This is a genomic window from Zeimonas sediminis (genome assembly GCF_023721795.1).
Classification (GTDB): Bacteria; Pseudomonadota; Gammaproteobacteria; order Burkholderiales; family Burkholderiaceae_E; genus Zeimonas; species Zeimonas sediminis.
Genome location: NZ_JAMQYE010000001.1, coordinates 2,399,159 through 2,455,744 on the forward strand (window position 1 = coordinate 2,399,159; position 56,586 = coordinate 2,455,744).

Annotated in this window: 50 protein-coding genes and 1 tRNA gene (1 of these 51 running past the window's edge); 18 read left to right on the plus strand and 33 right to left on the minus strand. The window is 71.9% G+C overall.

Features of this window, described 5'->3' with window-relative positions; translation table 11 throughout:
* The 4 genes from M6I34_RS11365 to M6I34_RS11380 form a co-directional block, all read right to left on the minus strand.
* Nucleotides 1-536: the 5' end (the start) of an ABC transporter permease gene (locus tag M6I34_RS11365; protein ID WP_272485794.1), read on the minus strand. It extends 673 nt beyond the left edge of the window; the window shows 536 of its 1,209 coding nt (coding positions 1-536); its start codon is at nt 534-536; its stop codon lies off the left edge, out of view.
* Nucleotides 536-1,312, minus strand: coding sequence for an ABC transporter ATP-binding protein (locus M6I34_RS11370; protein WP_272486663.1), 777 nt, complete (start codon nt 1,310-1,312; stop codon nt 536-538). The genes M6I34_RS11365 and M6I34_RS11370 overlap by 1 nt, the downstream gene beginning before the upstream one ends.
* Nucleotides 1,313-1,374: 62 nt before the next feature.
* The gene (locus M6I34_RS11375) at nt 1,375-2,673 is read right to left on the minus strand and encodes an efflux RND transporter periplasmic adaptor subunit (RefSeq protein ID WP_272485795.1); all 1,299 of its coding nucleotides are present in this window, start codon (nt 2,671-2,673) and stop codon (nt 1,375-1,377) included.
* Nucleotides 2,670-4,127: an efflux transporter outer membrane subunit gene (locus M6I34_RS11380; RefSeq protein WP_418953511.1), complete on the minus strand. Its 1,458-nt coding sequence runs from the start codon at nt 4,125-4,127 to the stop codon at nt 2,670-2,672. Before M6I34_RS11380 ends, M6I34_RS11375 begins: the two co-directional genes overlap by 4 nt.
* 143 nt (nt 4,128-4,270) lie before the next feature.
* Here M6I34_RS11380 and M6I34_RS11385 point away from each other — a divergent pair, with 143 nt between their 5' ends.
* The 4 genes from M6I34_RS11385 (at nt 4,271) to M6I34_RS11400 (ending at nt 6,873) form a co-directional block, all read left to right on the plus strand.
* Nucleotides 4,271-5,575: a lytic murein transglycosylase gene (locus M6I34_RS11385; protein ID WP_272485796.1), complete on the plus strand. Its 1,305-nt coding sequence runs from the start codon at nt 4,271-4,273 to the stop codon at nt 5,573-5,575.
* 373 nt (nt 5,576-5,948) lie between these two features.
* Entirely contained in the window at nt 5,949-6,038 is a 90-nt protein-coding gene (locus M6I34_RS11390; protein WP_272485797.1) for a hypothetical protein, read from the plus strand.
* A gap of 176 nt (nt 6,039-6,214) precedes the next feature.
* On the plus strand, nt 6,215-6,469 hold the full coding sequence (locus M6I34_RS11395; protein WP_272485798.1) for an antitoxin: 255 nt from the start codon (nt 6,215-6,217) through the stop codon (nt 6,467-6,469).
* A gap of 5 nt (nt 6,470-6,474) precedes the next feature.
* Entirely contained in the window at nt 6,475-6,873 is a 399-nt protein-coding gene (locus M6I34_RS11400) for a type II toxin-antitoxin system VapC family toxin (RefSeq protein WP_272486665.1), read from the plus strand.
* Nucleotides 6,874-6,912: 39 nt separating this feature from the next.
* On the opposite strand, the gene M6I34_RS11405 is transcribed toward M6I34_RS11400, so the two are convergent.
* Both M6I34_RS11405 and M6I34_RS11410 read right to left on the minus strand, forming a co-directional pair.
* Nucleotides 6,913-7,626: a YceH family protein gene (locus tag M6I34_RS11405; protein WP_272485799.1), complete on the minus strand. Its 714-nt coding sequence runs from the start codon at nt 7,624-7,626 to the stop codon at nt 6,913-6,915.
* Nucleotides 7,627-7,692: 66 nt separating this feature from the next.
* A complete protein-coding gene (locus M6I34_RS11410) occupies nt 7,693-7,956 on the minus strand; it encodes a DUF4242 domain-containing protein (protein ID WP_272485800.1) in 264 nt (87 codons plus the stop codon).
* 261 nt (nt 7,957-8,217) lie between these two features.
* Here M6I34_RS11410 and M6I34_RS11415 point away from each other — a divergent pair, with 261 nt between their 5' ends.
* A complete protein-coding gene (locus M6I34_RS11415; RefSeq protein ID WP_272485801.1) occupies nt 8,218-9,093 on the plus strand; it encodes a LysR family transcriptional regulator in 876 nt (291 codons plus the stop codon).
* 54 nt (nt 9,094-9,147) lie between these two features.
* Here the strand turns inward: M6I34_RS11415 and M6I34_RS11420 are convergent, their stop codons facing one another.
* Nucleotides 9,148-11,193, minus strand: coding sequence for a hypothetical protein (locus M6I34_RS11420; protein WP_272485802.1), 2,046 nt, complete (start codon nt 11,191-11,193; stop codon nt 9,148-9,150).
* 260 nt (nt 11,194-11,453) lie between these two features.
* Here M6I34_RS11420 and M6I34_RS11425 point away from each other — a divergent pair, with 260 nt between their 5' ends.
* The 4 genes from M6I34_RS11425 (at nt 11,454) to M6I34_RS11440 (ending at nt 14,696) form a co-directional block, all read left to right on the plus strand.
* A complete protein-coding gene (locus M6I34_RS11425) occupies nt 11,454-11,648 on the plus strand; it encodes a type II toxin-antitoxin system VapB family antitoxin (RefSeq protein ID WP_272485803.1) in 195 nt (64 codons plus the stop codon).
* The gene (vapC, locus tag M6I34_RS11430) at nt 11,645-12,034 is read left to right on the plus strand and encodes a type II toxin-antitoxin system VapC family toxin (RefSeq protein WP_272485804.1); all 390 of its coding nucleotides are present in this window, start codon (nt 11,645-11,647) and stop codon (nt 12,032-12,034) included. The genes M6I34_RS11425 and vapC overlap by 4 nt, the downstream gene beginning before the upstream one ends.
* Before the next feature lie 84 nt (nt 12,035-12,118).
* A complete protein-coding gene (locus M6I34_RS11435; protein WP_272485805.1) occupies nt 12,119-12,682 on the plus strand; it encodes a LemA family protein in 564 nt (187 codons plus the stop codon).
* A 13-nt stretch (nt 12,683-12,695) separates the two neighbouring features.
* Entirely contained in the window at nt 12,696-14,696 is a 2,001-nt protein-coding gene (locus tag M6I34_RS11440) for a DUF2207 domain-containing protein (protein WP_272485806.1), read from the plus strand.
* A 7-nt stretch (nt 14,697-14,703) separates the two neighbouring features.
* On the opposite strand, the gene M6I34_RS11445 is transcribed toward M6I34_RS11440, so the two are convergent.
* From M6I34_RS11445 to M6I34_RS11490, 10 genes are all read right to left on the minus strand, one after another.
* Complete coding sequence (locus M6I34_RS11445; protein WP_272485807.1) at nt 14,704-16,080, minus strand: sensor histidine kinase; 1,377 nt, start codon at nt 16,078-16,080, stop codon at nt 14,704-14,706.
* Nucleotides 16,077-16,754: a response regulator transcription factor gene (locus M6I34_RS11450; protein WP_272485808.1), complete on the minus strand. Its 678-nt coding sequence runs from the start codon at nt 16,752-16,754 to the stop codon at nt 16,077-16,079. Before M6I34_RS11450 ends, M6I34_RS11445 begins: the two co-directional genes overlap by 4 nt.
* 68 nt (nt 16,755-16,822) lie before the next feature.
* Nucleotides 16,823-19,885 (minus strand): efflux RND transporter permease subunit, encoded by a 3,063-nt coding sequence (locus M6I34_RS11455; protein ID WP_272485809.1) that lies wholly within the window; start codon nt 19,883-19,885, stop codon nt 16,823-16,825.
* A complete protein-coding gene (locus M6I34_RS11460) occupies nt 19,882-21,030 on the minus strand; it encodes an efflux RND transporter periplasmic adaptor subunit (RefSeq protein WP_272485810.1) in 1,149 nt (382 codons plus the stop codon). Before M6I34_RS11460 ends, M6I34_RS11455 begins: the two co-directional genes overlap by 4 nt.
* Before the next feature lie 52 nt (nt 21,031-21,082).
* Nucleotides 21,083-22,435, minus strand: a complete 1,353-nt coding sequence (locus tag M6I34_RS11465) for a TolC family protein (RefSeq protein ID WP_272485811.1) — start codon at nt 22,433-22,435, stop codon at nt 21,083-21,085.
* Nucleotides 22,436-22,564: 129 nt separating this feature from the next.
* Nucleotides 22,565-24,661 carry a TonB-dependent receptor family protein gene (locus tag M6I34_RS11470; protein ID WP_272485812.1) on the minus strand — a complete coding sequence of 699 codons (2,097 nt, stop codon included), beginning with the start codon at nt 24,659-24,661 and terminating at the stop codon, nt 22,565-22,567.
* A gap of 31 nt (nt 24,662-24,692) precedes the next feature.
* Nucleotides 24,693-26,279, minus strand: coding sequence for a gamma-glutamyltransferase family protein (locus M6I34_RS11475; RefSeq protein WP_418953512.1), 1,587 nt, complete (start codon nt 26,277-26,279; stop codon nt 24,693-24,695).
* 69 nt (nt 26,280-26,348) lie between these two features.
* On the minus strand, nt 26,349-27,674 hold the full coding sequence (locus M6I34_RS11480; RefSeq protein WP_272485813.1) for a TRAP transporter large permease: 1,326 nt from the start codon (nt 27,672-27,674) through the stop codon (nt 26,349-26,351).
* Complete coding sequence (locus M6I34_RS11485; protein ID WP_272485814.1) at nt 27,671-28,210, minus strand: TRAP transporter small permease subunit; 540 nt, start codon at nt 28,208-28,210, stop codon at nt 27,671-27,673. Before M6I34_RS11485 ends, M6I34_RS11480 begins: the two co-directional genes overlap by 4 nt.
* A 58-nt stretch (nt 28,211-28,268) precedes the next feature.
* Complete coding sequence (locus tag M6I34_RS11490; RefSeq protein WP_272485815.1) at nt 28,269-29,351, minus strand: TRAP transporter substrate-binding protein; 1,083 nt, start codon at nt 29,349-29,351, stop codon at nt 28,269-28,271.
* A gap of 299 nt (nt 29,352-29,650) precedes the next feature.
* Here M6I34_RS11490 and M6I34_RS11495 point away from each other — a divergent pair, with 299 nt between their 5' ends.
* The 5 genes from M6I34_RS11495 to M6I34_RS11515 all read left to right on the plus strand — a co-directional run bounded on the left by M6I34_RS11495 (nt 29,651) and on the right by M6I34_RS11515 (nt 34,153).
* A complete protein-coding gene (locus tag M6I34_RS11495; RefSeq protein WP_272485816.1) occupies nt 29,651-30,358 on the plus strand; it encodes a GntR family transcriptional regulator in 708 nt (235 codons plus the stop codon).
* An 82-nt stretch (nt 30,359-30,440) separates the two neighbouring features.
* The gene (locus M6I34_RS11500) at nt 30,441-31,460 is read left to right on the plus strand and encodes a TRAP transporter substrate-binding protein (protein WP_272485817.1); all 1,020 of its coding nucleotides are present in this window, start codon (nt 30,441-30,443) and stop codon (nt 31,458-31,460) included.
* Between the two features lie 70 nt (nt 31,461-31,530).
* A complete protein-coding gene (locus tag M6I34_RS11505; RefSeq protein ID WP_272485818.1) occupies nt 31,531-32,829 on the plus strand; it encodes a TRAP transporter large permease in 1,299 nt (432 codons plus the stop codon).
* Nucleotides 32,826-33,335, plus strand: a complete 510-nt coding sequence (locus M6I34_RS11510) for a TRAP transporter small permease (protein WP_272485819.1) — start codon at nt 32,826-32,828, stop codon at nt 33,333-33,335. Before M6I34_RS11505 ends, M6I34_RS11510 begins: the two co-directional genes overlap by 4 nt.
* Nucleotides 33,336-33,379: 44 nt before the next feature.
* Entirely contained in the window at nt 33,380-34,153 is a 774-nt protein-coding gene (locus M6I34_RS11515; protein WP_272485820.1) for an SDR family NAD(P)-dependent oxidoreductase, read from the plus strand.
* Between the two features lie 54 nt (nt 34,154-34,207).
* Here the strand turns inward: M6I34_RS11515 and M6I34_RS11520 are convergent, their stop codons facing one another.
* The 4 genes from M6I34_RS11520 to M6I34_RS11535 form a co-directional block, all read right to left on the minus strand.
* On the minus strand, nt 34,208-35,524 hold the full coding sequence (locus M6I34_RS11520; RefSeq protein ID WP_418953513.1) for an MFS transporter: 1,317 nt from the start codon (nt 35,522-35,524) through the stop codon (nt 34,208-34,210).
* Nucleotides 35,525-35,618: 94 nt separating this feature from the next.
* Nucleotides 35,619-36,149 carry a hypothetical protein gene (locus M6I34_RS11525; RefSeq protein ID WP_272485821.1) on the minus strand — a complete coding sequence of 177 codons (531 nt, stop codon included), beginning with the start codon at nt 36,147-36,149 and terminating at the stop codon, nt 35,619-35,621.
* Between the two features lie 99 nt (nt 36,150-36,248).
* On the minus strand, nt 36,249-37,061 hold the full coding sequence (locus tag M6I34_RS11530) for a hypothetical protein (RefSeq protein ID WP_272485822.1): 813 nt from the start codon (nt 37,059-37,061) through the stop codon (nt 36,249-36,251).
* 264 nt (nt 37,062-37,325) lie between these two features.
* Nucleotides 37,326-37,401: transfer RNA gene (locus M6I34_RS11535), tRNA-Arg, on the minus strand.
* A gap of 108 nt (nt 37,402-37,509) precedes the next feature.
* Between M6I34_RS11535 and M6I34_RS11540 the strand changes: the two genes are divergently transcribed.
* The 4 genes from M6I34_RS11540 to M6I34_RS11555 all read left to right on the plus strand — a co-directional run bounded on the left by M6I34_RS11540 (nt 37,510) and on the right by M6I34_RS11555 (nt 43,547).
* Nucleotides 37,510-38,361 (plus strand): c-type cytochrome, encoded by an 852-nt coding sequence (locus tag M6I34_RS11540; protein WP_272485823.1) that lies wholly within the window; start codon nt 37,510-37,512, stop codon nt 38,359-38,361.
* A 351-nt stretch (nt 38,362-38,712) separates the two neighbouring features.
* Complete coding sequence (locus M6I34_RS11545) at nt 38,713-40,008, plus strand: polysaccharide pyruvyl transferase family protein (protein WP_272485824.1); 1,296 nt, start codon at nt 38,713-38,715, stop codon at nt 40,006-40,008.
* Nucleotides 40,005-41,408: an MFS transporter gene (locus M6I34_RS11550; protein WP_272485825.1), complete on the plus strand. Its 1,404-nt coding sequence runs from the start codon at nt 40,005-40,007 to the stop codon at nt 41,406-41,408. Before M6I34_RS11545 ends, M6I34_RS11550 begins: the two co-directional genes overlap by 4 nt.
* 99 nt (nt 41,409-41,507) lie before the next feature.
* Nucleotides 41,508-43,547 (plus strand): pyridoxamine 5'-phosphate oxidase family protein, encoded by a 2,040-nt coding sequence (locus M6I34_RS11555; protein WP_336254540.1) that lies wholly within the window; start codon nt 41,508-41,510, stop codon nt 43,545-43,547.
* 62 nt (nt 43,548-43,609) lie between these two features.
* On the opposite strand, the gene M6I34_RS11560 is transcribed toward M6I34_RS11555, so the two are convergent.
* From M6I34_RS11560 to M6I34_RS11615, 12 genes are all read right to left on the minus strand, one after another.
* Nucleotides 43,610-44,368 carry a hemerythrin domain-containing protein gene (locus M6I34_RS11560; RefSeq protein WP_272485826.1) on the minus strand — a complete coding sequence of 253 codons (759 nt, stop codon included), beginning with the start codon at nt 44,366-44,368 and terminating at the stop codon, nt 43,610-43,612.
* Nucleotides 44,369-44,486: 118 nt separating this feature from the next.
* Complete coding sequence (locus M6I34_RS11565) at nt 44,487-46,229, minus strand: AMP-binding protein (RefSeq protein WP_272485827.1); 1,743 nt, start codon at nt 46,227-46,229, stop codon at nt 44,487-44,489.
* A gap of 4 nt (nt 46,230-46,233) precedes the next feature.
* Nucleotides 46,234-47,115, minus strand: coding sequence for an enoyl-CoA hydratase/isomerase family protein (locus M6I34_RS11570; RefSeq protein WP_272485828.1), 882 nt, complete (start codon nt 47,113-47,115; stop codon nt 46,234-46,236).
* A complete protein-coding gene (locus M6I34_RS11575; RefSeq protein WP_272485829.1) occupies nt 47,112-48,284 on the minus strand; it encodes a branched-chain amino acid ABC transporter permease in 1,173 nt (390 codons plus the stop codon). Before M6I34_RS11575 ends, M6I34_RS11570 begins: the two co-directional genes overlap by 4 nt.
* Nucleotides 48,281-49,303, minus strand: a complete 1,023-nt coding sequence (locus M6I34_RS11580; protein WP_272485830.1) for a branched-chain amino acid ABC transporter permease — start codon at nt 49,301-49,303, stop codon at nt 48,281-48,283. Before M6I34_RS11580 ends, M6I34_RS11575 begins: the two co-directional genes overlap by 4 nt.
* The gene (locus M6I34_RS11585; RefSeq protein ID WP_272486669.1) at nt 49,300-50,079 is read right to left on the minus strand and encodes an ABC transporter ATP-binding protein; all 780 of its coding nucleotides are present in this window, start codon (nt 50,077-50,079) and stop codon (nt 49,300-49,302) included. Before M6I34_RS11585 ends, M6I34_RS11580 begins: the two co-directional genes overlap by 4 nt.
* An 8-nt stretch (nt 50,080-50,087) precedes the next feature.
* Nucleotides 50,088-50,870, minus strand: a complete 783-nt coding sequence (locus M6I34_RS11590) for an ABC transporter ATP-binding protein (RefSeq protein ID WP_272485831.1) — start codon at nt 50,868-50,870, stop codon at nt 50,088-50,090.
* 406 nt (nt 50,871-51,276) lie between these two features.
* Nucleotides 51,277-52,476: a substrate-binding domain-containing protein gene (locus M6I34_RS11595; protein ID WP_418953514.1), complete on the minus strand. Its 1,200-nt coding sequence runs from the start codon at nt 52,474-52,476 to the stop codon at nt 51,277-51,279.
* A gap of 289 nt (nt 52,477-52,765) precedes the next feature.
* The gene (locus M6I34_RS11600) at nt 52,766-53,758 is read right to left on the minus strand and encodes a Bug family tripartite tricarboxylate transporter substrate binding protein (protein WP_272485832.1); all 993 of its coding nucleotides are present in this window, start codon (nt 53,756-53,758) and stop codon (nt 52,766-52,768) included.
* Between the two features lie 36 nt (nt 53,759-53,794).
* A complete protein-coding gene (locus tag M6I34_RS11605) occupies nt 53,795-55,423 on the minus strand; it encodes a GMC family oxidoreductase (RefSeq protein ID WP_272485833.1) in 1,629 nt (542 codons plus the stop codon).
* Nucleotides 55,420-56,019 carry a thiamine pyrophosphate-dependent enzyme gene (locus M6I34_RS11610; protein WP_272485834.1) on the minus strand — a complete coding sequence of 200 codons (600 nt, stop codon included), beginning with the start codon at nt 56,017-56,019 and terminating at the stop codon, nt 55,420-55,422. Before M6I34_RS11610 ends, M6I34_RS11605 begins: the two co-directional genes overlap by 4 nt.
* Before the next feature lie 18 nt (nt 56,020-56,037).
* Entirely contained in the window at nt 56,038-56,571 is a 534-nt protein-coding gene (locus M6I34_RS11615) for a thiamine pyrophosphate-binding protein (protein WP_272485835.1), read from the minus strand.
* Nucleotides 56,572-56,586 lie beyond the last annotated feature (15 nt).

Sequence of the window (56,586 nt, forward strand, 5' to 3'; positions counted from 1 at the left end):
GAGAACTGCTTGACGCGCAGCATCTGGCCGATGGCGTCGCCGCCGCCGAACAGCTCGCGCCGGATCGTGTCGCCGATGATGCAGACCGCCGCGCCGGCGCGCAGCTCCTCGGGCTCGAAGGGCCGGCCCTCGGCGAGCCGCCAGTTGCGGGTCTCGAGCCAGGTGTTGGTGCTGCCGGTGACCGTGGTCGTCCAGTTGTTGCCGCGCGCCACCACGGTCGCTCCCGCGCGCCCCTCCGGCGCGACCGCCAGGATGCCGCCGATCTGGGTGGCGATCGCCTCGGCGTCGGCCTCCTTGAACGGGGGCGCCGCGGTGGCGCCCATGCCCGGGCCCAGGCGCTGCCCGGGCCGGATCATCAGCAGGTTGGTGCCGAGGCTGGAGATCTGGCTCTGCACGGCAAGCGTGGCGCCGTTGCCGAGCGTGACCATCGTGATGACCGCGCCCACGCCGATCACGATTCCGAGGATCGTGAGGAAGGACCGCAGCAGGTTGCGCCGGATCGAGCGCAGCGCGAGCAGCAGCGTGTTGAGCAGCATCAGGCGGCTCCCGAGGCGGCTGCCGCAGCCGACGCATCGCCGACCGGGGCCGCCTTCGCCGCGGTGCGCGCCGCATCCTCGACGACGCCGGCCGGCTCCGGATTGACCGTGTCGTCCGACACCACGCCGTCGACGAAGCGTACGATGCGCCGGGCCCAGGCGGCCATGTCGGGCTCGTGCGTGACCATCAGCACCGTGATGCCGCGATCGACGTTGAGCCGCCACAGCAGCTCCATGATCTCGCGGCCGCGCTGCGTGTCGAGGTTGCCGGTGGGCTCGTCGGCGAGCAGCACCGCCGGCTCGGTGACGATCGCGCGGGCGATCGCCACCCGCTGCTGCTGGCCGCCGGACAGCTCGCCCGGCGTGTGGTGCTCCCAGCCCTTCAGGCCGACCGACTCGAGCGCTCGCGCGGCGGCCGCGTGGCGCGCCCGGGCCGGCTCGCCGCGGTAGAGCAGCGGCAGCTCGACGTTCTCCTGCGCCGAGGTGCGCGCGAGCAGGTTGAAGCCCTGGAACACGAAACCGAAGAAACGCCTGCGCAGGCGCGCGCGCTGGTCGCGGGTGAGCGACTCGACGTGCGCGCCCTTGAACAGGTACTGGCCCGCGCTGGGCGTGTCGAGGCAGCCGATCAGGTTCATCGCGGTGGACTTGCCCGAGCCGCTGGGCCCCATGATCGCGACGAAGTCGCCCTCCTCGATGTCGAGGTCCACGCCCTTCAGGGCCTGGAAGGCGGTAGCGCCCTGGCCGTAGACCTTGGTGATGCCGCGCAGGCGGATCAGCGGGGCCGCTGCGCCCGGCCCGCCGGCGGCAACGGCCGCGCCCTCGACCCGCCCTTCGTCGTTCACTTCGCCGCCCCGCCGGCGAGCTGGTCGACGATGACCGCCATGCCGGGCCGCAGGTCGCCGCCGACGATCTCGGTCATGCGGCCGTCGCTGATACCGGTGAGCACCGCGACCCGCTGCGGCGCGCCGTCGCTCAGCACCCACACCTGCCGCGCGGGGCCGGCCGAGGCGTCGGGTCGGGCCGACCTGCCGCCGCCGGTGCGCGGCGGGCGCGGCATCAGCTTCGACACGATCCCGCCGCTCGACTGGGCCTGGCCGCCGCCCGCCGCTGCGCCGCCGGCCTGCGCGGGGCTGAAGCGCAGCGCGGTGTTCGGCACCAGCAGCGCGCCCTTGCGCTCGGCGGCGGTGATCGAGGCCGACACGGTCATGCCGGGGCGCAGGCTCAGGTCGGCGTTGTCGACCTCGAGCCGGGTCGCGTAGGTGACCACGTTCTCGGTCAGCGTGGAGCCGTAGGCCACGCGGGTCACGGTGGCCGGGTAGCGCCGCTGCGGATAGGCGCTCACGGTGAAGCTGGCCTTCTGGCCGACTTGCACCGCGCCTACGTCGGCCTCGTCGACGCTGACCTCGACCAGCAGCCGGGTCAGGTCCTCGGCGATGCTCATCAGCGTGACCGCCTGCAGCGTGGCGGCCACCGCATTGCCGGGCTCGACGGTGCGCGACAGCACCATGCCGTCGATCGGCGACTTGATCGCGGCCTTGGACAGGCTGGTCTCGTCGTTGGACAGCGCGGCCTTCGCGTCCTGCACGTTGGCGCGCGCGCTGTTCTCGTCGGCGCGGGCGCGCTCGAGCGCGGCGCGGGCGGCGTCGAGCTCGGCGGCCGACGGCACCTTGCCGCCCGACAGACGCGACACCTCCTGCAGCCGTGCGAGGCTGGCCTCGGCCTCCTTGACCGTGGCGACCGTCTGCGCGAGCCGCGCCTGCGCGGCCGCCAGCGAGGCGCGCGAGCGGGCGACCTGCGCGGACAGCTTGGCGGTGTCGAGCTCGACCAGCACCTGGCCCTTCCTGACCCGGTCGTTGACGTCGACGTGGACCGCCCGCACGGTGCCCGAGAGCTCGCTGCCGATGTTCACGGTCCGCGTGGCCTGCAGCTTGCCGTTCGCGGTCACGGTGAGGGTCAGGTCGCCCAGGCGGGCCTCCTCTGTCACGTAGCGTGGAGCGGCGGCGGTCTGCTGCCGGCCCGCCCACCACCAGGCGCCGCCGGCGATCGCGGCCAGCAGCAGCACCGTGATCCACGGCGCGGGCCGCCTCCACCAGCGCGGGTTCGCGCCTTCGAGAAGCTCGTCCAGCTTCGCGTTCATTTCCATCCTCCGCCGAGCGCCTTGTACAGGCGCACGTGATCGGCGCTGACGCTGGCGGCCGTGATCGCCACGCCTTCCTGCGTGCTCAGCAGCGTGCGCTGGGTATCGAGCACGACCTGGAAATCGATCAGGCCGCTCGCGTACCGGTTCTGCGCGAGCAATGCCGCGTTGGCCGCCGCCTCGGCGGCATTCCGCAGGCGGGCGAGGCGCTCGCGGTCGCCGCGCAGCGCGACCAGCGAGTCCTCGACTTCCTTCAGCGCATTCAGCACCACTTCCTGGTAGGCGACGCGCGCCTGCTCGAGCGCGGCCTCCTGCACGCGGACCTGCGCACGGGCAGCGCCGCCGTCGAACAGCGGCACCGACACGGCGGCGAGCAGCGAATCGACGATCGCGGCGCTGCTGCCCAGCCCGCCCAGCGTGGGCGCGCTCAGGCCGAGCGTGCCGCCGAGCCGGAAGCTGGGGTAGCGGGCCGCGTCGGCCTGCGACACGCGGGCCAGCGCTGCGCCGATCCGTTCCTCGGCCCGGCGCACGTCCGGGCGCTGGCGCAGCGTCTCCGCGGGAATCGCGAGCGCCAGCTCGCCGGCCGGTTGCGGCACCTCGCGCGCGTCGTCCAGGGCGGACTGAAGGGCGCCGGGCGCCTGGCCGGTCAGGACGGCCAGCGCGTGCCGGGCCTGCGCGATGCCGTTCTCGAGCGCCGGCACCTGCGCCGCGGTCTGCTCGGCCGCCGCGCGCGCCTGCTCGACCTCGACCGAGGTGGTCAGGCCGGCCTGCGTGCGCCACTGCGCGAGCTGCAGCGTCTCGTTCTGCGTGGCCAGGTTGCGACGCGCGATCGCCAGCCGCGACTGGAGGCCGCGCAGCTCGATGTAGGCGAGCGCCGCTTCGGCCGCGAGCGAGACCTGCGCGTCGGCGAGGCTGGCCTGCGCGGCGCGGACGTCGGCCTCGGCGGCCTCGACCGCGCTGCGCCGGCCGCCGAACACGTCGAGCTCCCAGCTCGCGTCGAGACCAGCCTGGAAGCGGTTCGAGGTGTCGCCGCCGGCCGGGCGCGCGCGCTGCGCCGAGGCCGAGCCGTCGAGCGTGGGCCGCAGGCCGGCGGCCTGCACGTCGCGCAGCGCGCGGGCCTGGGCCAGCGCGGCCTGCGCGCCGCGGACGCTGGTGTTGGCCTCGAGCGCGCGCGCGACCAGCGCGGCCAGGTCGGGATCGTCGAAGTTGCGCCACCATTCGACGAGCGAAGCGGGACTGGCGGGCTGGCGGGCGCTCGTGTCCTCGACCGTCGCGCCGCCCGCGGTCGCGGCGGCCGAGGTCGAGGACCAGGCGGCCGGCACCGGCACGTCGGGCAGCGTTCGATCCGGGGACGCGACGGTCGCGCAGCCGGCCACGGCTGCGACGGCCAGCGCCGCCATCAGCGCCGGCGGCCTGCGCGGCGAGATCGTCGACGAGGGAGGAAAGAGGCTCATGGCCCCAGGGATTCTGCCTTTCGGGGCTGCAAAGAACCTTGAGGCAGATGCAAGTTTGTGTAACGCGGCCGCGGCGCGCGGGACACATCTGCGGGTCAACTAACATAGGGTTTATGCCAAGCGACCGACGCACTCGCCTCCCGATGCCTTCTCGGACCGCGCTGCGCCCCGTTCTCGGGGCTGCGCTGCTGGCCACGGCCTTGCTCTCCGCGCCGGCCGGCGCCCAGCCCGGCAAGTCACCGGCAGCAGCCGGCTCCGCCGGCCAGCCTCGAGCCGCTTCGGCGAGCGGAGCGGATGCCGGCGCCGGGGTCCGCCCCGCCGACTTCGCCGCCTGCCTGGCCCGGTTGCGGCCCGAGGCGATCGAGAAGGGCATCAGCGGCGCCACCTACGACCGCCACACCGCCTCGCTGGTCCCCGACATGGCGGTGATCGGCTTCCTGGACGCGCAACCCGAGTTCGTGACGCCGATCTGGGACTACCTGGCGGCGCTGGTCGACGACGAGCGGGTGGCCGACGGCCGCGCGATGCTCGAGCGCTGGCGCGAGGTGCTCGCCAAGGTCGAGGCCGAGTACGGCGTGGACCCGGCCACCGTGGTCGCGGTCTGGGGCGTGGAGAGCGACTTCGGCCGCCGCTTCGGCAAGCGGCCGCTGCTCGAGTCGCTGTCCACGCTGTCCTGCTACGGGCGCAGGCAGTCCTTCTTTCGCGGCGAGTTCTTCACCACGCTGCGGATCGTGCAGGAAGGCCACGTGGCGCCCGAGAAGCTGGCGGGCTCGTGGGCCGGAGCCTTCGGGCACACGCAGTTCATGCCGTCGACCTTCATGCGGCTGGCGGTCGACTTCGACGGCGACGGCCGGCGCGACCTGGTCGACAGCGTCCCCGACGCGCTCGCGTCGACCGCGAACTTCCTGAAGCGCGCGGGCTGGCGCAGCGACATTCCGTGGGGCTTCGAGGTGAAGCTGCCGGCGGGCTTCGACGCTTCGGCGGCCGGACGGCGCAACAAGCAGCCTGCGTCGGTGTGGGCCTCGCGCGGGGTGAAGCGCGTGGACGGCGGCGCGCTGAGCGCGGACACCCCGTCGGCGATCCTGCTGCCGGCAGGCCCGCAGGGCCCGGCCTTCCTGGTCACCCGCAACTTCGACGCGCTGTACTCGTACAACGCGGCCGAGAGCTACGCGCTGGCGATCGCCCACCTGTCGGACCGGCTGCGCGGCGGCGGCGCGTTCGCGGCGCCCTGGCCGACCGACGACCCGGGGCTTTCGCGGGCCGAGCGGCGCGAGCTGCAGCGGCTGCTGATCGCGCGCGGCCACGACATCGGCGAGGCCGACGGCATGATCGGCTCGCGCACCCGCGAGGCGCTGAAGGCCGAACTGGCGATGCTGGGCATCGAGTCGGACGGCCGGGCCGGGCAGAAGGCGCTGGCCGCGCTGCGCAAGGCCGCCGAAAGACGCTAGCCCGCTCAGTGCCGTAGCCGCGGACGCCGGCCACCGGCCTGCTGTTCTGCCAGGAGAACGCGAGGCTGGCGCTGGTCGACCTGCCCGACGCGCCGCTGGCCGGCGCCACGGCCGAGTCCTGGCAGCGGATCCTGTCGGTGAACCCGCGCGCGGACATGGGTCGGTACGACGTGGCGAAGGCCGGCATCCTGTCGATGACCCGCACGCTGGCCTTCGAGGAGGCGGCCGGCGGCGTGCGGGTCAACGCGGTGTGCCCGGGGCTCACGCTGACGCCCTTCCACGTGCGGCGCTTCGCGCCGCAGGGCCTGACCGAGCAGGACCTGCGCGAGCAGACCGTCGACAACAAGCTGCAGCGCCGGCCGACCCGCGCGAAGTGGCATTCCCGATCCTGTGGCTGGCCTCGGACGAGGCCTCGTACGTGACGGCGGCCACGCTGATGGTGGACGGCGGGCCGCGGGTGTAGGCGCTCGGGTTGCACGAACCTTCGAGCGACAGGGGCCATCGCTAGATCCCCGGGCATCGTTCGGCGTAGGTCATCGATCCGATGGCGCAGCCGCGCGGTGGGGCGCAAGCTTGTCGAACATCGCACTCGCGCCTAGAATACACACCAAAATGTACACACATGGGTCGATCAACTCGATGACCAAGCTCGTCAGTCGCGTCTTCATGAACGGCAACAGCCAGGCGGTCCGGATTCCCCAGGAGTTCCGGCTCGATGCCACGCGCGTCGAGATCACGCGCAACGAGCAGGGCGACCTGGTGATCCACCCGCTGCCGGTCGATCGTGGCGCGGCGCTGCTCGAGGCCCTTTCGAGCTTCGACGAGGAATTCGTGGCCCTGCTCGAGGAGGATCGCCGCGAGGCCGTGCCCTTGCAGGATCGGGAAGACCTGTGAAGTACATGCTCGACACGGACACGCTGATCTACCTGATCAAGCACAGGCCGGCGTCGGTGGCCCGCCGGGTCGGCTCTCTGGCGGCCGATGCGCAGCTCTGCATGTCCTTCGTCACCTTCGCCGAGCTGCTGAAGGGCGCCGAACGAAGCACGAAGAAGGACGAGGTCGTCCGCAAGCTGGAACGGCTGGCGCTGCAGGTGCCGGTGCTCTACTCGGTCGGCCGCGCGCTCTGCGAACACTACGCGGCGCAGTTCGCGCGCCTGAAGGCCGCAGGAACTCCGATCGGCGCGAACGATCTCTGGATCGCCTGCCATGCGCTGGCCGAGGGCGCGACGCTGGTCACCCACAACCAGCGCGAGTTCTCGCGCGTGACCGGGCTGAGAACCGAGTCCTGGGCGACCTGACGGCGCATCCGCGGCTGCGCGCCGCGGAGCGGTAGCGCGTCAGCGGCCCTTCTCCAGCGCGGCCAGCATTTCCCTGAGTTCGGCGACTTCGCGCTCCAGTCGCGAGAGTCGCGCTTCGACGGACGCTGCCCCGGCGGAAGCCGCCATCGGCGCGCTTCCCGCAACCCACGTGCCCCCGGTCGCCGGCTCGACCCCGGCGGCGGCCACCCGCGCTTCGCCGGCCTGCGACTGCTCGTCGGGCGCGCCACCGAGCAGGTGCGCCCACCGCGCCTCGCGCGCGCCCGGTTGTCGCGGCAGCAGCCGAACCAGCGGGCCCTGGGGCCGCGCCGCCATCTCGTCGAGGAAGCCCTCGACCGACGAGGCGTCGGCGAAGCGCTCGAGCCGCTCGCAATTCGCGCGCAGCTCGGCAGCGGTCTGCGGCCCGCGCAGCGCCAGCATCGCCAGCAGTGCGACCGACTGCGAGGGCAGCCCGAACACCCGCTTCACGTTGTGCGAGTAGCGCATCGTGCGGCTGCCGCTCGACTCGATCACCAGCGAGTGCCGGCGCAGCGTATCCAGGGCAGCGAGCACCTGGGCCTCGGTCGCCTCGATCACCGGATTGCGGCTGGTCTTCTGGTTGCAGCCGGCGGTGAGCGCGTTGAGCGAAAGCGGATAGGTGTCGGGAACCGTGCGCTCCTTCTCGACCAGCACGCCGAGCACGCGCGACTCGAGCAGGGACAGCGGGGGCAGCGGGGACAGCGGGGAGTCGGACATCGGGGCGTCGGCACTGAGGGTCGGCCCACCAGTCTAGCGCCCCGCGGCGCCCGCACCCTTCCCGGGCTAGGGCGTCAGGTCCAGCGCCTCGGTGATCCGGTCGAAGGGAATGCCCGCCTTCTCGTTCACGCGGCGGACCGCGTCCGCATCGTTCGCGTCGAACAGGCACATGCAGGCGCCGGTGCCCGGGACGAAGGTCGTGCGGATGTAGCGCACTGGCGTGCCGCCGGCGCTGAACTCCTGCGAGGTCTCGATCGCGCGCTTCTGCGCGGCGGCCAGATCCGACATCGCGATGCCTGCGAGCGAACGCTCGACCATGTACACGCTCATGGGTGCCTCCTGGGTTCGACATGAAGATCGGCGGGCGCACCACCACGGATGCGCCCCGCTGGGGCCGCGCGGCCGGAGCGACGCTGCAGGAGCGGCGCCTCCGGCGCGCGACGCCACGGGACTCAGCCTAGGGTCGTGCGCCCGCGCGCGGAAGCGCCCGACGGTTATCGATCGATGACCGCAGGTACCGGTGGAGGGGCTTCCCCACGGTCGCCGAGCCGCCTAGACTTCGCGGCAAGAAGAAGCATCGGGAGGAACACGGTGGAACTTCGCCAGATCCGGTACTTCCTGGCCATTTGCGAGCACGGCAGCTTCTCGCGCGCGGCCGAGGCCTGCGGCCTGACCCAGCCCGCGCTGACCAAGGCGATCAAGGGGCTCGAGGACGAGGTCGGCGGCGCGGTGTTCCATCGCGAAGGCCGGCGGCTCGTGCTTTCCGAGCTCGGCCGGATGATCCGGCCGCACCTGGAGCGTCTCGCGAACGAGCAGGAAGCGGCGCTGACCGTGGCGAAGAACTTCCGGCTGCTGAAGCAGACGCCGCTGCGGGTCGGCATCCTGCCGACGATCGGCCCGGCGCGTATCGGCCGTTTCCTGCGCGAGTTCGGCGACGCCAACCCGGGCGTCGAGATGGCGATCTCCGAGGGCGCGGCCGACTCGCTGGCGCGGCGGCTCGAGGCGGCCGACCTGGACCTGGCGATCGCGAACCCGGCCGCCGGCTTCGGCGACTCCTACCGAAGCGAACCGCTGTACCGCGAGCGCTACGTGGTGGTCTTCGCGCCCGGCCACCCGTTCGCACGGCTCGACACGATCCGTCTGGCCGACGTCCATCAGGCCGACTACGTGGACCGGCTCGCCTGCGAGATGCGCGACACGGTGATGCAGGTGATCGGCGCCCGCGAGATCGAGCTCTACGCCAAGTTTCGCAGCGACCGGGAGGACTGGGTGCAGTCGATGGTGCTGTCGGGCCTTGGCTTCGCGTTCATGCCCGAGTACTCGATCACCGCCACCGGCCTGGTGTCGCGGCCGCTGGTCGAGCCGGACGTGGCTCGCGAGGTGCACGCGATCGAGGTGCGCGGCCGGCCCCGCCCACCGGCCGCGTCGCTGTTCCTGAGGGCGCTGACCACGTACGGCTGGGAGTAGCCGCCGCGCCTCTTGCGCCGTTTACTCGCCCGTCGCGCGCCCCTCACTCGCCGCTCACACGGCCTTCACCGGCGCGAGCCTCGCGCCGAGGCCGGCACGCCTGCGCTCGTTCTCGGCCTGCAGTTCGGCGACCAGCCGGTCGATGCCCGAGAGCTGGCCATCGGCGGCCTGCAGCTCGCGGACCATCCTGAGCCGCACCTCGCCCTCGTCGCCGTTCGAGGACAGCGCGCCGATGTTCCGGCGCAGGTGCTCCTGACGCGCGATCAGCTTCTCGCGCTGCTCGCCGAGCTGGCGGATCCGCCTGTCGTTCTCCTGGATGGCGGAAAGCTCGTCGCGCAGGGCCTCGAGCGCGCGACGCGTGCCGGCCGCGAGGCCCTCGTCGGCCAGCCAGCGCGCGATCGCGTCGTAGCGAAGGTCGGCAAGCGCCTGGTGCCGCGCGATCACCCGGCGGGCGCTCACGCCGAAACGAGTCGTGCCTCCGGCCGGGCAGGCCACGTCCCAGCGGAGGACTCCCTCGCCGCGCGAAGCCGGCTGCGGCGTGTCGAACAGCTCGCCGGGCAGCGAGTCTGCGTCGCGCTCGATCGTGACCGTTCGGGGTTCGCCGGTGCGATTGACGATCTCGTAACCGAAGCGCCTGATCGTGGCGATCTCCTCGTGCAGCAGGCCGTCGGCCAGCCAGACCCGCTGCGTTTCGGCGCTGCGCTCGTCGTCGACGCGCACCGAAATGCCGAGCTCCACCGCGTAGGGCAGGTACAGGCTGCCGTCGCGGCCGGTGAAGGGAACGATCGCCTCGCCGCGGTAGCGGCCGTCCTCGACCAGCGTGGCCGGCCCGCGCTCGAGGACCAGGCCCGAGCGGTTCACGCAGCGCAGCGCCGCGACCGGATGGTCCGGGTGCTTGTCCTCGTTGAACAACAGCTCGCGGCGGTAGTCGAGCGTGGCCTGCAGCACCGGCACCAGGGCGCTCGCGCCGCGCGGGATCGACACCGGGCGCAGCACCTCGTAGGCGAAGGTTTCGCGCTGGTCGGCGGTGCGGCTGGCGGGCGCGGCGGCCTCCAGCTCGGGGATGCTCGCCAGCCGGGCCGCCCGTTCGCTTCGCAGCGCGGCCGGGAGACGGCCGCCGGCGCGCGGCGGCTCGCTGTCGCAGGACATCATCACTCGACCGGCGCCTTCCTCCGGCTCGAGGTCGGCGTCGAAGCATGCGGCTGCGAGTGCGCCGTACTCGACCGGGCCGGCGGCGCCCCTGGCCGCGTCTTCCACCTTCCGGCGCGCGGGGATCCGCGAGGTCTTCAGGTCGTAGACGAAGGAGATCGGCTGGCCCGCAACCAGCGAGATCTCGACGTTCTGCAGGTCTTCGTCGAAGCGGTTGTCGACCAGGCCCCAGCCTTGCAGGATCAGGCGGCCGGTGTCCGTCGTCGCGGACGGCCGGACGCCACAGGTCGGCGCGGTCGCCTTCGGCTCGGGCCCGCCGCAGTGCGACTCCGCGATCACCCGGTAGCTGACCCGCCAGGCCGGCGCGGGCACCAGGCAGGAAACGGCCAGGTCGTGCTCGCCGGGCGCGAGCCGCAGCGAGACCGCCTGCATGCCCCCGGCGCGCCTTCCGGCATCGAGGAAGCGGCCAAGGTCCTGCCCGGCCCGCGCATCGAGCGGCACGAGCCGCGCGACCTCGGCCGCCGGCAGCGCCCGCACCCCGCCGCCGGCCTCGTCGGCAAGCATCAGCGTGGCGCCCTTCAGGCGTCGCCGCTCCTTCGCGTACTGCAAGCCGGCGATCCGGCCCTCGACCGGCTCGCCGCGGCCCGCCAGCTCGGCGCGAACCTGGCAGCCGACCAGGCTCTCCATCAGGTCGAGCATGCCGGTGCCTGCCCGCAGCGACAGCGGGTTGGCCTCGCTGCGGGCACCGGCCGGAATGTCGTAGTCGATGCAGGCAACCTGGCCACCGGAACGGTCGAGCACGGTCAGGCTCTTCAGCGCGTCGTCGAGGTCTTCGTCCCGGAAGGCCAGGCGCAGGGAGTCTCCCTGAACGCGGCCCTCGCGCTCGACCATTGCGACACCGTGCTTGTAGAAGGTGATGCGGCGGACGGGAAGCGGGGAGGAAGAGTTCATTCGGCGGCTCCTTCGAGGCCGTTCGGGTCGGGTTGCCCGATCGGTGCGAACGAGTATCCGGGGCGCGGGGCTCATGGCGTGAGCCTGGTTCGCGAGACCTCGAACGGGATCGTCCGGATGGCCTCGGCCGCCTGGCGGATTGCCTGCGGGGACGCGCCGCGGGACGATCGCGCCAGGGGGACGAGCAGGCGAGCGCGGTTGCTTGCCGAGCGGACGGCTCGGGAGGACAATGTGTATGTGAAAGGCATTGCATACACATCATGCGAACGAACATCGTGATCGACGACGAGCTGATGAAGCAGGTGCTGAAGGCAACCGGCCTGAGGACCAAGCGCGAGGCGGTCGAACTCGGCTTGCGGACCCTGCTACGCCTGCGCCGGCAGCAGGAGATCCGCAAGTTCCGCGGCAAGCTGCACTGGGAAGGAGACCTGGATGCGATGAGGACCGACCGTTGATCCTCGTCGACTCGAGCGTCTGGATCGACTACTTCCGGGGCGCTCGCACGCCCGAGGCGGACCGCCTGGACGCCCTCCTCGACACCGAGTTGCTCGCCACCGGCGACCTGATCCTCGCCGAGGTGCTGCAGGGCTTCCGCAGCGACCGCGAGTTCGAGCAGGCGCGCAGGCTGCTGTCGCGGCTCGAGATCGTGGCCCTGGGTGGGGCGGAGATCGCGGTGCAGGCGGCGAGGAACTTCCGTGCGCTGCGGGAGCGGGGCGTCACGCCGCGCAAGACGATCGACACGGTGATCGCCACCCGCTGCATCGCCGGCGGTTACGCGCTGCTCTACAGCGACCGCGACTTCGACCCCTTCGTCGAGCACCTCGGCCTGCGCGCGGCGTAGCGCCGGCGCTTTACGCCGCGACCGTCCAGCGCATAAGGTTGCGTATCGCGCAGATCGCGCACGCCTCCCACAGAGGAAACGCCCATGACCTGGATCGTCGTTCTCGTCGTCGTCGCCGTCGTGGCCGGCTGGCTGGTCGCGACCTACAACGGCCTGGTCAGGCGCCGCAACATGGCCGAGGAAGGCTGGAGCGGCATCGACGTGCAGCTCAAGCGCCGCGCCGACCTGATCCCGAACCTGGTCGAGGCGGTGAAGGGCTACGCCACGCACGAGCGCGCGCTGCTCGAGAACGTGACCGCGCTGCGCAACCAGGCGCGGGCCGCGCCCGCCGAAGACGTGGCCGCGCGCGGCCAGATCGAGGGCATGCTGTCGGGCGCGCTCGGCCGTCTGCTCGCGATCGTCGAGAACTACCCCGAGCTGAAGGCCAACCAGAACTTCCTGGAGCTGCAGCAGTCGCTGCAGGCGGTCGAGCACGACATCCAGATGTCGCGTCGCTACTACAACGGCGCGGTGCGCGACCTGAACGTGATGATCGAATCCTTCCCGAGCAACCTGGTGGCCGGCTGGTTCCGGTTCGCGAAGAAGGCCTTCTTCGAGGTCGGCAGCGAGGCCGAGCGCGAAGCGCCGAAGGTGTCGTTCCCGCAGTGAGCGGCGGGCGCGAGTGAATCCGGACGGCAACATGCGGCGCGTGGCGCACGCACTTCTCGTCGCGCTGCTGCTGCTCGCCTCGCCCTACGCGCTCGCCGAAGAGACGATCGAGCGCTGGCTCTCGACGATCGAGGTGCAGGCGGACGGCGACCTGCTGGTCATCGAGTCGATCACGGTGCGCGCCGAGGGCCGCCGGATCCGCCGCGGCATCTACCGCGACTTCCCGCTGCAGTTCGAGGACGACCAGGGCAGGCTGCGCTCGGTGTCCTTCGAGCTGGTCGCGGTCACGCGCGACGGCCGCGCCGAGCCGCACTTCACCCGCAGCAGCGCGCGCGGCGTGCGGATCTACGCCGGCGACGAGAACCGGCTGCTCGAGCCCGGCGTGTACCGCTACGAGCTGCGCTACCGCACCGGCAGGCAGATCCGCTTCGTGGACGGACGCGCCGAGCTGTACTGGAACGTGACCGGCAACGAGTGGGCCTTCCCGATCGCGTCGGCGCGCGCGCTGGTGCGCCTGCCGGGCGATGCGGCGCCGGTGCGCTGGACCGGCTACACCGGCCGCTTCGGCGAGCGCGGCGCGGACTTCCGGGCCCGGCTTCGCGACGACGGCCAGCTCGAGTTCGAGACCACCCGCCGGCTGTCGCCCGGCGAGGGGCTGACGCTGGTGGCGGAACTGCCGCAGGGCGCGGTCGCGCCGCCGTCGCAGGCCCAGCAGCTGCACTATGCCTTCCTGGACAACCGGCGCTACGTGCTGAGCGGCCTGGGGCTGCTGGTCGTGGCGGCCTTCTACCTGATCGTCTGGCGCGCGGTGGGCCGCGATCCGCCGAAGGGAACGATCATCCCGCTTTTCCATCCGCCGGAGGGCATCTCGCCGGCGCTGGCCGGCTACATCCGGGAGTGGGGCTGGAGCGGCGCCTGGCGCGAGTTCACCGCGGCGGCGGTCTCGCTGGCGGTGAAGGGGCTGGTGCAGTTCGACGACAGCGGCGGCGGGCTGATCCTCAAGCGCGCGGGACCGCCGGTGCCGGGCCCGCAGGCGCGCCCCGAGTACCACGCGCTGCCGCCCGGCGAGCGCACGCTGCTGTCGTGGATCGACGGCAGCGGCGGGGTCGCCTTCGTGGACCGCGCGAACGGCGAGAGCCTGGCGAAGGCCTTCGCGAGCTTCAAGGCCTCGATCGAGAAGGAGAACCGGCATCGCTTCTTCAAGCGCAACCTGGGCTGGTTCGGCGCCGGCGTCTTCCTGACCGGGCTCGCGATCGGCGCGGTGCTGGTGTTCGGGCAGCTTCGGGAGGCGGAGATCGGGCTGCTGATAGGCTCGGCGGTCGGCGGCGCCTTCGTCGGCGTGTTCGTCGTGCAGGCGGTGCGCGCGCTGCTCGGCGGCAGCCGGCTGCGGGTAGTGATCGCGTCGGCGATCCACCTGACCGCGCTGGCCTACATGGCGACCATGTTCGTGACCCAGGTCGCCGGGCCCGACGGCCCGCTGTCGGCCTCGTTCCGGCAGACGCTGCTCGAGGGCATCGCCGACAACGCGTTCCCGCTGGTGCTGGTGGGCGGCTTCGCCGCGCTGAACGGGCTGTTCTACTACCTGCTGCGCGCGCCGACCGCGGCGGGCCGGCCGGTCATGGACCAGATCGAGGGGCTGGAGCTCTACCTGCGCACCGCCGAGACCGAGCGGCTGAACCTGCAGGGCGCGCCGGAGATCACCGCCGAACGCTTCGAGCGGCTGCTGCCCTACGCGATCGCGCTGGACGCCGAGAAGCCCTGGTCGGAGGCCTTCGAGGCGGCCTTCGCGCGCGCGCACCCCGGGCAGGACGTGAGCGCTTCGTATCGCCCGGGGTGGCGCACCGGGCCGAGCTGGTCGGGCCGCGGCTTCGCGCGGGCGATGACCGGCGCGGTGGCCGCCGCGCAGGGAGCCTTCGCCAGCGCGATGCCGGCGCCGAAGTCCTCGTCGTCGGGCTTCTCGGGCGGCGGGGGGTCCGGAGGCGGCGGCGGCGGCGGCGGCGGGGGCGGCTGGTAGCCGGCGCTCAGGCGCTGCGAGGGGCCTGTGCGGCGGATGGCGCCGGGAAGGCCACCGTCACCCGCAGGCCCCTGCCCCCGGCGCCCGGGGCCAACGACAAGCGCGCATGATGCGCGGCCGCGATCTCCTTGACGATGGCCAGGCCCAGGCCCGACCCCGGTCCCGGCGTGTCGGCGATCCGGTAGAAGCGTTCGAGCACCCGCTCGCGCTCGGCCGGCGGGATCCCGGGCCCCTCGTCCTCCACCTCGAGCACCGCCTCGGTCCCCTGCACGAAGGTGCGGACCGTGACCCGGCATCCGTGCCAGCAGTAGCGCACCGCGTTGTCGACCAGGTTCGCGGCCAGTTCGCGGAGCAGCGTCGCATCCCCGAGGGTCGGCGCCGGCGCCAGCTCGAAGCCGAGGTCGACGTCGCGCGCCAGCGCGGCATGGACGTAGGGGTCGACCAGCTCGCCGATCACGCCGGCCAGGTCCACCTGCATCCGCGCAGCCGCGGCCTCGCCCGGCTCGGCGCGCGCCAGCGCGAGCATCTGGTTGGCCATCCGGGCGATCCGGTCGGTCGCCTCGCGCGCTCGCCGCACCAGGCCCTCGGTGTTCGCCGGCAACGGCTGCTCCAGGACCAGCTCGAGCTGCGTCTTCAGGCCCGCGAGCGGCGTGCGCAGCTGGTGCGCCGCATTGGCGACGAAGCGGTTCTGCGTGGCGACCGCCTGGCCGAGCCGGTCCAGCAGTGAGTTGATCTCGCGGATGATCGGCTCGAGCTCGGACGGCGCGCCTTTGGCCGCCAGCGGCCTCAGGTCGGCGTGCGAGCGGGCCATCAGCTCGCGGCGCAGCTCGGCGAGCGGACGCAGGCCCAGGCGAACGCCGAACCAGACCGCCAGGCCCACGGCCGCGATCAGGCCCAGGTTCGTGACGACCAGGCTGCGCACCAGCTCGCGCTGCATCCGGTCGCGCTTGCGCCGCGTTTCGCCGACCACGAACAACAGCTCGCCGGCCGCCGTGGGCAGCCTGACGCCGGCGACGCGCACCCGCTCTCCGGCATAGATCGCGTCGAGGTAGACCGGGATCCACCCCTGCGGCTGGACATCGGGCAGCGACCGGTCGCCGGCCACGTGGTGGCCGTCGAGCGTTCGGACGGCGAACCAGAGCCGGTCGAAGCTGTCGGTGCGCAGCGCGTCCTCGAGCGCCGGCGGAAGGTTCAGGCGCGGGCCGGCGGCGTCGCCGATCGCGTACGGGCCGATCGCGAGCGCCGTGCTCAGCAGCGCCTGGTCGTAGGCCAGCGTGGCGGGCCGCGACGCGGTCACGTAGTCGTAGACGCTGAAGGCCGAGAGCACGACGGCGGCCGGCAGCGCCGTCCAGACGAGGATCCGCTGCCTCAGGCTCGCGATCATCGGGCGGGCGCCGCCGCCTGCAGCATGTAGCCGAACCCGCGCACGGTGCGGATCCGCACGTCGTGCGGCTCGAGCTTGGCGCGCAGGCGCGACACGTAGACCTCGATCGCGTTTCCGCTCATGTCCTCGTCCCAGCGGCACACCGCGGCGACGATCTGGTCCTTGGTCACCACGCGCTCGACGTTGCGCAGCAGGTACTCGAGCAGCAGCCACTCGCGCGGCGGCAGGTCCAGCGGATCGCCGTCGACGAAGCAGCGTCGCGCGGCGAGGTCCATGACCAGCGGCCCGTGGACGATCGTGTCGGCCCGCTGCGCGCGGCTGCGCCGCACCAGCGCATTGGCCCGCGCGAGCAGCTCCTCCTTGTCGAACGGCTTCTGCAGGTAGTCGTCGGCGCCGACGTTCAGGCCGTGCACGCGGTCCTGCACCGCGTCGCGCGCGGTGAGCATCAGGATCGGGATCGCCATGCCGCGGGCGCGGGCCCGCCTCGCCACCTCGAAGCCGTCGATGCCCGGCAGGTTCACGTCGAGCACCAGCAGGTCGAAGGTGTCGCGCCGCAGCAGGTCGTCGGCCCGCCGGCCGTCGCCGACCGCGTCGGCGACGTGGCCGTGACCGTTGAAGGTGCGGGTCAGCCCGTCGGCCAGCAACGGGTCGTCTTCCGCGATCAGCACTCTCATCAGCCTTGCACTCCGCACCTGGTGGGGCGGCGCCGGCGGGCTGGCACCGCCGGGCCGCGCCGCCAATCCTACCCCCGCCGGGTGCGCGTGGCGTAGTACAGCGTGGGCAGGACCAGCAGGGTCAGCAGGGTGGCGCTGATCAGCCCGCCGATCACCACGATCGCCAGCGGCTTCTGCGTCTCCGCGCCGATGCCGTGCGACAGGGCCATCGGCAGCAGGCCGAGCATCGCGAGCAGGGCGGTCATCAGCACCGTGCGCAGCCTGTCGAGCGAGCCGTGGGCGACCGAATCGCGCACGGACATGCCGGCATCCTGCAACTGACCGAAGTAGGTCAGCATGACCACGCCGTTGAGCACTGCCTGCCCGAACAGCGCGATGAAGCCGATCGCCGCCGAGACCGACAGCGGCGTGTCGGTCACGAGCAGCGCGACGATGCCGCCGATCATCGCGAACGGGATATTCGCGACGATAAGCGCCGCATCCTTCAGCGACTTGAACGCGTCGAACAGGAACAGGAAGATGATCAGGATCGAGAGCGGCATCACCCAGGCCAGCCGGCCCATCGCCCGCTCCTGGTTCTCGAACTCGCCGGACCAGGTCACCGTGTAGCCCTCGTCGAGCTTCAGCGCGGAGGCGGTGCGGGCCTGCATCTCGGCCACCGCGCTGCCCATGTCGCGGTCCTTGATGAACACGCCGATCGACAGCACCCGGCGCCCGCCTTCGCGGGCGATGTTCATCGCGCCGCTGGTCACCCGGAAGGTGGCCACCTCCGACAGCGGCACGAAGTGGCCCGACGGCGTCGAGAGCTGGATGTCGCGCAGCCGGGCGAGCTCACGGTCGGCCTCGCGCAGGCGCAGCACGACCGCGAACCGGCGCTCGCCCTCCCAGATGTGCGTGGCCTCGTAGCCGGCGAGCGCCGACTCGATCACCGTGTCGATGTCGCCCGCCGACAGGCCGAAGCGGGCGGCGCGGGCCCGGTCCACCTCGATCCGGTACTGCGGCAGCTGGCCGGCGCGATCGATGAACGCGCGCGACACGCCCTGAACGTCGCGGATCGCCTTCAGCACCCGATCGCCGTAGCCGCGCAGCTTGTCGAGGTCGTCGCCGGAGATCTTGATGACGATCTGTCCGTCGATCTGCGAGATGCTCTCGAGCACGTTGTCGCGGATCGGCTGCGAGAAGCTGTACTGCACGCCGGGGATCGTGGCGAGCGCCGCATCGAGCTCGGCCAGCACTTCGCGCTTGCCCAGGCCCCGCTGCCACTGCTCCTCGGGATACAGGTCGACCAGCGCCTCGATCTGGCTGGCGATCTTCGGGTCGGTGCCGTCTTCCGGGCGGCCGAGCTTGGACACCACGCTTCGCACCTCGGGCGAGCGGCGCAGCAGGTCGCGCACCTGGCGCGCCTGCGCCTGGGCGGCGCTGATCGAGGTGGAGGGCTCGAGCGTGACGTTCACCCAGACGCTGCCCTCGTTGAGCTCGGGGAGGAACTCGGTGCCCAGCTGCGGCGCCAGCGCGGCCGTGGCGACCAGCGCGGCCACGGCCATGCCGATGACCGCGCGGCGGTGGTCCAGGGCCCACTCCAGCGCCGGCCTGTAGACCTGCTTGGCCCGGCGGATCAGCGGGTTCTCCTCGTGCGGCAGCTTGCGGCGCAGCAGCCACAGGCACAGCAGCGGCACCAGGGTCAGCGACAGCACCAGCGAGGTGACCAGCGCGGAGCTCACCGACCAGGCCATCGGCGCGAAGATCCTGCCCTCGTGGCGCTGCAGCGTGAAGATCGGGATGTGGGCGGCGATGATGATCAGCATCGAGAACAGCGTGGGCCGCCCGACCTCGACCGCTGCGTCGAGGACCGCGCGGCGACGATCCTCCATCGGGCTGCCCTCGCGCATCTGCGCGAGCCTGTGGAAGATGTGCTCGACCACGATGACCGCGCCGTCCACGATGATCCCGAAGTCCATCGCGCCCAGCGACAGCAGGTTGGCCGGGATGCCGACGAAGGTCAGGCCGAGGAAGGTGCCCAGCAGCGCGAGCGGGATGATCGACGCGACGATCGCCGCCGCCCGGAAGTTCGACAGGAACAGGTAGAGCACCACGCAGACCAACAGCGCGCCCTCGACCAGGTTCGTGAACACGGTCTTCATCGTGCGGGCGATCAGCCAGCTGCGATCGTAGAAGGGCACGATCTCGGTGCCCGCCGGCAGCTGCGTGCGCTGGATCTCGTCGAGCTTCTCCTTCAGCGCGTCGAGCACCTTCGACGGGTTCTCGCCCTTGCGCATCAGCACCATGCCGGCGACCACGTCGTCGTCGTCGTCCTGGCCCATGACGCCCTGCCGGGGGACGGCGCCGAGCGCGACCCGCGCCACGTCGCGCACCATGACCGGCGCGCCCTGCCGCTCGGCGACCACGACGTCCTCGAGCTCGGCCGCGTCGCGCAGCAGGCCGATGCCGCGAATCAGGTACTGCTGGCGGCCGTGCTCGACATAGCCGCCGCCCGCGTTGCGGTTCGACTTCTCCAGCGCGTCGATCAGCTGCTGCAGCGAGACGTCGAGGCTGCGCATCCGGGCGAAGTCGGGCTGGACCTCGTAGGTCTTGATCAGGCCACCGAAACTCACCACGTCGGCGACCCCGGGCACCGTCTTGAGCTGGCGCTCCATCACCCAGTTCTGGATCTCGCGCAGCTGCGTGGGGTTCCTGTCGGCCGCCTTGAGCCGGTACCGGTAGACCTCGCTGATCGCCGAGGTCATCGCGGCGAGCTCCGGCCGCACGCCCTCGGGCAGGTCGGCGCCGCGAAGCCGCTCGAGCACCTGCTGGCGGGCGAAGTAGCCGCTGACCTCGTCGTCGAAGGTCACGACCAGGTAGGACAGGCCGAACTGCGTGTGCGAGAACACGCGGATCGCGTTGGGCACCCCGGAAAGCGCCACCTCGATCGGCATCGTGACCTGGCGCTCCACCTCCTCCGCGGCCCGGCCCGGATAGAGCGTGATCACGGTGACCTGCGTGTCGGTGACGTCGGGGAAGGCCTCGACCGGCAGGTTCTTGAACGCGATCAGCCCGCCGCCCACCAGCAGGCACACGCCCAGCACGACGAACAGCGGCTGGCGCAGCGCGAACTCGACCAGTCGCCTGATCATCGCCGGGCACCGATCAGCTGTTCGAGCAGCAGCACGCCGTCGACCACGACGCGCTCGCCGGGCGCCAGGCCCTCGAGCACCCGCATGGTCCCGAAGCCGCCCTCCTCGGCGCGCAGCGGGCGGCGCTCGTAGCGGCCCTCGCCCTCGTCGATGAAGGCGTAGTAGCGGTCGCCCGACAGCAGCAGGGCGCTGGCCGGCACCGTCGACACGCTGCGCGCGGGCACCGACAGCTCGCCGGCCAGGTACATCTCGGCCTTCAGGCCGCGGTCCTCGTTGGCGACCTCCGCCCTGACCGCCAGCGTGCGAGTGGCCGGGTCGATGAAGTCGGCGACGTGCGTGATCCGCGCGGTGATCAGGCGGTCGGGCGCCGCGTTGGGCCGGAGCGCGACCGACTGGCCCGGCGCGACCAGCGCCGCCAGGCGCTCGGGGATCGCGAGCCTCGCCCACAGCCTGGTCGGGTCGCTGATCACGAACAGGGCCGGCTGACCCGGCTGCGCCTGGTCCGGGCGCACCTCCAGCCCCGGCGTGGCCGAGCGCTCGACCACGACGCCGCCGATCGGCGCGCGCAGCGCGAAGCTCTGGTCGATGTCGCCGGCCACGCCCAGCAGGGCCCGGCGCGCCTGCGCCCGCTGGCGCTCCGCCTGCGCGCGGGCGCGCTCGGCCTCGGCCGCCTCGAGCTCGCGAGCGGGCGCAACGCCCGCCTCGTGCAGCTCGCGGATGCGGGCGAGGTTCTTCGTCGCCGCGGCCAGGTCGACCTCGGCCCGGCGGGCGTCGGCCTGCGCCTGGCCGACGTCGGGCGAGGCGATCAGCGCCAGCGGCTGGCCGGCCGCGACGCTGTCGCCGGGCGCGGCGAGGACGCGCACGATTCGACCGGCCACCGGGGGATCGACCCTCGTGGTGCGGGTCTCGTCCCAGACCAGCCGGCCCTGGATCCGCACCGCCTCGCCCTCGCCGCCGCGCACCTCGATCGAGCGCAGGGACGCGAGTTGCGGGCTCCCCATGGGAAAGCGGATTCGCTCGCCCTCCACGATCGGCCGGGGCTGCGGCGGCGCCGGCGGCTCGTGGCGGGAACAGGCGGCCGTCAGCGCCGCGAGCAGCGCCACGGCGGCGGCGCGGGCGGGAAGGTTCGGCGAAATTCGGATCATCGTGGGAAGCCTGGACATCGGAAAGCTGGGAGAGCGGCGAGGCTCCCCCGGTTCAGCGGCGCGCGGGTTCGGCGCCCGCCTCGGAAAGGCTGGCCTCGAGCTCGGCGCGCGCGATCGCGTGGTCGACGCGGGCCTCGGCCAGGTCGCGCGCGCTGGCCTGCAGCCGGCGCCGCGCGTCGAGCAGGTCGGTCAGCGGCAACGCGCCCCGCTCGTAGGCGAATTCGGTGGCGCGGGCGGCTTCCTCGGCGCTGGGCATGATCTGCCGCTCGATCCGCGCAAGCCGGTCGGCGCTGGCGGCCGCCCGGACCCGGGCGGCGCGCAGCTCGAGCAGCGCGTCCGCGCGCGCCTGCTCGAGGGCGACTCGCGCGCCGTCGAGCTGGGCCTCGGCCTGGCGGATGTCGCCGCTCAGGTCGTTGTTCACGAACAGGGGCACGGTGACCGACACGCCGAAGGTCGTGCCGCCGTTGCCCAGGCGGTTGCGGTCGGCGAACAGGCCGACGCTCACGTCGCGGGTGCGCTGGGCGCGCGCTTCGTCGAACCGGGCCTGCGCCGCGGCAAGGCGCTGCGCGGCGGCGAGCACGTCGGGCCGGCGCTCGACCGCGGCCATCAGGCGCTCCGGGGCCGGCTCGCCCGCGTCGAGCCCGGGCCAGTCGTCGGCGGCGACGAATCGCACGGCGTCGGCCTCGCGCGCCATCACCCGGGCGAGCGCGAGCCGGGCGGCCTCGCGCTGCGCGAGCGCGAAGCGCAGCGCGTTGTCCGCCTGGCCCGCCTCGACTTCGATCCGGGCCACGTCGGCCCGGGCGATGTCACCGGCCCGGAGCCGGCGCCGCGCCGCGTCGAGGCTGCGCGCGAGCGACTGCGCGTCGCGCTCGGCGAACGCGACCCCGTCCTGCGCCGACTTCAGCGCGTAGTAGGCACGGGCGAGCGCCAGCCGCAACTGGCGCAGCGTGTCCTCCAGGTCGAGCTGCGCGGCCTGCACGGTTCGCGAGGCGGCCTCGGTGCGCAAGGCCCGCTTGTTGCCGCGCTCGATCAACTGCTCGAGTCGAGCGTACGCGTCGAGGTCGCGCGGGCTGTAGGCGCCCTGCTGCGCGGTGCCGGTGCCCAGGCTCAGGGTCGGGTTGGGCTTGCGGCTGGCGCTGTCCAGCGCGCCGCGGGCGGCCTCGAGCGCCAGGCGGGCGGCCTCGAGGCTGCGGCTGCCGGCCGCCACTGCGGCCTGCGCATCGGCCAGGCTGAGCGCCTCGGGCCGGACATCGCCGGCCGCCCCGGCCGCGCCGCCTTCGGCCGCAGGGGCCGGCTGGCCGGCTGCGCAGGGCGCGGCGAAGGCCGCAGCAAGGCAGAGAACGAGGCAGGCGGCACCGGCCAGGCCGGGCCGTCGCCGGGAAGCGGCGGTTTCCAGGATGCTCACGCTCGGGGATCCGAAAACGCGGCAATCTAGGCCAGCGTCCCAACGCGAGGCTTACGGCAAGCTTGCGCGAAGCTTGCAGCGCAGGGGACGGGCCGCGCGAGCCGGGAACCGGGGACCGGAAGCGGCGGATCAGAAGCGGCGGCTCGCCTTCACCCCGGCGAACCAGGCGCGGCCCGGCGCCGGCTCGTAGTAGCGGCCGCTGGCCGCGTTCACGATCACCGAGCCCACGTAGCGCGCGTCGAACAGGTTGTCGATCCGGGCGTACGGCAGGATCCGCCAACCGGCCACGCGCCAGTCGTAGCCGAAGCGCCAGTTCGCCACCGCGTACGAGGCGGCGCTCGCCGAATTGGCGTCGTCGACCCAGACCTTCGCGGCCCACTGCGCCTCGAGCGCGGTCGCGAAGCCCGAGGGCGCATGCCGCCACGCGAGCTCGGCCTGCAGCAGGTGCTTCGGCACGCCGGGCAGCGCCCTGCCCGACAGGTCCTCGCCGGCGAGGCTGACGTAGTCGCGGAACTCGGCGTCGATCCAGGTCCACGCGAGCCAGGCCTCGAAGCCGCGGCCCAGCGCAGTCTCCATGCCCAGCTCGACGCCGCGCCGCGCGGTGCGCGCCGCATTGCGGAAGGTGGTCCGGCCCGCGACGTTCGCGTCGGGCACGATGTCGTTGCGGGTGCTGGCGCGGAACAGCGCGAGGTTCAAGCGGCTGGCCGCGCTCGGCCGCGCCTTCAGGCCGAGCTCCAGGTTCGTGCTGGTGCTCGCCTCGAGCGCGAAGTTCACCCCCGGCTGCCCGTCGGGCCGATAGGCCAGCTCCGCGAAGGTCGGCGTCTCGAAGCCGCGACCGGCCGAAGCGTAGAGATTCACCGAGTCGCTGGCCGCGTAGAGCAGGCCGAGCACCGGGCGTGTCGCGGAGTAGTCGCGCCGGCCCGAGTCGTCGGGATTGACCGCGGTCACGTAGTCGTCGTCGACCCGGAAGCTCACGCTCGAGTGCCTGACGCCGCCGGCGAGCCGCCAGCGGTCGGCGAACCACCACTCGGCGATCGCGTACTGGTCGAAGTTCCAGACCGTGTCGCGCTCGTTGCGGCGCAGCTCGCCGGCCACGCCCGACTGGTTGACGAAGCCGCGCCTGCGCTCGCTCATCCGGTCGTAGTCGACGCCCAGCGAGAACGACAGCGGCCCGCCGGCCAGCCGCGCCTCGCGCGTCCACTGCAACCCCAGCCCGCCGAAGCCCCGGTCGAGGTCGACCACGCCGCCCGACGAGCCGGCCGCCGCCCCGCTGAAGGCGAGGAACTGCACCACGCGGCGATCGCCGCCGTAGCCGCGCAGCACCAGCCTGTCCGAGTCGCCGAGCCGGCGCGACCATTCGATGCCAGCCTGCCGATGGTCGACGCTCTTGCGGGTGTCGAAGGCGATCGCGCCGGCGCCGGCCTGCGTGGGGTCCTGATCGAGCTGCTCGCGGGTCAGGCCGAGCGGGTCCTGGGTGTCGGGCTGGTCCAGGGCGGTCGCGCTCAGCATGAAGCGGCCGTCGTCGCGCTCGTCGCCCCAGGCGAGCTTCGCGCCGAACAGGTCGCGCCGCGCCCGGCTGTGATCGCGATAGCCGTCGGTGGCGAAGCGCGAGGCGTTGAAGACCGCTCCGCCCGCCGCCACTGCGCCGAGCGGCGCGCCGTAACCGAGCCCCATCTTCCAGGCGCCGAAGCTGCCGGCGCCGCCGTTGAGCCGAAGCGTCGGCGCGGCGGGCGGGTCCTCGGTGAACAGCGACACCACGCCGCCGGAAGAGTTGCCGTACAGCGCGGCGAAGGGGCCGCGCAGCACCTCGATTCGTGAGGCCGCGTCGAGGTCGAACAGCCCGGTCTGGCCCTGGCCGTCGGGCATCGTCAGCGGAACGCCGTCCTGCAGCAGCCGCACGCCGCGCACGCCGAAGCTCGCGCGCGCGCCGAAGCCGCGGCTCGACACCTGCAGGTCCTGCGCGAAGTTCTGCCGGTCGCGCACCACGATGCCCGGCACCCGACCGAGCGACTCGGACAGGTTCACGCCGGGCCGCTGCGCGGCGAGCGGATCCAGCCCGAAGGAATCGACCGAGGCCGGCAGCTCGAAGCCCGACCGCTCGACGCGAGTGGCGGTGACCGTGACCGGGTCCATCGACCGCGCCTGAGCCTGCGCGGTCGCCGGGGCCGGGGCGACCAGCGCGAGCAGGCAGGCGCCGACCCCGCCGGCTGCGGCCTTTCGGCTCACGCCGCCGCCCAACGCCGGCTCGAACCCAGGCTCAGACCCCGGCCGCCGCGCCGTCGCTGCGCGGATCGGACGCGCCCTCGATCAGGCCGTCCGGATGCCGCACCAGCGCGCCGGCATGGCCCATCGTGTCGCTGAAGCCCTCCGCGAGCAGCTCGACCTGGTGGCCGGCCGCGCGCAGCGACTCGACCAGCTCCGCGTCGAAGCGGCTCTCCAGCTTCAGGCTGGTGCTGACGTCGCCCCAGGTGCGGCCGAGCAGCCAGCGCGGCGCGCTGACCGCCTGCTGCAGCGTCTGGCCGAAGCGCGCGTAGCGGGTGAACACCGCGGCCTGGGTCTGCGGCTGGCCCTCGCCGCCCATCGTGCCGTAGGGCATGACCCGGCCGTCGTCGAACAGCGCGAGCGCCGGGTTCAGCGTGTGGAAGGGCTTGCGGCCCGGCTCGAGCGCGTTCAGCGCGGCCGGGTCGAGCGAGAAGCTGGTGCCGCGGTTCTGCCAGCAGATGCCGGTGCCGGGCACCACGACGCCGGAGCCGAACTCCCAGTAAACGCTCTGGATGAAGCTGACCGCCCTGCCCTCGCGGTCGATCGCGCCCATCCAGATCGTGTCGCCGGGCGCGGCCGGCTCGGGCCAGGCCAGCGCACGGGCCATGTCGATCTCCTCGGCCAGCCGGTCGAGCACTTCGTCGGCCAGGAAGGACGCGGGCGGCTCGGGCACGCGGCCCGGGTCGGTCACGATCCGCTCGCGCACGCGGAAGGCGCGCTTGGTCGATTCGACCAGCCCGTGCAGGTGCGCGAAGCCCTCGCCCTCGGTGACCGCGAGCCGGTCGAAGATGCCGAGGATCATCAGCGCGGCGAGCCCCTGCGTGGGCGGCGGCAGGTTGTAGACGGTGGCGTCGGCCAGCCGAACCGACAACGGCTCCACGATGCGCGCCTGGTGCGCGGCCAGGTCGGCCGCGCGCAGCGGGCTGCCGAGCCGCTCGAGCCCGGCGGCGATCTTCGCGGCCAGGCCACCGCGGTAGAAGTCGTCGAGCCCGCGCTCGGCCAGCGTCTGCAGCGTCTGCGCGAGCGCCGGCTGGCGCAGTAGGTGGCCGCGCGCCGGCGGCTCGCCGTCGACCAGGTAAGCGTCGGCGAAGCCGGGCGCGTCCTTCAGGCCGTCGAGCTTCTGCCGGGTGAGCGCCGCCTGGCTGGCGGTGACCGCCACGCCGTCGCGGCCGTGCCGGATCGCGTCGGCGAGCAGCCGCGACAGCGGCAGCGGCTTGCCCCAGCCTTGCGCCACCTCCAGCGCCTTGGCCCAGCCGCTGATGGTTCCAGCGACAGTGAGCGCTGCCTTCGGTCCGCGCGACGGGATCGCGTCGAGTCCGGCGTAGAAGCTCCGGTCGGCCAGCCCGGCGGCAGCGCCGCAGGCGTCGATCGCCACCGGCGGCTTGCCCGGCTCGTGGATCAGCCAGAAGCCGTCGCCGCCGATCGCGTTCATGTGCGGATAGACGACGGCGATCGCGGCGGCCGCGGCCACCATCGCCTCGACCGCGTTGCCGCCGTCACGGAGCACGTCGCGGCCGGCCTGGGCGGCCAGGTGGTGGGGCGCGACGATCATGCCGCCCAGGGCGGCGGGGGTCTGGATCAAGAGGGATCTCCTTGGCTGTCTGCCGGCGCCGCCGTCCGATTGCGGTCGCCGGCTACTCTCGAATGCCGGCTACCACCCGATCGCCTTGGGCAGCCAGGTGGCAACGCCCGGGAACAGGAACAGGATCGCGACGGCGAGCATCTGCAGCAGCACGAAGGGTAGCGCGCCCAGGTAGATGTGCCGGGTGGTGACCCCGGCCGGCGCCACCCCTTTCAGGAAGAACAGCGCCCAGCCGAAGGGCGGCGTTAGGAAGGACATCTGCAGGTTCAGCGCGACCAGCGTGGCGAGCCAGACCATGTCGGTGCCGTAGTTCTGGAAGACCGGCAGGAACATCGGCAGCGCGATGTACGAGATCTCGATCCACTCGAGGAAGAAGCCGAGCACGAACAACAGCGCCATCAGGAAGAGCAGCGCGCCGGTCTCGCCGCCGGGCACCATCGAGAACAGGCCGTGCACCATGCCCTCGCCGCCCAGCCCGCGAAAGGCGAGCGCGAAGGGCTGCGCGCACAGCAGGATGAAGAAGACCATCGCGGTGATCGTCAGCGTGCCGTGCAGCGTTTCGCGCAGCAGCTTGCCGTTCATCCGCCGCGCGCCGATCGCGATCAGCGCGCTGCCCAGCGCGCCCATCGACGCGGCCTCGGTGGGCGCGGCGACGCCGCCGATGATCGAGCCGAGAACCGCCACCACCAGCAGAAGCGGCGGCACCACGGTGCGCAGCAGGTCGCGCGCGAGCGAGCCCGCAGCGTGCGCGGCGCGCTCGTCGGCCGGGATCGCCGGCACCGCGGACGGCCGCAGCCAGCCCATCGCCAGCAGGTAGACCACGTAGATGGCCGCCAGCGCGAGCCCCGGCAGGAAGGCCGCCGCGAACAGCGTGCCGACCGACTCGCCGACGATCTCGGACAGCAGGATCAGCACCAGGCTGGGCGGGATGATCTGCCCGAGCGTGCCCGATGCGCAGATCGTGCCGCAGGCGATGCCCGGCGAATAACCTCGCCGCAGCAAGGTGGGCAGGGTCAGCATCGCCACCGTGACCACGGTCGCGCCGACGATGCCGGTCGAGGCGCCCATCAGCACGCCGACCAGCACGATCGCGATGCCCATGCCCCCGTTCACGCCGCCCATCGCGCGACCGATCGTCTCGAGCATGTCCTCGGCCACGCGCGACTTCTCGAGCATCACGCCCATGAACACGAACAGCGGGATCGCCAGCATCGTGTAGTTGGTGACGACGCCGTAGAGGCGGGCAGGCAGCAGCGAGAACAGCGTGTCGCCGAAGCCAAGCCAGCCGAACACGAAGCCCGACACGGCCAGCGCGATCGCGACCGGGATGCCGAGCATCATCATGACCAGGAAGCCCGCGATCAGGCCGATCGCGAGCCATTCGTTGAGGCTCACGCGTGCACCCTGGCCGGCGCTTTGGCCGGAACCGCGGCCTGCGCGACCGCGAGCAGCCGCGACACCGCGCGCAGCGTGTCGACCAGCCCCTGCAGCGCGAGCGCCGAGAAGCCGAGCGGGATGAAGGCCTTCAGCAGGAAGCGCAAGGGCAGGCCGCCGGGGTCGGGCGAGCCCTCGCCGATCTCGTAGGCCTGCATCACGTACGGGATCGCGAGCCAGGCGATCGCCACGCCGACGGCCAGCGTCAGCAGGCCGCTCGCCACGTCGACCAGCGCGCGACCGCGCTCGCCGAAGCCGTCGTACAGGAAGTCGACCCGAACGTCGGCCCGGTGGTGCACCGCGTAGGCCATGCCGAGCAGCGCGATCGGCGAGACCAGGTGCCACTCGAACTCCTGCAGCCCGACCGGGCTCCACGAGAACGCGTAGCGAAGCAGCACGTTGGCGGCCACCAGCAGCACCAGCGCGAGCACCGAGGCGCGCGCCACCCAGCCGAGCGCCAGGACGACGCGCTCGAGCGAGGCATTGAATGCATTCATCTCGATACCTCGAGGCGGGAGGGCCGCCGCATCGGCAGGACGCAGCGGCCCGTGTCGCTCAGAGCGACAGGAAGGTCTTCTCGCTGACCCCGGCCCACGACTCGTGCTTCTTGCGGAAGGCCATGAACGCGTCGTGCACCTTGCGGGTGGCCGGGTCGGCCTTCGCCAGGCCCTCGAGCGTGTCGGCGGTGACCGTCTTGAGCTTCGCGATCACGTCCGCGGGCAAGGGCTGCGCCTTCACGCCGTGGTTGGCGACCAGGTCGGCCAGCGCGTCGGCGTTGACCGCCTCGCACCAGGCGTGACTCTCGGTGTTGCAGGCCATCGCGGCGGCCTGAACCACGGCCTGCAGGTCCTTGGGCAGGCTGTCCCAGGCCTTCTTGTTGATCATCAGCTCGGTCACGTTGGTCGGCTCGTGCCAGCCGGTGGTGTAGTAGTACTTCGCGGCCTTCTGCAGGCCCAGCCGGCGATCCTGGTAGGGGCCGACGAATTCGGCCGCGTCGATCACGCCGCGCTCGAGCGCCGGGAAGATCTCGCCGCCCGGCAGCAGCCGCACCGCGACGCCGAGCTCGCTGTAGACCTTGCCGGCCAGACCGGGGATGCGCATCTTCAGGCCGTCGAAGTCCTTGATGCTCTCGATCGGCTTGCGGAACCAGCCGGTCATCTGCACACCGGTATTGCCCATCGGGAAGGCGATCAGGCCGCGCTCGGCGTACAGCTCGTGCCACAGCTTCAGGCCGCCGCCGTGATAGAGCCACGCGTTCATGCCCTGCGTGTTCATGCCGAAGGGCACCGTGGTGAAGTACTGGGCGGCGGGCACCTTGCCGGCCCAGAAGTAGGCATTGGCCGCGTTCATCTCGACCGTGCCCTTGGACACCGCGTCGAAGCCCTCGAGCGCCGGAATCAGCTCGCCGGCGGCGAAGTGCTGGATCTTCAGCCGCCCGCCCGACATCTCCTCGACCTTCTTGCAGAAGTCGGTCGGGCTGCCCGGGCCCTGCACGTAGAACGGCGAGCCGGGCCCGTAGGCGTTGGTCATCTTCCAGGAGAAGGTCTTCGGCTGGGCGCGGACCACGGCGGGCGCGCCGAGGATCAGGCCGGAGGCGGCGGCAGCGCCGGAGATCAGCGAACGGCGGGTGGGGATCATGGCTTGCATGCTCCTTGTCGGGTATCGAGGTGGAGGCGTCGGAGATTGACCCGACAGGTCTAGCAACTGGCGTGCCAGCAAGGATTCGCGCCGGCGGAACCGGCTCGCGCACCAGCGCGGCGCACGGGGCCGGCGGCAATGCGGCGCGAGCGCGCCCGATCCCGGTGCCCGCCGCCAGCGAACGCGCCGAAGTGGCGCGCATCGCGTCCAGTCGGGCGCCGCACCGCGCTTGCGCCGAAGTTCTTGCATGCAAGAATCGGGGCGTGTGAACATCGGGCGTCGAGATGCCCGAGAGCGAGATGCCGAGCCCCCGATCCACTGCGACGAATCGAAGCGGCGCGGCGCAGCGGCGCCGCAAGGGCGAGCTGCACGGCAGCACCGTCGCGATGCTGCGCGACCTGATCATCACCGGCGCGCTGGCGCCCGGCGAGCGGCTGAACGAGCGCGAGCTCTGCGAGCGGCTCGGTGTGTCGCGCACGCCGGTGCGCGAGGCGATCAAGACGCTTCTGCAGGAGGGCCTGCTGCACGCCCGGCCGAACCGATCGCCGGTGGTCGTGGCGCTCGAAGCCGGCGAGATCTCGGCGCTGATCGAAGTGCTGGCTGCGATCGAGGGGCTCGCCGGCGAACTCGCAGCGCCACGTGCCACCGACGCGTTCGTCGCCGAACTGGACGCGCTGCACGACGCGATGCGGCGCAATCACGCCCGCAAGGCGCTGCCCGACTACTTCGCGGCCAACAAGGCCTTTCACCGGCGCATCGTCGAGCAGTCGGGCAACCCGGTGCTTCTCTGGGTCTGGGACATGCTGGCGCCGCGCGTCGATCGGGCCCGCTACGCGTCGAACCTGTGGCCCCGGCGCTGGAGCACGGCGATCGACGAGCACGGCGGGATCCTGGACCGGCTCAGGGCCCGCGATGCGCAGGGCCTCGGCGACTCGATGCGGAACCACGTCCGCAACGGGCTGACGGCGCTGGCCGCCGCGCTGGAAAGCGAACCCGGGCGACCTTGACGCCCCGAAATCTTGCATGCAAGATCGATCGACCAGGATCGATCCACGATCCGGCACGCCGAACGAGAACTGGAGGAGACCGATGGCTTCGCGCAACAGTCCGCTTCGTCGCAGGATCCTGAAGGCCGGCGCAGCCGCCACGGCCGTCGCCGGAAGCGCATGGGTGATCCCGGCGCGCGCCGCGGTGGAGCTCAAGCTGACCCACCCGGCGGACACGTCGCACCCGGTGCACATCGAGGCCGACAAGATGGCCAAGCGGATTGCCGAGCGCACCAACGGTGAGGTGAAGATCACGCTGTTCCCGAACAACGCGCTCGGCTCGCCGGTCGAGACCGCGCAGCAGACCCGGCTCGGCGCGATCGACATGATCCTGATGAACCCGGCCAACATCGAGTCGATCTCGAAGTCGGTCGGCGTCATCAACATCCCCTACCAGTTCGACGGCTACGAGCACGCGCACCGCACGCTCGACGTCACCGCGCGCGACTGGATCACGCAGCAGCTCGCAGCCGCCGGCTTCGCCTGGATCGCGAACTTCGAGTGGGGCTTCCGCGCCCTTTCGAACAGCCGCCGCCCGGTCAACACCCCCGACGACGTCAAGGGGCTGAAGATCCGGGTACCGCCAGAGCTGGCGATCAAGGCCGCCTTCGAGGCGCTGGGCGCCAGCACGCAGACGGTGGCCTTCCAGGAGGTCTACCTGGCGCTGGCGAACAAGGCGGTCGACGGCCAGGACAATCCGGTGGGCACCACCTACGCCGCGAAGTTCTTCGAGGTGCAGAGCCACATCGCGCTGACCAGGCACATCTACGCGTCGATCATGTTCGCGGCCAACCCCCGCTCGTGGCAGGGCAAGCTGAACGACGCGCAGCGCAAGATCGTCATCGAGGAGGCCACGACGGCCGGCGCGGCGGCGCGCAAGGGCGTGCGCGACCTCGAGGAGGACTTCCTCGCGCGGATGCAGAAGGCCGGCGTGGCGGTCACCCGGCCCGACGTCGCGCCGTTCCGCGAGAAGATGGCGCCGGCCTACGAGGTGCTCAGAAAGAACCTCGGCGACGACACCTGGAACGCCTGGGCGAAGCTGGTGGCCGCGGCGCGCGGCTGATGGCACGGCGGGACGCGCGCTGCGGGCGCGGGCGGCGCGCGGGTCCCGCGCGGAGGCGGGGCTCGCCCCGATGCTGATCGCCGGCATCCTGATCTCGGTCTGCCTGACCATCCTGATCGGCATGCCGATCGCCGGCGCGCTGGCGATCATCGCGATCGGCACGATGGTGGCCACCGCCGGCACCGACCTGCTCGCGATCTTCATCCAGCGCACCTACGCGGGCACCACCTCCTTCCCGCTGCTGGCGATCCCCTTCTTCATCCTGGCCGGCAACCTCATGAACGCCGGCGGCACCACCGAGCGGATCTTCGCGGTGGCGCGGCTGTTCGTCGGCAGCATCCGCGGCGGGCTGGCCCATGTGAACGTGGTCGGGAGCCTGATCTTCGGCGGCATGTCGGGCTCGGCGGTGGCCGACGCGGCCGGCATGGGGGTGATCGAGATCCGCGCGATGGTCCGCGAGGGCTACAGCCCGCGATTCGCAGCCACGATCACCGCGGTCTCGTCGACGATCGGCCCGATCATCCCGCCGAGCATTCCCTTCGTGATCTACGGCAGCCTGGCCAACGTGTCGGTCGGCGCGCTGTTCCTGGCCGGCGTCGTGCCCGGCCTGCTGATGAGCCTGGGCCTGATCCTGGCGATCGCGGTGGCGGCCTGGCGCAACGACCTGCCCCGATCGCCCGGATTCCCGCCGCTGGCCGAAGCGGCCCGGACCTTCCTGCGCGCCGCGCCCGCGCTGGCCTTGCCGCCGCTGATCCTGCTGGTGATCTTCGCCGGCGTGGCCACCCCGACCGAGGCGGCAGTCGTCGCCTCGGCCTATGCCTTCCTGCTCGGGCGCTTCGTGTATCGCGAACTCGGGCTGAGCGACTTCTGGCGCACCGTCTGGGAGAGCGGCCGGCAGACCGCGCAGGTGATGCTGATCATCGCGGTGTCGGCGCCGTTCGGCTGGGTGCTGATCCAGCAGCAGGTCCCGAACGCGATCCTGAAGGCGCTGCTGGGGCTGTCGAGCGAGCCCTGGGTGATCCTGCTGGTCGTCAACCTGGCGCTGCTGATCCTCGGGATGTTCCTCGAGACGATCGCGATCCTGATCATCGCCTATCCGATCCTGGCGCCAGCCATGGCGCAGATCGGCATCGACCCGGTGCACTTCGGCGTGATCATCGTGCTGAACATGATGATCGGACTGATCACGCCGCCGGTGGGGCTCTGCCTGTACGTGGTCTCGGGCATCGCCAGGGTGCCGATCGCCGGGATCGCACGCGAGCTCGCGCCCTACCTGGTCGCCCTGCTGGCGGTGCTCGGCCTGGTCACCTACGTGCCGGCGATCTCGACCTGGCTGCCCAATGCGCTGGGCTTCGGGGTGGTCCGGTGATCGGCCGCACGCTCGAGCGCCTGGACCTCGGCCTGGCCTTCGCCTGCCGCTGGATCGTCATCGGCTGCTTCCTCGGCCTGTTCGTGCTGCTGTCGCTGGGCATCGTCCAGCGCTTCGTGCCGCAGGTGAAGCTGTCGGGCTACGACGAGCTGGTCGAGCTGCTGTTCGGCTGGATGACCTTCGTCGGCGCGCTGGCGCTGTGGCGCGAGGGCGCGCTCTACCGGGTGGCGATGATCGATCGCCTGCTCTCGCCGCGCCTGCGCACCGCGGTCGCCGCCCTGATCCACCTGACGATGCTCGCGGTGGCGCTGACCTTCACGATCAAGGGCCAGGAGTTCATGGCGATGTCGGGCGAGACGACGCCCTTCCTTCAGCTGGACAAGGCCTGGTGGTACGCGGCGATCCCGGTGTGCGGCAGCCTGATGGCGGTCTACAGCGCCGCCGCGCTCTGGCGCGCGCTGCGCGGCCAGGCGAGCCTGGAGGCGTCGAGCGGCGCGCTGAGCTGAGCGGCGCGCCGCCGAAGCGACAACGAACGATCGGAGAAGAAGCGATGCGAAGACTCGAAGGCAAGGTAGCGATCGTCACCGGCGGCGCGGGCGGCATCGGCGCGGCCACCGGCCGGCTGTTCTGCGAGGAAGGCGCGAAGACGGTGCTGGTCGACCTGGCCGACTCGCCGCTGGCCGAAGTGGCGCAGCGCATCCGCGACGAAGTGCCCGGCGCCGAGGTGACGACGATCGCCGCCGACGTCGGCCTCGAGGCCTCGGCGGACACGATCGTCGCCGGCACCCTGGAGCGCCACGGCCGGCTCGACGTGCTGGTCAACAACGCCGGCATCCGCGCCTACGAGCCGCTGGCCGAGGCGAAGGCCGAGACCTGGCAGAAGATCCTGTCGGTCAACCTGCTCAGCTACGCCTGGCTCGCGCGCGCGGCCCTGCCGGCACTGCGCGCGAGCGGCCGCGGCGCGATCGTCAACATCTCGTCCACCCACGCGATGAATCCGCGCGCCGGCATGGGGCAATACGACGTGGCGAAGGCCGGCATCCTGTCGATGACCCGCACGCTCGCTTTCGAGGAGGCGGCACACGGGGTGCGGGTCAACGCGGTCTGCCCGGGGCTCACGCTGACCCCCTTCCACGTGCGGCGGTTCGCGGCGGAGGGCCGGACCGAGCAGGACCTGCGCAACGAGAGGGCCGAGAACAACCTGCAGCGGCGCTGGGCCGACCCGCGCGAGGTGGCGTACCCGATCCTGTGGCTCGCCTCGGACGAGGCCTCGTACATGACCGCTGCCACGCTGATGGTCGACGGCGGGCAGCGGGTGCTGTAGCCCGGCAACCGGACGCGGCGAGAGCGGGGCGAGCCCGGCCGCCGCCCGGGCCGGCTAGCCGGCCTGCCGGGGCCGGCCGTCCCCGGCGCGCGCGCCCCGGCCCGCCAGCAGCGCCGCGATCGCGCCGGCCTGCACCAGCGCGGCGGCCAGGAACAGCGGAGCTGCGCCCCGTCCGACCGCCGGCGCGGCGACGCCGGCGAACGCGATCACCGCGCCGAATACCGCCGGCGCGAACGCATAGGTCGCCTGGCTGATCGCGATCATCAACGCGACCGCGCGCGGCTGGTCCGCTTCGGCGAACTCGCGCTGCGCGATCAGCGGCGGCAAGGTGTTCGCATTGCCCAGCCCCAGGCCGAACAGCACGACGCCCGCCAGGACCAGCCAGCCCGCATCTGCCGGGGCGGCCATCAGCGCCAGCGAGCCGAGCAGCTGCACCGCGTAGGCCGCTGCCGCCACGCGCCGGCGGTCGGCGTGCGGCGGCATCGCGCGCGCCACCGCGGTTCGGCCGGCCACGGCGCAGGCGGTCGCCAGGCCCATCGCGAAGCCGGCGCCGCGCACGCCCAGCACCGGCACCATCAGCGAATAGAGGTGCGCGATCAGGCCCATCTGCGCGAACAGCCCCATCGCCATGCCGGCGGTGAGCGTGAGGAAGGCACGGTCGCGCCAGAGTGCCCCGATCGGCGCCGCCGGCGCGGCGGGCTCGGCAGCGTCGGCCCGCATCACCGCATCGGCGGCGAGCCCGTCGGCCCGCTGCCCCATCGACTCGGGCGTGCGCGAAAACACGGCGCGCGCCAGCCAGGCGATCGCCATCACGCTGGCCAGTCCGACCAAGGCAGCGGCGGCCACGAAGCCGATGCGCGCGATCAGCATCGCCCACAAGGGCGAGAACACTACGCCGCCGATCGTGGCGCCGTTGTAGGCGGTGCTCAGCGCGCGCGGCCGCCGGGCCGAGTACCACGGCGACACCACCGCGTTGATCGCGGCCGAGCCCATCGTCACCCATCCGCCGCCGCTTGCCAGCGCCGCCGCGAAGAGCTGCCAGGGTTCGGCGGCCAGCGACCAGCCGAGCACCCCGACCGAAGCCAGCGCCGCGCCGCCGACCGTGGTGGCGGGAAGACCGAAGCGGCCGTGAAGCCGGGGCAGGCCCGCGATCACCAGCGCGCCGGCCAGGAAGTGCACGGTGATCGCCGACGACACCAGCGACACCGGCCAGCCGGTTCGCTCGACCACCGCATGCAGGTAGACCGGCAGGCCATATACGCCGAGCCCCCAGCCGAGCATCGCCATGACGAAGGCGCCACGGACCGCCGCAGGGCCGAAGAAAGGCGCGTGAAGGCTGGGCGCCGCGGAGCGCCGGAAATCGGGTTTCATGCGAGACGGGGAGCCGCCCGCCGCCTGCGGGCTCGGCGAGAGACTACTACCGCTTCGGGCCGGCCGAGAAACTCCGGGCCGCCGCGACGGTCGCCTACTGCTCGGCGAGCAGGGCGCTCCCGCCGCCGCGCGCCAGGTTCCAGCTCGCCCAGCCGAGCCAGCCGGCGACGAGGCCGGTTGCGATGCAGGGCAGCGCCGGCGACGTGGCCCGCGCCGCCGCGAATGCCAGGGCCGCGAGCACGACGAGCGCGACCCAATGACCGGCCTCTTGCCGGCGGTCGCGAGGATGGCGCCGCACCGAAGCGACCAGCACGGCGGCCGCGGCGATCAGCGCCACCGACAGCACGGGATGCGGGTGCTCCGTGCGCAGCACGCCGAGGAGCATGAAGCCGACCAGCACGAACAGGGCAAACGCGGCCGCCAGGCCGGCGAGCCCCGCCGCGCAGCAGCGGATGCCGGCGCGCCAACCGGACCATGGCGCGTCCAGATCCATGCGCCACAGGAACAGGCGGTGGCCGGCCGCTGCGGCGGCGGCGAGCAGCAGGCACTCGCGCCAGGCGACGCCCGCGACGATCAGCGAGGCGACGACGGCGAAGCCGAGGTTGCGTGGGGCGGCGACTTTCATCCGGCGTTGGCGATCTTCGGGATCGGGCCGCTGCTAAGCGGGGGAGCCGAGCCAATATAGTCGCGCAAGCCAGGGCTGGCAACGATCGGGGCGGCGCGATCAACCCCCGGAGATCACCGCCTCCGGAACCTGGTAGTGCTCGTAGTCGTTGACCTCGATCGTCCAGAGACCCCCGGACTTCGACGCCTTGACCTTCTCGTTGCCGCTGGTCACCGAGTCGCCCCTGAAGCTCAGCACGCGTTCCAGGCCGCCCGCGGGCTTGACGTGCACCTCGGCGTTGCCCGGCTTGCCGCGGACGACGCCGAACTCGCACTGCGAAGAACCTACTGGCGCGTTGCCCATCCAGCAGGGCAAGGGCCCGGTCGCGTGATACGGCGTGCCCTTGACCCTGGCGTCGCCGGACGGCGCCTTGCCCAGCGCTGACGCCGCTGCGCCCGCGCTGCCGGTCACGGCCACCGTGAGCGCATACCGTGCGGACTCGTTGCGCCGCGCCGCGCTGCGCATCAGGTACACGCGCACCGTGTACTCGCCGTCGGACGGCAGCGCGCCCGACCACTCGTTGCCGCCGGAGGATCCGACAAAGAGGGCGACGTCGCTGGATCCGGGCGGCAGCACGTTGAAGTAGTTCGCGCCGTGACCGGTGGCGAGCTTCACGCTCATGGTCTGCCCGGCCCGGGCGCGCAGTTTGTAGTCGACGGTCTGGTCACCCTTGATCGTTCCCTTCACCGTCGCCGACGACGCGCCCTTGGCGAAATGGATCGGCCGGGTCTCGATCGGCGCGGCCGCCGCCGCCCACGCGATGCCGGCGACCAGCACGCCGGCCGCCAGCCGGCGCAGCGATTGCGAGAACCGTTGGCCGGCGCGGTCGACGGCCGGGATCGCGCTCGCGCGCGGCATCGAACGATTGAACATCGAGGACCTCCTGTCTGACCGAGCCGCGACGCAAGCACACGCTCCCGCGCTCGGGTCGAGCATTCTTTTCCGGATGGCGCCGGACTGCCAGCATCCAGTTGACAGTTGAGGGCTGGCGGACCAGCGGCGGCGGCCGGACTTGCGGCGACGATGGCGTTCGCGACGCGGACGCCCGCAGCCCGGCAGATCGGGCGACCGCCGCATGCGCCGCTCTCGCGAGGCCCGAAAAGACGAAGGCCCCGACGAATCGGGGCCTTCCGGAGATGGCGCGCCCGGCTGGGATCGAACCAGCGACCCCTGGCTTCGGAGGCCAGTACTCTATCCACTGAGCTACGGGCGCGAAGCCGCGATTGTACCCGAGCGCGAGGCCGGGTCGCGAGGGGATCGGAACGAAACAGTAGCGACCGGCTATAATCCTCGGCTTTGAATCCAACCGGCTGGCGTCAGCATGAGCGACGAACACGAAGCATTCATCAAGACCCCCAAGCAGCTGATCACCGTCGTGGTGCTGGCCTTCGTGGTGCCCATCCTCGTGATCGTGCTCCTGGTCAAGTACGTGGGCACCAGCACGCGCGTCGGCGCCGGCGCCGACGCGATGACCGCCGAGGCGATCGAGGCCCGGATCCGGCCGGTGGCGGGCTTCGAGCTGGCCGGCGCGAGTGGCCCGCGGGCGGCCCGCTCGGGCGAGGAGGTCTACAAGGCGCAGTGCGCGACCTGTCACGCCGCGGGCGTGGCGGGCGCGCCGAAACTCGCCGACAACGCCGCCTGGGCCGACCGGATCAAGACCGGCCTGCAGGCCCTGGTCAACTCGGCGCTCAAGGGCAAGGGCGCGATGGGCGCTCAGGGCGGCGGCGACTACTCCGACCTGGAGATCACCCGCGCGGTCGTCTACATGGCCAACGCGGCCGGCGGCAAGTTCGAGGAGCCTAAGGCCGATGCGGCACCCAAGGCGGCCGAGGCCGCCCCGGCTGCTGCGGCGCCCGCTCCGGCTGCACCGGCGCCCGCCGCCGCGGCGCCCGCCCCCGCGGCTCCCGCTGCCGCCCCGGCCCAGACCGCCTCGGTCGACGGCAAGAAGATCTACGACAGCACCTGCATGGTCTGCCATGCCACCGGCGTGGCCGGCGCCCCCAAGATGGGCGACAAGGCCGCGTGGGCGGATCGGGTCAAGGCCGGCATGGACACGCTGGTCTCGCACTCGATCAACGGCCTGCGGGCAATGCCCCCGCGCGGCGGCAACGCCAAGCTGTCCGACGCGGAAGTCCGCGCGGCGGTCGAGTACATGGTGGCCGCGGTGCAGTGATCGCGGCAGGCGGGCCTCGAGGCTCGCCACGAAGAAGAAAGCCCCGGTGCGCGAGCCCGGGGCTTTTTCGTTGATGCCGCGTCGAGCGCTCAGGCAAACGCCGGCATCGACACCGCCAGCACGGCGGCAAGGGCGAGAAGGGCTAGAAGCAGTCGGCGCATTCAGCGCTCCATCGAGTCGGTCACGGGCGGGAGCTTAGCGGCCCTCTGTCGCCCGAAATGTGAGGAATTGCCACCGGCCGTCGGCGGCGCGGGTGCCGGCCGACAGGCGGCCTGCGGCGGGACTCCGGGCGGTCGATAATGCGGACACGGCGGGCAGGCCCGACGCCGCGCGCACAAGCCACCTGGAGCCATGAATCCCGTCGTCCTGTTCGGCGCGTTCGACCGGCACAACTTCGGCGACCTGCTGTTCCCGCACATCGCCGCGGCGATGCTGCCGGACGTCGAGCCGCTGTTCGCGGGACTGGTGGAGCGGGACATGCGGGCCTTGGGCGGACATCGGGTGCGGCCGCTGGCCGGGGTGCCGGCGGCACTCGCCACGGCCGCGGCCTTGACCGCCGGGGGCGACAGGCCGGGCGCGACGCTCGTGCACGTCGGCGGCGAGATCCTGACCTGCGATGCCTGGCAGGCCGCGGTGATGCTGCTGCCGCCCGAGCTGGTGCAGCCGACGATCGGGCGGCTGGACGCGCAGCCTGCTCAGCGCATCGCGTGGGCGCGCAGCTTCCTGGGCGGCACCGGCCTCGCGCCTTACGTGGCGTCTCGCGAGGGCCTGCCGGGAATCGAGCGGGTGGTGTACCTGGGCGCGGGCGGCACCGGGCTTGCCGACTGCGAGCCCGCGCTTCGCGCCGAGGTGATCGCCAAGCTGTCGAGCGCCGATGAGGTGGGCGTGCGCGACCGGCACACGCTCGCGCAGCTCCGGGCCGCGGGCATCGCCGCGCGGCTGATGCCCGACCCCGCAGTGATGGCGGCGGAGCTGTTCGGCGATGCGATCCGAACCCGCTCCGGACCTGCCGGCATCGCGGGCCGGTTCGCCGACGGCTATCTGGCGGTGCAGTTCAGCGCCGACTTCGGCGACGACGACACGCTGGACCGGCTCGCGGCGCAGCTGGATCGGCTCGCTGCCTCGACCGGCCTCGGCGTGGCGCTGTTCCGCGCCGGCGCGGCGCCCTGGCACGACGACCTCGGGGTGCTGCGCAGGACGGCGGCGCGGCTGCGACCCGGATCGGCCGCCGTCTTCGAGTCGCTGGACCTGTGGGACATCTGCGCGCTGCTCGCCGGCAGCCGCGGGTATTGCGGCAGCAGCCTGCACGGCAGGATCGTCGCGACGGCCTTCGGGCTGCCGCGGGTGAACCTGCTTCATCCGTCGACCCGGCCGCGTCGCGCGGGCGTCGCCGGCGGCTACGGAGGCGACGGCGACAACGGGGGCGACCGATGCGATGGCGGCGAAGCCCCCACCGTCGGCAAGCAGGCCGCCTACGCCGAAACCTGGGAGCTGCCGGGGCTGCCGACCGTGGCCGGCGTCGACGACGTCGCCGAGGCGGTTGGGGAGGCGCTCGCCGCGGATCCCGCGGCGCTGGCCGCACATGCGGCCTCGCTGGCTGCGCGATACCGCAGGACGTTCGCCGAGATCATGGGCGGCGGAACATGAGCGAAGCGCGCGGGGGCGGAACGAAGAGCGGGCAAGGCACGGCGGTCGGGGGCGGCTCGGCGGGCGCGGGCGCTCCGACGAGGGCTGGCACGCTCGATCGCCTGCTGTTGCCCGCCGGCGTCGCGCCTGCGGCCGCGCCGGTGCTGCTCGCGCGGGCCCTGCGCGCCTTCGCCGACGGCTACGTCGCGGTGCTGCTGCCTGCCTACCTGCTGGCGCTGGGCCTGGGCACGCTGGAGGTCGGCATCGCCAGCACCGCCACGATGCTCGGCTCGGCATTCGCCACGCTGGCGGTCGGCACCTGGGGACATCGATTCGCCCGCCACCGGCTGCTGCGTGCGGCCGCGCTGCTGATGCTCGTCACCGGCATCGGGTTCGCGAGCGCATCGTCGTTCTGGCCGCTGCTGCTGGTGGCCTTCGTGGGCACGCTGAACCCGAGTTCGGGCGACGTCAGCGTGTTCCTGCCGCTCGAGCACGCGACGCTGGCCGGCACCGCGCGCGGCGACGCGCGCACCGCGCTGTTCGCGCGCTACAGCGTGCTGGGCGCGCTGTGCGCGGCGGTCGGCGCGCTGGCCTCGGGCATGCCCGACTGGATCGCGGGTAGCCTGGGCGTCTCGCCGCTCGACGCGATGCGCGCGATGTTCGTCGGCTACGGCGCGATCGGCGCGATCGTCTGGTGGCTGTACCGGCGGCTGCCGGGTCGGACGGGAGCCGCCGAAAGCGACGGCGCGGCGCCTGCCCTCCCCGGCCAGGCGGCCCTCGTGGACCGGGAAGCGGATGCGACGCGCGCGGCGGCCACCGGCACCGAGCCCGAAGCGGCCGCGCCGCTCGGCCCGTCGCGCGCGATCGTGGTGAGGCTCGCGGTTCTGTTCAGCGTCGACAACTTCGCGAGCGGGCTGGTCGTGCACTCGCTGCTGTCGCTTTGGCTGTTCGAGAAGTTCGACCTGTCGCTCGCGCAGGCCGGACAGTTCTTCTTCCTGGCCGGCCTGCTGAGCGCCGCGTCGCAACTGCTGAGCCCGGTCGTCGCGCGGCGCATCGGGCTGCTGAACACGATGGTGTTCACGCACATGCCGGCCAACGTGTTCATGATCCTCGCCGCCTTCGCGCCCACGATGCCGCTCGCGCTGGGCCTGCTGCTCGCGCGCAGCGCGCTGTCGCAGATGGACGTGCCGCCGCGCACCGCCTACGTGATGGGCGTGGTCACGCCCGCCGAGCGCGCGGCCGCGGCGAGCTTCACCGCCGTGCCCAAGAGCCTGGCCGCGGCGGTGAGCCCGTCGCTGGCCGGGGCGATGCTGGCTGCCGGATGGCTGGCCGCGCCGCTGCTGGCCTGCGGAACGCTGAAGCTGGCCTACGACCTCACGCTCTGGCGGATGTTCAGGTCGCATCCGCCACGGGGGGACTGAGGACGCTGGTCCGAGCGGCCGGTCGACGTGTTCCCGCACGGCGCTTGCCGCCATGCCGACCCGGGCGGATGATTGCGCCTTTCGAATGATCCGGCCAACGTGACCCGCTCCCTCCTCCAACCCGAACACCTTGCGCTGATCGAGGGCGGCGTCGGCGTGTCGGTGGCCTCGCGCGACCGCGCGCTGATGCCCGACCTGGTGCGCGCGCTGGCCGCGCGAATCGAACCCTCGGGCGAGCTCACCGTGTTCCTGTCGGGCGCCGACGGGGCCTCGGTGCTGGCGAACCTGCGCGACAGCGACGCGGTCGCGGTCGTCTTCAGCCAGCCTTCCACGCACCGCACGCTGCAGCTGAAGGGGCGCGCCCTGTCGGCGGCGCCGGCCGCGCCGGCCGATCTCGCGCTGGTGCGGCAGCGCCGCGACGCGATGTTTCGCGACCTGGCGAAGATCGGCTTCGACGAGCGCTTCGCGCAGGGGCTGCTGCACTTCGACCCGCAGGACCTGGTCGCGCTGCGCCTCGCTGCGGACAGCGCCTTCGAGCAGACGCCCGGACCGCGCGCCGGGGCCGCCATCGCTACGGCAGGACCGCGGCCCGTCGGCGCTCCGCGCCGGGACGCGAACGGCGGGCCCGCGCCCGGCGCGCGGGTGCCCGCGCTGGAGTCGGTGCCTGCGTCCGCGCCCGGCCTGCCGGCATCGGTCCCGGCCGCCGCCGCTTCCGCGACGCCCGCCCGCGGCCCCCGCCCCGCCCCGAGCCTCGGCGCGATCCGCCACTGCCTGGAAGGCGCGACGCCGGGCGTGATCGCGACCTGCGCGCCCGACGGCACGCCGAACGTGAGCTACCTGTCTCAGGTGCAGTACGTGGACGAAGGGCACGTGGCGCTGTCCTTCCAGTTCTTCAACAAGACCCGCGCCAACGTGCTGGCCAATCCGCGCGCGCGGCTGATCGTGATCGACCCCGCGCACGGCGCGATGTACCGGTTGACGCTGCGCTACCTGCGCACCGAGACAGCGGGGCCGCTGTTCGAGCACATGCGGGCGATGCTCGAGAGCGTCGCCTCGCACGCCGGCATGGCCGACGTGTTCCGCCTGCTGGGCGCCGACGTCTACCGGGTCGAGGCGCTGGCGGTGGCGCACGGCGAGCCGACCGGCCTGGCCGAGGGCCCGAGCCGCCTGGCCGCGCTACGGGCCGCCGCGGCGCGGATCGTGGCCTGCGCCGACCTGCACGCGCTGCTCGACGAGACGCTCGCCGCGCTGCACGAGCACCTGCGGATCGAGCACTCGATGCTGCTGCTGCTCGACCGCGCGGCCGGCCGGCTGTACACGGTCGCGAGCCGCGGCTACCCGGCCTCGGGCGTCGGCTCCGAGGTGCCGCTCGGGGCGGGCGTGGTCGGCGTGGCGGTGAAGGAGGGCACGCCGATCCGGCTGTCGCGCCTGACCTCGGCCTATGCCTACGGCCGCGCGATCCGCGAAGCGGCCGCCCGCGAGGGCCTGGCCGGCGCCTTCGAGACCGAGATCCCCTTCCCCGGCCTGGTCGCGCCGCGCAGCCAGCTGGCGGTGCCGATCCGGATGGCCGGCGACACGGTGGGCGCGCTGCTGGTCGAGAGCACCGAGGACCTGCGCTTCGGCTACGACGACGAGGACGCGCTGGCCACTCTGGCCGCGCTGGTCGGCCAGACGATGCACGTGCTGCAGCAGCGCGACGACCTCGACGCGGCCCACGGCCCGGCGGCACAGCCGGGTCCGGCCTCTCCCGACCGCGCGGCCGCCGGACGCGACGGCACGGCCAGCGCCGCCTGCGAGCCGGCCGCGGCCACAGGCGAGCCGGTCACCGTGCGCCACTACCCCGCCGACCACAGCGTGTTCCTCGACGGCGACTACCTGATCAAGGGCGTGGCCGGGGCGATCCTGTGGGCGCTGGTGTCCGAGCACACGGTCACCGGCCGGACCGCCTTCAGCAACCGCGAGCTGCGGCTCGACCCGCGCATCCCGTTGCCCGAGATCGGCGACAACCTGGAGGCGCGGCTGGTGCTGCTGCAGCGCCGGCTCGTCGAGCGCAAGGCCTGCGTGCGGATCGAGAAGAGCGGGCGCGGGCGCTTCTGCCTGCGCGTGGAGCGGCCGCTCGTGCTGCAACAGGTCGGCTGAACCCGTCGCGCGCCGGCACCGGGCGGCGGCGCGCGGCCATGCAGGCACGCGCCGCCGCGGGCTCACCAGCGCTCGGCGAGCCGCAGCCCCGGATGCGCGCCGACCGGCGCCGACGGCAGGCCGAGCGCCGCCGCGAGCCGCGTCCAGTCGCCGGCGGGAAGCCGGTCGCGCGCGATCGCGAGCGCGCCCTCGAAGGCCTCGCGCGGGGCGCCCTCGCGCATGCCCGACAGCATCGCCACGCGATCGCCGTGCGGCAGCGCGGGCATGAACCAGTTCAGCGCGCGCGCCATCAGCATCGGCGGGATCGACGCGACGATCGCGTGCTCGATCCCGAGCAGCTCGGCGTCGGAGTACTCGGCCCACAGGATCGGCATCAGCCGCGTTTCCTCGTAGTGCATGTGCTCGAGGTTCTCGGCCACGAACAGCGCGAGCCGGCGGTACAGCGCCAGCGCCGCCTGCGCGCGATCGGCCGGGCCGGCCTGCTCGAGCACCGCGGCGTCGCGGCGCAGCGCGGCGATCGCCTGGCCGTGCGACACGTGGTCGTCGGCGTTGTGCGCAGCGCTGCCGGGCCTGCGCGCCTCGAGCGCGGTGTGCACGAATCGGTTCTCGTCCTCGATGTGCAGGTCGCAGATCTCGAGCAGGTCGCGCAGCTGCCCGATCGCGCCGGCGCGCTCGCCGTCGTCGGCGGGGTCCATCCGCCCCACGCGGGCCAGCGTGTCGGTCATGTACAGGCGGAGCGCCTTGTGGATGTTCACGTAGAGGTCGAAGCGCCCGGCCTGCGACGCATCGGCGAGGGCGGGTTCGAAAGCGGCCTGGTCCATTTGTGTCTTCCTTCGTTGATCGTTGGGATCGTGATCGCGCAATCGCGATGGAAGGAAGTCTAGGAAGACGCGCGCGGCGCCGCTCTTAAGAATTGGCTCAGCGCTTCGTAAGAGTTCCTTAAGCGGCGAAGCGCGCGCGCAGCGCCGGCTTCTCGACCTTGCCGGCCGGCGTGCGCGGCAGCGCGTCGACGAAGCGCACGTGCTTCGGCACCTTGTAGCCGGCCAGCTGGGCCCGGCAGTGCTCGCGCACCGCGTCCTCGCTGAGCCGGGCGCCCGCGGCCGGCACGATCACCGCCAGGCCCACCTCGACCCAGCGCGGGTCGGGCACGCCGATTACCGCTGCCTCGGCCACGCCGGGCATCCGGTACAGCAGGTTCTCGACCTCGGCCGGATACACGTTCTCGCCGCCGGACACGAACATGTCCTTCAGGCGATCGACGATCCAGTAGTCGCCGTCCTCGTCGAAGTACGCGACGTCGCCGGTGTGCAGCCAGCCGTCGCGCAGCGCCTCGGCCGTGGCCTGCGGGTTGCGCCAGTAGCCCGGCGTGACGCCCGGCCCGCGCACCAGCAGCTCGCCGCGCTCGCCGGGTCCGCAGTCGCGGCCGTCGCGGTCGACGACGCGGGCCAGCATCGAGCCGACCGGCTTGCCGACGCTGCCGGGCTTCGCGCGGGCCGTGGCTTCGTCGGGGATGAACACGGTGGGGCCGGTCTCGGTCATGCCGAAGCCGAAGCAGATCGTGATGCCCTTAGCGGACCAGGTCTCGAGCAGCGCGAGCGGCATCGGAGAGCCGCCGGCCGACCAGTGGCGCATCGCCTCGAAGCGCGCCTGCCCGAAGCCGGGGTGCTGCGCGATGAACAGGTACAGGGCTGGCACGCCCAGGAACTGGGTGATCGGCAGCGGGCGGCGCGCCGGGCCGTCGCCGGGATCCGCCGGCGCCTCGGCGCGCTCGTCACTGCCGGCCGCGTCCCGTCCCTTGCCGTCCAGCCAGCGGATCGCCTCGCCCGCGTCGAAGTCGCGCATCACGACGACGGTGCCGCCTGCGTGGATGATCGGGTTCGCGTAGAGGTTCAGCCCGCCGGTGTGGAAGAAGGGCAGCGCGGCGAGCAGCACGTCGCGGCCCGACAGGCCGGTCGCGAGCATCGCGTTGACCGCGTTGAAGAAGCTCATTCCGTAGGTCTGGATCACGCCCTTGGGGCGGCCGGTCGTGCCCGAGGTGTAGAGCAGGTACCAGGGCTCGTCCATCGGCCGGGTGGGCATCTCGACGACGCGTGCGCCGGCGGCGGCGAGCGCCGACTCGTAGTCGGGCCATTCGAGGCCGGCAACGGTCGCGGCAACCTGCGCGGCTGTCGCCGGCTCATGCGCAGCCGGAGCCGGCGAGAGGACCAGGCCCGGCAGTGCCGCGCGCGTCGGCGCCTGGCCGTCCCGGGCCGGTTCGTCCCGCGCCGGTTCGTCCCGCGCTGGACCGCCCTGCGCCGGATCGCCCTGCGTCGGCCCCGGTCGCCCGAACAGCGCGCGGGCCACGTCGAGGAAGCCCTCGTCGCAAACGAAGGCGGCGGGCGCCGCGTCGTCGAGAATCGGGCCCAGCTCGGCGGCCGGCAGCCGCCAGTTCAGGCAGACCATCACGACGCCGGCCTTGGCGCAGCCGTACAGCATCTCGAGGTACTCGGGCCCGTTGCGCGCGAGCACCGCCACCCGGTCGCCCGGAGACAACCGCCAGCGCTCGAGGACCCACTGCGCGAAGCGGCTCGCGCGCTCGTCGAACTGCCGGTAACTCAGCGCGCGGCCGCTCGCGCTGTCGACCAGCGCGAGCTTGTCCGGGTGGTGCTGCGCCTGCTTGTGCAGCCAGTCGACGACGAACATCGGCTCAGCCCGTTCCCTCGATCGGCGCCCCTCGGCCGGCGGAGCCGCCCGCGCCGGCCGCAAGCCTCGCGGCCCGGCCGGGGCGATCGTCGGGGTAGCCGCCGAAGCTGCGCAGGAAGCCGGCGACGCCCTGGTGCGCTGCCGGCTCGCCGATCGCGGCGACGAAGCGCTGGCGCTCTTCCTCGAGCGCGGCCTCGATGCCGGCGAGCGCCGCCTCGGGGCCGCGCAGCAGGCGCTTGGACTCGCGCATCGTGACGACCGGCGCGCCGGCCACCCTCTCGGCGAGCCGCCGGGCGGCATCGGGCACCTCGGCCGCCGGCGCCAACTCGTTGACGATGCCCCAGTCCAGCGCCTGCGGCGCGCTCACGCTGCGGTTCAGCAGCAGGCAGGCGGCGGCGCGGCGCGCGCCCACCAGCCGGGGCAGCAGCGCGGTCCAGCCGCCGTCGGGCGTGAAGCCGGCGGTCGCGTAGTGCGCCTTGAAGACCGCGTGCTCGGCCATCACCGCCAGGTCGCAGGCCAGCACCAGCCCCAGCGAGCCGCCGGTGACGTGGCCGTGCACCGCGGCCACCACCGGCTGCGGCAGCTTCAGCAGCGCGAGCACCGCCTGGTTCAGAAGGCCCACCAGCTCGGCAGCGTAGGTCTGCAGCGAGGGACCGGCCATCTCGGCGGCGAAGCGGCGCATGTCTCCACCGATCGAGAAGGCCTCGCCCTCGGCGGCGAGCACCACGGCGCGCGTGTCGGCGCGTCGCCCTGTCTGCTCGAGCGCCACGCACAGGTCGAGCAGCAGGTCGGGCACCAGCGCGTTGTGCATCGCGGGCCGGGCCAGCGTGAGCGTGGCGACCGGGCCGGCGTGCTCGACCCTGACCAGCGCTCGGCGGGCGCTCACGCTTCGCTCCGTCCCGGCGCGGCCGGTCCCGCCCCGCCATCGCCCGGTCCCGCCCCGCCACCGCCCGGTCCCGCCCCGCCATCGCCCGCGCCCGCGCGGACCGCGCGCTCGATCGCGCGCGCCCGCAGCCGGCCCACGATTCCGGTCGGGAAGTGGTAGACCGACAGCACGAACAGCAGGCCCAGCCACAGCAGCCAGCGGTCGGGCGAGAACAGCGCGGCCAGCAGCGGCACGCCCTCGAGGCCGCCGGCGATCCAGGCCATGAAGTCCTGCAGGTAACTCTGCGCGAACACGAACAGCGCGCTGCCGATCACCGCGCCGTACATCGTGCCCATGCCGCCGATCACCACGATCAGCAGCGTGTCGAGCATGATCTCGAAAGACAGCGAGGTGTCGGGGCCGTTGTAGCGCAGCCAGATCGCGAGCAGCGCGCCGGCCAGCGTGGCGAACAGCGCGGCCAGCACGTTGGACACGGTGCGGAAGACCACGGTTCGATAGCCGATCGCCTCGGCGCGGAAGTCGTTCTCGCGGATCGCCTGCAGCACGCGGCCGAACGGCGAGTTCACGATCCGCAGCAGCATCAGGAACAGCGCCAGCACCGCGAAGAACAGCAGGTAGTAGGTGATGACGCGGCCGTCGACGTCGAGCCCCAGGATCGGGTTCTCGAAGGGCTCGAACGAGGGCCGCAGCATGCGCGGCACCCTGAAGCTCAGGCCGTCCTCGCCGCCGGTGATCTCGGACAGCTGCGAGGCCAGCGTCTGGAACGCGCTCGCCACCGCCAGCGTGATCATCGCGAAGAAGATCGCCTTGACCCGCAGGCTGAACAGGCCGATCACCAGCGCGAGCAGCGCCGACAGCGCCAGCGCGCAGAGGATGCCGACGCCCAGCGCGCCCCAGCTGGCGTCGAGCCGGGTGCTGGCGATCGCCACGCCGTAGGCGCCGATGCCGAAGAACATCGTGTGCGCGAAGGACACGATGCCGGTGTAGCCCAACAGCAGGTCGTAGCTGGCCACCAGCAGCACGAAGACCAGGATCTTCGCGGCCACCGACATCGAGCGCGCGCCGGGGAACACGAAGGGCACCAGCGCGAGCAGCACCACGATGGCCAGCAGCATCGCGGCCACGATGCGGCTGCGCGGATAGTCGGCCGACAGCAGGCTGCGGATCATTGCTTGCCCCCGGCGTACAGGCCCTGCGGGCGCCACAGCAGGATCAGCACCATCAGCAGGATGTTCGAGAACAGCGCGACCTTGGGCGCCAGGAAGCCGGTGTAGTTGGCCATCAGCCCGACCAGCAGCGCGCCGAGAAAGCAGCCCCCCACCGAGCCCAGGCCGCCGATGATGATCACGATGAAGATCAGGATGTTCACCTGCGCGCCCATCTGCGGCACCAGGTTCTGCTGGTAGAGGCCCCACATCACGCCGCCCAGGCCGGCCAGCGCCGAGCCGGCCACGAACACGCCGACGAACATCCGGCGGATCCGGTAGCCGAGGCTCTCGACCATCTCGCGGTCCTGCACGCCGGCGCGGATCAGCAGGCCGATCTTGGTGCGGGCCAGCACCCACAGCATCGCCGCGAACACGGCCAGGCCCACGCCGACCGCGATGACGCGGTACTTCTCGATCGCCGCGTCGCCGACCAGCCAGGCGCCGCGCAGGCCCTCGGGCAGCGGCAGCGGGATCTGCTGCGGGCCCCAGATCGCCTTGATCAGCTCCTCGCCGATGATCATGCCGCCCATCGTGATCAGGATCTGCTTCAGGTGCTGGCCGTAGACCGGCCGCACGATCGCCCGCTCGAAGACCCAGCCGATCGCGCCAGCTACCGACATCGCGACGACCATCGCGATCGCGATCGCGACCAGGTTCAGCAGCATCGAGTCGGCGGTGGTCAGCGCAGCCATCGGGCCGAGCACCGACATCGCCACGAAGGCGCCCAGCGCGATGAACAGTCCGTGGCCGAAGTTCAGCACGTCCATCAGGCCGAAGATCAGCGTGAGGCCCGACGCGATGATGAAGACGATCATGCCCATGGCCAGGCCGGCCACGGTCAGCGTGGCCCAGCTCGACAGGCTGCCGACCAGCGGCAGCGCGGCCAGCGCCAGCGCCGGCGCGAGCAGCAGCGGCAGGCGCTCGCGAAGCGCGGCGCTCGCGGTCAGGCTCGCGCTCGGTTGATTCGCGCCGGCGCTCATTGGTGCGCTCCCAGTGAAAGGCCCAGCAGGCGCGACTGCAGCGCCTCGTCCCCGGCCAGTTCGGCCATCGGCCCGCGGTGCACGACGCGGCCGTCGTCCATCACCGCCACCGTGTCGCCGAGCTGGCTCGCGAACGCGAAGTTCTGCTCGACCAGCAGGATCGTCGCGCCGTCGGCCTTCAGCTCGCGAAAGGCCGACAACATGTTGCGGATGATGGACGGAGCCAGGCCCTTGCTCGGCTCGTCGATCAGGATCAGCTTGCGCGGCTCGACGATCGCGCGCGACACGGCCAGCATCTGCTTCTGGCCGCCCGACAAGAGACCGGCCGGATGGTTCCAGAACTTCTGCATCGCGGGGAACAGGCCGAAGATCCAGCGCAGCCGCGCCGGGTCGATGTCGGCCTCGCGGCGCGCGCCGCGCGCGGCCAGCACCATGTTCTCGCGCACGGAGAGCTCGCCGAAGATGCCCATGTTCTCGGGCACGTAGGCGATGCCCCGCTGCGAGATGTCGGGGGTGGCGAGCTTCGAGATGTCCTCGCCGGCGAAGGCGATCCCGCCGGCGGAGGCCTGCCACAAGCCCATGATCGTGCGCAGCGTGGTGGTCTTGCCGGCGCCGTTGCGGCCGAGCAGCAGCGTGGTCTGGCCGGCCGGCACGTCCAGGTCGACGCCGTGCAGGATGTGGTACGCGCCGATGTGCGTGTGCACGCCGGCGAGCGAGAGCAGCGGCGCGGCGGCGGTGGCCGCGGCGCTGCCCGCCGCGCCCGGCGCGGTCTGCATCGCATCGCTCATCGCGCGGCCTCCGCTTCTTCCTCGTCCTCGGCGGCCATGCCGAGATAGGCCTGCTGCACCACCGGCGAGGCGATCACCTCGGCGGGCTCGCCGTCGGCCGCCAGCTTGCCGTTGTGCAGCACGATGATCCGGTCCGACAGCTCGCGCACCACGTCCATCTTGTGCTCGACCAGCAGGATGGTCTTCGTGGTGTCGCGCTTGATCTCGCGGATCAGGTCGAGGATCACCGGCACCTCGTCCACGCTCATGCCCGCGGTCGGCTCGTCGAACATGAACACGGTGGGCTCGAGCGCGATCAGGATGCCGACCTCGAGCTTGCGCTGGTCGCCGTGCGGCAGGCTGGCCGCCGGCGCATCGCGGCGCGCGGTCAGCGAGATCCGCTCCAGGATCGCCTCGGCCTCGGCGATCAGCGCGCGGTGGTTCGACCAGATCGACCACAGGTTCAGCCCCATGCCGCGCCGTGCCTGGATCGCCAAGCGCACGTTCTCCATGACCGACAGGTTCGGGAACAGGTTGGTCAGCTGGAAGGCACGGCCGAGGCCGCGCGCGGTGCGCTCGGGCGCCGGCAAGGAAGTGATGTCGTCGCCGCCCACGAACACGCGCCCGGAGCTGGCCTTCAACTGCCCCGAGATCAAGTTGAAGTAGGTCGTCTTGCCCGCCCCGTTCGGTCCGACGATCGCCGTCAACGTGCCGGGCCGGAACGCGCACGACACCGAATCGACGGCCACGTGGCCGCCGAAACGTATGGTCAGATCGCGAGTCTCGAGTGAGAAGGTCATGAGATCGGCGTTCGATTGAGATCAGCGGGCAAATGAGATCCGAAGGCGCTAGAGATGAAGCTGCGGCGCAGTAACGGCTTGGAAGTCATTCAGCCGGAAGGCGAGGGGTGATTGCGATCGAATGGCGACCCACGCTTCGCAGGGCTGGTGCGTGGACTCGCGCTTCGGCGAGGCTTTCGAGCCGCCGAGCAGCACAGCCCTCGCGGGGGCAGTCGGCGAGCACTGTTCGAGCTCCGAGGCGCAAGGTCCGCAGGACCGCCGCGACGAGGGCGAGTTGCGCAGCCGCCCGCGAGGGCGAGCAGCGCAGGGCAGCCGAAGGCCGGCTCGACCGCCCCGCCGAAGCGCGGCCCCGCCCGCCGGCCCCGCCACGCCCAACCGCATGCGACGAAGCGTCAACCCGAGCGCGTCACCGCTTGTTGCGGATCGGCACCTGCATCTCCTCCGGCTTGATCTCGCGCACGAGCTCGGGCACCGCCCAGGTGAACGCCGGGTCGACCTTGATCTTGAAGTGATACATCGACTGCATCGCCTGGTGATCCTCCTTGCGGAAGGTCATCCTGCCCTTGGGCGTGTCGAAGCTCATCCCTTCCATCGTCTTGATCAGGGTGTCGGTCTTCGTGTTGCCGTTGGTCTTCTTCAGCGCCTCGACGATCGCCATGCCGGCCGACATGCCGCCCGCGGTGAAGAAATCCGGCGGGCTCTTGAAGCGCTTGTAGTGCTCGGTGATCAGCCAGTTGTTGGCCGGGTTCTTCGGGATGTCGAAGTAGTAGTAGGTGGCGCCTTCCATGCCTGGGAAGTTCTTGTACGCGGCCATCGCCGGCAGGATGTTCCCGCCGGTCGAGATCTCGATGCCGTAGCGCTTGGGGTCGAGGTCGGCGATCTTGAACGGGTTGCCGGCGCCGGCCCAGATGATCCAGATGACCTTGCGGCCCGGCTTGTCCTTCAGCGCGTCGAACAGCCGCTGCGCGCCGGCGGTGAAGTCGGTGGTGTTGGTCGGCAGGTACTCCTCATGGACGATCTTCGCCTTCTTGATCGCGTCCTTGAAGGCCTTCACACCGTCACGCCCGAACGCGTAGTCCTGGGCCAGCGTGGCGATGTGCACGTTCTCGTGGTCGAGCGCCACCGCGTTGGAGATCGCGTCCTGCGACGAGTTGCGGCCGGTGCGGAACACGTACTTGTTCCACTTCTCGCCGGTGATCGAGTCGGCCACCGCCGGCTCCACCAGCAGGACCTTCTCGTACTCCTCGGCCACCGGCAGCATGGCCAGCGCCACGCCCGAGCTGGTCGGGCCCACGGCCAGGTCGACCTTGTCGTCACCGTAGGCCGCCTGCAGCAGCGACTTGCCCACGTCGGGCTTGCCCTGGTCGTCCTTCTCGATGACCACGATCTTGCGGCCGTTGACCGTCATCGTGCCGCCGGTCGCGTACTCCAGGCCCAGCATCAGGCCGGTGGCGGTCTGCTTGCCGTAGGCCTCCAGCGGGCCGGTCTTCGAGTAGATGTGGGCGATCTTGATGTCCTTGGCCACGGCAGGGCCGGCCAGCATCGCGCCGGCGACCAGCGGCAGCGCGATTCGCGCGGCCTGCTTCAGGAAGGAATGGGGATTCATCTCGGCTGTCTCCTCTGGATGATCGGGCGGCCCGCACGAGACGAGCCGTTGGCCGTGATCAAGCAGGGTTCGTGCCTATCGCCGATCCATCCGCAAGCCGTTGATCGACAAGAAACACGGAAGAGAAGCCCGCGATCATGCGGCGAAACCGTACGATTTCCGGACACAATACATCGCGCGATCTGGATGTTTTCCGGACACTCTTCCCCCGACCTTCAGAATGTCCGGATTGTGGTCAGCGACGGCACGGCAAAGGCCGGGGACACCAGGTCGGTCGCCCGACCTCCCCTCAGTTCTTCTCGACCCCGACCTGCTCCGCGACGCGCCCCCAGGTTTCGTAGTCGGACACGATGATCCGTGCGAACTCTTCGGCACTCGTCGGGGCCAGCGTCATCGACATGCTCGCCAATCGCTCCTCCATGCCGGGCTCTCTGGCCGCTTGGGCAAGCGCCTGCTCGAGCCGTTCCACGACCGGTTTAGGCGTGCCGGCCGGCGCAACGATGCCGAACCACCCGTCCATCCCGAAGGGGATTCCGGCTTCGCGGAAAGTGGGCGCATCGGGAAAGTGTGGCGATCGCTTCGTGGCCGGCACGGCCAGGACACGCACCTTGCCTGCGCGAGACTGGGACACGGCCATGGCATAGCCGGTGAAAGCCATGTCGAGTTCGCCGCCGATCAAGGCGACGATCGCCGCGGGGGTCCCTTTGTAGGGAACGTGAACGATGTCCACCCCGGCCGCGGCCTTGAGCGCCTCGCCGTTGAGGTGCCCCCCCGAGCCGATGCCCCAGGAGCCGAAGGTCATCTTGCCGGGCGACGCCTTCGCACGCTCCAGCAGGTCGCCGAGAGTGCGATACGGAGAATCGGCGGCGACCAGCAAAGCGTTGCCGGTGGTCGCGAAACGACCGATGGCGGTGAAATCCTTGCCGGGGTGATAGGGCGGCTTCTTTCGGAGATGGGGCACCAGGGCAATCGCAGCCTGAAACGTCAGGCTGATGGTGTAGCCATCGGGCTTGGCGGCGGCCACTTGCTGCATGGCGATCTGCCCTCCTGCGCCCGGCTTGTTGTCAACCACTACCGGTTGCTTGAGAGCCTGCGACATCGCGTCGGCAAGCCGCCTGGCCACGACGTCGGTGTCTCCTCCGGGCGGCGTCGGCACCACCATGGTGATTGCCCTTGCCGGATAGCTTTCCTCTGCCTGTAGTGCCGGCCCCCAGAGCAGCGCCGTCAGCGGCAGCAACAAGGCGAGACGGCGGGAACGCCGCAGGTTCGTGGATTTGTGCATTGATGTCTCCTCCATGTATCGCGCGAAACAGTCAACTCAGTGCGTAACGCGCAGGTCTTCCGCGATCAGCGCGGCCGCCTTCTCCCCGACCGCCATCGCCGGAGCATTCGTGTTGGATGAGCACATGGTGGGAAAGACCGAGGCATCCGCCACGCGCAATCCGCCGACGCCGCGCACGCGAAGCCGCGCGTCCACGACCGACCCGGCATCGCCGCCCATGCGACAGGACCCGACCGGGTGATACGAGGTCTGGCCGATCTCCCGGACGTAAGCCAGCAGGTCCTCGGCACTGAGCCTTTCCGGGCCGGGGCGCGTCTCCCGCACCAGAAAGCGCGCGAGTTGCGGCTGGCTCGCGACCTTGCGAGCCAGTTCGATCGCGGCGACCGTGGCGCGCCGATCCTCCTCGCAGCCGAGATAGTTGGCGTTTATCGCAGGCGCCTCGGCTGGATCGGTCGAGCGGACATGCACCCAGCCCCTGGACAGGGGGCGGAGTGGGAAGGTGCCGATGGAGATCCCCGGGAAGTCGTCCAGGATCAGCTTGTTGGGATCCCGCGCATCCGGACTCGATAGCCAGTGCAGCTGCAGTTTCACGTCGGGCTGGCGCAGCTCGGGCGAAGTGCGCGCCAGAGCGTGGATGATCTGTCCGGAACAGCTCATCAGCCCGTTGCCCTGCATCGCCAGCCTGGCAGCCATGCCCGCCTTGCGCAGCGGGTTGCGCATGATCTGGTTGAGCGTCACCGCGCCGCGGCACTCGTAGGTCACGCGCGTGTGCAGATGGTCGTGCAGGTTCTCGCCCACGGCGGGCGCGTGGTGCACGACCGGAATACCGAGCGCCTGCAGGATCTCGGCGTTGCCGATGCCAGACAGTTCCAGGAGCTGCGGCGACTGGATGGCCCCGGCCGCAAGGATCACCTCCCGCCTAGCGCCCGCACGCCGTGTCTGACCGCCGCGCCGATACTCGACGCCCACCGCCTTCGCACCTTCGAACAGGACACGCGTCGCCAGTGCGCCGGTACGAACATCGAGATTGCGCGCCCGCCGCAGCGGCCGAAGATAGGCCTCGCGGCCGCCCCAGCGCAGGCCTCGCCTGGTGTTGAACTGCAGGTAGCCGACACCTTCGTACGATTTGCCGTTGTAGTCCGGGTTGTGCGGAATGCCAGCGGCCACGCAGGCCTCCAGGAACGCGTCCATCAGCGGCTGATTTGGTGAGAACTCGGTCACCGGAACCGGCCCCGAGTGGCCGCGATCCGGCGAGGCATCCCCCAGGTAGTTCTCGATATCCTGGAAGATCGGCTTGAGCTCGGCGCTGCCCCAACCCGGAAGATCGAATTCGTCGCGCCAGCGGTCGTACTCCGCCGGGTCGCCGTGCACCCAGATCATGCCGTTGACGGACGAGGACCCGCCCATCACCTTCCCGCGCGGCCAGAAGATGGTCCGCCCGTTCATGCCCGACTCCGGCTCGGTGAAGAAGCGCCGCAGCGCACGTTCGCCCCGCAGGATGTAGGCGACGCCTGCGGGGATCCGGATCCAGATCCACCGATCGTCCTCTCCGGCCTCCAGGAGCATCACGGAGTGGCCCTGCTCCGCCAACCGCGCTGCGAGTGCGCAGCCGCCGGATCCCGCGCCGACGACCACGAAGTCAGCGCTTTCGTCGAACTCGCTCATTTCCTTGCCCCCAGTGCTGCGATCAACGCGCGCGCCTCGTCACCCATCCGGGCGAAGCGCTTGTCGGGCTGCTCGGGGCCGGGATTGCCTGGCCCGAGCGAAGCCGGCGAGGGCTCGATCGCCAGCTCCACGAGCGCTGGCGCGGGCCCCGCGAGAATGGCGGCGATCTCTTGCTCCAGCTTCTCCACGCTGCCGATCCGCACCCCGAGTGCATAGCCGCTGGCTCGCGCCGCCGCGGCGAAATCGACCTTGCCGTTTCCGGCGATGCCAAGCGGAAAGTTGCCGTTGAACTGCACGCCGTTGGCGAAGACGAAGTGGAAGAAGTTGCGGGGCGCAGCACCCGCCACGGTCGCGAGCACGCCCATTTCCATGAGCAGGCTCGCATCGCCATCCAGGACGATCACCTTTCGCCCGGGGCAGGTCTGGGCGAGGCCCAGGGCCAGCCCCGCCGCGCCTCCCATCAGCGGCACCGACGAGAGGGACAGGGGCGCGGAAGGGGCGATTTCGTCCATGGCCTTCATGGCGCTCATCGTGGAAACGACGATCGCATCGCCGCGGACGCGCTGCACGACACGACAGGCCTGTTGGGTGGTCATGGTCATGATCGGGCCCCCTCAGTCCCACAGTGTGTAGTTGCCGATGATCACGGCGCTTGGCTGCATGCGCTGCACGGCGGAGCGCCAGGCGACTTCGATCGCAGGCACGTCGTCGTCGCACTCGACCTTCCAGCTCGGAACACCCAGTGCGTCGAGCACGGGTTCCAGGAGGCTGACTATCCGTCGCCCCGACTTGCGCGCGTCACGTCCCACATTGGCGAACTCCCGACCGAACTGACCGATGACGAAGAGCAGGGGCATTCCGGCATCCAGGCCGCAGGCGCGCAGCGAGTTCACGCAGTTGTGAAGCCCCTGGTTCTGCATCAGAACCGCCGGGTTGCGTCCGCCTATGTACTGGCCCATTGCCACGTGCACGGCCTGGTTCTCGTTCGCGCAGTACGTGACCATGAACCGCTGTGGATCGCGATCCAGGTGGGCATGAACCGAAAGCTGCACGAAGTCCGGCACCGTGGTGATCGAATCGATACCGCAGCGCGCGAACGTCTCCACGATGCGGCGCCCGCTTGCGGCAGGGGGTCTTGACTCAGTCATCGAAAGCAGTCTCCT

Excerpts from the sequence above, each read along its gene's own strand:
- M6I34_RS11375 (WP_272485795.1), bottom strand. The coding sequence starts at position 2,673 with ATGAACGCGAAGCTGGACGAGCTTCTCGAAGGCGCGAACCCGCGCTGG.
- M6I34_RS11380 (WP_418953511.1), bottom strand. The coding sequence starts at position 4,127 with ATGAGCCTCTTTCCTCCCTCGTCGACGATCTCGCCGCGCAGGCCGCCG.
- M6I34_RS11385 (WP_272485796.1), top strand. The coding sequence starts at position 4,271 with ATGCCTTCTCGGACCGCGCTGCGCCCCGTTCTCGGGGCTGCGCTGCTG.
- M6I34_RS11395 (WP_272485798.1), top strand. The coding sequence starts at position 6,215 with ATGACCAAGCTCGTCAGTCGCGTCTTCATGAACGGCAACAGCCAGGCG.
- M6I34_RS11400 (WP_272486665.1), top strand. The coding sequence starts at position 6,475 with ATGCTCGACACGGACACGCTGATCTACCTGATCAAGCACAGGCCGGCG.
- M6I34_RS11405 (WP_272485799.1), bottom strand. The coding sequence starts at position 7,626 with ATGTCCGACTCCCCGCTGTCCCCGCTGCCCCCGCTGTCCCTGCTCGAG.
- M6I34_RS11410 (WP_272485800.1), bottom strand. The coding sequence starts at position 7,956 with ATGAGCGTGTACATGGTCGAGCGTTCGCTCGCAGGCATCGCGATGTCG.
- M6I34_RS11420 (WP_272485802.1), bottom strand. The coding sequence starts at position 11,193 with ATGAACTCTTCCTCCCCGCTTCCCGTCCGCCGCATCACCTTCTACAAG.
- M6I34_RS11425 (WP_272485803.1), top strand. The coding sequence starts at position 11,454 with ATGCGAACGAACATCGTGATCGACGACGAGCTGATGAAGCAGGTGCTG.
- M6I34_RS11435 (WP_272485805.1), top strand. The coding sequence starts at position 12,119 with ATGACCTGGATCGTCGTTCTCGTCGTCGTCGCCGTCGTGGCCGGCTGG.
- M6I34_RS11445 (WP_272485807.1), bottom strand. The coding sequence starts at position 16,080 with ATGATCGCGAGCCTGAGGCAGCGGATCCTCGTCTGGACGGCGCTGCCG.
- M6I34_RS11450 (WP_272485808.1), bottom strand. The coding sequence starts at position 16,754 with ATGAGAGTGCTGATCGCGGAAGACGACCCGTTGCTGGCCGACGGGCTG.
- M6I34_RS11455 (WP_272485809.1), bottom strand. The coding sequence starts at position 19,885 with ATGATCAGGCGACTGGTCGAGTTCGCGCTGCGCCAGCCGCTGTTCGTC.
- M6I34_RS11460 (WP_272485810.1), bottom strand. The coding sequence starts at position 21,030 with ATGATCCGAATTTCGCCGAACCTTCCCGCCCGCGCCGCCGCCGTGGCG.
- M6I34_RS11485 (WP_272485814.1), bottom strand. The coding sequence starts at position 28,210 with ATGAATGCATTCAATGCCTCGCTCGAGCGCGTCGTCCTGGCGCTCGGC.
- M6I34_RS11490 (WP_272485815.1), bottom strand. The coding sequence starts at position 29,351 with ATGATCCCCACCCGCCGTTCGCTGATCTCCGGCGCTGCCGCCGCCTCC.
- M6I34_RS11495 (WP_272485816.1), top strand. The coding sequence starts at position 29,651 with ATGCCGAGCCCCCGATCCACTGCGACGAATCGAAGCGGCGCGGCGCAG.
- M6I34_RS11500 (WP_272485817.1), top strand. The coding sequence starts at position 30,441 with ATGGCTTCGCGCAACAGTCCGCTTCGTCGCAGGATCCTGAAGGCCGGC.
- M6I34_RS11505 (WP_272485818.1), top strand. The coding sequence starts at position 31,531 with ATGCTGATCGCCGGCATCCTGATCTCGGTCTGCCTGACCATCCTGATC.
- M6I34_RS11515 (WP_272485820.1), top strand. The coding sequence starts at position 33,380 with ATGCGAAGACTCGAAGGCAAGGTAGCGATCGTCACCGGCGGCGCGGGC.
- M6I34_RS11520 (WP_418953513.1), bottom strand. The coding sequence starts at position 35,524 with ATGAAACCCGATTTCCGGCGCTCCGCGGCGCCCAGCCTTCACGCGCCT.
- M6I34_RS11525 (WP_272485821.1), bottom strand. The coding sequence starts at position 36,149 with ATGAAAGTCGCCGCCCCACGCAACCTCGGCTTCGCCGTCGTCGCCTCG.
- M6I34_RS11530 (WP_272485822.1), bottom strand. The coding sequence starts at position 37,061 with ATGTTCAATCGTTCGATGCCGCGCGCGAGCGCGATCCCGGCCGTCGAC.
- M6I34_RS11540 (WP_272485823.1), top strand. The coding sequence starts at position 37,510 with ATGAGCGACGAACACGAAGCATTCATCAAGACCCCCAAGCAGCTGATC.
- M6I34_RS11545 (WP_272485824.1), top strand. The coding sequence starts at position 38,713 with ATGAATCCCGTCGTCCTGTTCGGCGCGTTCGACCGGCACAACTTCGGC.
- M6I34_RS11550 (WP_272485825.1), top strand. The coding sequence starts at position 40,005 with ATGAGCGAAGCGCGCGGGGGCGGAACGAAGAGCGGGCAAGGCACGGCG.
- M6I34_RS11560 (WP_272485826.1), bottom strand. The coding sequence starts at position 44,368 with ATGGACCAGGCCGCTTTCGAACCCGCCCTCGCCGATGCGTCGCAGGCC.
- M6I34_RS11565 (WP_272485827.1), bottom strand. The coding sequence starts at position 46,229 with ATGTTCGTCGTCGACTGGCTGCACAAGCAGGCGCAGCACCACCCGGAC.
- M6I34_RS11575 (WP_272485829.1), bottom strand. The coding sequence starts at position 48,284 with ATGATCCGCAGCCTGCTGTCGGCCGACTATCCGCGCAGCCGCATCGTG.
- M6I34_RS11580 (WP_272485830.1), bottom strand. The coding sequence starts at position 49,303 with ATGAGCGCCGGCGCGAATCAACCGAGCGCGAGCCTGACCGCGAGCGCC.
- M6I34_RS11585 (WP_272486669.1), bottom strand. The coding sequence starts at position 50,079 with ATGCAGACCGCGCCGGGCGCGGCGGGCAGCGCCGCGGCCACCGCCGCC.
- M6I34_RS11590 (WP_272485831.1), bottom strand. The coding sequence starts at position 50,870 with ATGACCTTCTCACTCGAGACTCGCGATCTGACCATACGTTTCGGCGGC.
- M6I34_RS11595 (WP_418953514.1), bottom strand. The coding sequence starts at position 52,476 with ATGAATCCCCATTCCTTCCTGAAGCAGGCCGCGCGAATCGCGCTGCCG.
- M6I34_RS11600 (WP_272485832.1), bottom strand. The coding sequence starts at position 53,758 with ATGCACAAATCCACGAACCTGCGGCGTTCCCGCCGTCTCGCCTTGTTG.
- M6I34_RS11605 (WP_272485833.1), bottom strand. The coding sequence starts at position 55,423 with ATGAGCGAGTTCGACGAAAGCGCTGACTTCGTGGTCGTCGGCGCGGGA.
- M6I34_RS11610 (WP_272485834.1), bottom strand. The coding sequence starts at position 56,019 with ATGACCACCCAACAGGCCTGTCGTGTCGTGCAGCGCGTCCGCGGCGAT.
- M6I34_RS11615 (WP_272485835.1), bottom strand. The coding sequence starts at position 56,571 with ATGACTGAGTCAAGACCCCCTGCCGCAAGCGGGCGCCGCATCGTGGAG.